Source organism: Nocardioides sp. GCM10023255, assembly GCF_042653125.1.
GTDB lineage: Bacteria > Actinomycetota > Actinomycetes > Propionibacteriales > Nocardioidaceae > Nocardioides.
Map to the genome: position 1 here is coordinate 483,933 of NZ_JBHSHU010000003.1, position 55,096 is coordinate 539,028.

53 protein-coding genes (2 of these 53 only partly in view) are annotated in these 55,096 nt (G+C 73.2%); 13 read left to right on the forward strand and 40 right to left on the reverse strand.

The features are described from left to right. Positions 1-433 carry the 3' portion of an NUDIX domain-containing protein gene (locus tag ACFO9I_RS06135; protein WP_379178841.1) on the forward strand. Its footprint begins 167 nt before the window's first position, so the window shows 433 of its 600 coding nt (coding positions 168-600); its start codon lies off the left edge, out of view; the stop codon is at positions 431-433. Here the strand turns inward: ACFO9I_RS06135 and ACFO9I_RS06140 are convergent. The 3 genes from ACFO9I_RS06140 to ACFO9I_RS06150 all read right to left on the reverse strand — a co-directional run bounded on the left by ACFO9I_RS06140 (position 370) and on the right by ACFO9I_RS06150 (position 3,088). Then, the gene (locus ACFO9I_RS06140) at positions 370-897 is read right to left on the reverse strand and encodes a M48 family metallopeptidase (RefSeq protein WP_379178843.1); all 528 of its coding nucleotides are present in this window, start codon (positions 895-897) and stop codon (positions 370-372) included. The two genes, ACFO9I_RS06135 and ACFO9I_RS06140, sit on opposite strands and share 64 nt — an antisense overlap. A 10-nt stretch (positions 898-907) precedes the next feature. Then, positions 908-1,954 carry a PHP domain-containing protein gene (locus tag ACFO9I_RS06145; RefSeq protein ID WP_379178845.1) on the reverse strand — a complete coding sequence of 349 codons (1,047 nt, stop codon included), beginning with the start codon at positions 1,952-1,954 and terminating at the stop codon, positions 908-910. A 339-nt stretch (positions 1,955-2,293) separates the two neighbouring features. After that, positions 2,294-3,088 carry an enoyl-CoA hydratase/isomerase family protein gene (locus ACFO9I_RS06150; RefSeq protein ID WP_379178847.1) on the reverse strand — a complete coding sequence of 265 codons (795 nt, stop codon included), beginning with the start codon at positions 3,086-3,088 and terminating at the stop codon, positions 2,294-2,296. Positions 3,089-3,280: 192 nt separating this feature from the next. Here ACFO9I_RS06150 and ACFO9I_RS06155 point away from each other — a divergent pair, with 192 nt between their 5' ends. Next, positions 3,281-3,439 carry a DUF5679 domain-containing protein gene (locus ACFO9I_RS06155; protein ID WP_011754982.1) on the forward strand — a complete coding sequence of 53 codons (159 nt, stop codon included), beginning with the start codon at positions 3,281-3,283 and terminating at the stop codon, positions 3,437-3,439. A gap of 143 nt (positions 3,440-3,582) precedes the next feature. Beyond that, on the forward strand, positions 3,583-4,506 hold the full coding sequence (locus ACFO9I_RS06160) for a hypothetical protein (protein WP_379178849.1): 924 nt from the start codon (positions 3,583-3,585) through the stop codon (positions 4,504-4,506). Between the two features lie 15 nt (positions 4,507-4,521). Here the strand turns inward: ACFO9I_RS06160 and ACFO9I_RS06165 are convergent, their stop codons facing one another. The 5 genes from ACFO9I_RS06165 to ACFO9I_RS06185 all read right to left on the reverse strand — a co-directional run bounded on the left by ACFO9I_RS06165 (position 4,522) and on the right by ACFO9I_RS06185 (position 8,078). Continuing rightward, positions 4,522-4,683: a hypothetical protein gene (locus tag ACFO9I_RS06165; protein WP_379178851.1), complete on the reverse strand. Its 162-nt coding sequence runs from the start codon at positions 4,681-4,683 to the stop codon at positions 4,522-4,524. Positions 4,684-4,802: 119 nt separating this feature from the next. Further along, the gene (locus tag ACFO9I_RS06170; protein WP_379178853.1) at positions 4,803-4,967 is read right to left on the reverse strand and encodes a hypothetical protein; all 165 of its coding nucleotides are present in this window, start codon (positions 4,965-4,967) and stop codon (positions 4,803-4,805) included. A gap of 81 nt (positions 4,968-5,048) precedes the next feature. Further along, a complete protein-coding gene (locus ACFO9I_RS06175) occupies positions 5,049-5,204 on the reverse strand; it encodes a hypothetical protein (protein WP_379178855.1) in 156 nt (51 codons plus the stop codon). Positions 5,205-5,272: 68 nt separating this feature from the next. Beyond that, positions 5,273-5,599, reverse strand: a complete 327-nt coding sequence (locus ACFO9I_RS06180; RefSeq protein WP_379178857.1) for a WhiB family transcriptional regulator — start codon at positions 5,597-5,599, stop codon at positions 5,273-5,275. A gap of 451 nt (positions 5,600-6,050) precedes the next feature. Beyond that, a complete protein-coding gene (locus ACFO9I_RS06185; RefSeq protein ID WP_379178859.1) occupies positions 6,051-8,078 on the reverse strand; it encodes an ATP-dependent DNA helicase UvrD2 in 2,028 nt (675 codons plus the stop codon). A 75-nt stretch (positions 8,079-8,153) separates the two neighbouring features. Here ACFO9I_RS06185 and ACFO9I_RS06190 point away from each other — a divergent pair, with 75 nt between their 5' ends. Next, on the forward strand, positions 8,154-8,405 hold the full coding sequence (locus tag ACFO9I_RS06190) for a mycoredoxin (protein ID WP_379178861.1): 252 nt from the start codon (positions 8,154-8,156) through the stop codon (positions 8,403-8,405). A 57-nt stretch (positions 8,406-8,462) separates the two neighbouring features. On the opposite strand, the gene nudC is transcribed toward ACFO9I_RS06190, so the two are convergent. Then, a complete protein-coding gene (gene nudC / locus ACFO9I_RS06195; protein ID WP_379178863.1) occupies positions 8,463-9,374 on the reverse strand; it encodes an NAD(+) diphosphatase in 912 nt (303 codons plus the stop codon). Between the two features lie 31 nt (positions 9,375-9,405). Between nudC and deoD the strand changes: the two genes are divergently transcribed. Then, positions 9,406-10,125, forward strand: coding sequence for a purine-nucleoside phosphorylase (deoD, locus tag ACFO9I_RS06200; RefSeq protein ID WP_379178865.1), 720 nt, complete (start codon positions 9,406-9,408; stop codon positions 10,123-10,125). Next, entirely contained in the window at positions 10,122-11,036 is a 915-nt protein-coding gene (locus ACFO9I_RS06205; protein WP_379178867.1) for a hypothetical protein, read from the forward strand. Before deoD ends, ACFO9I_RS06205 begins: the two co-directional genes overlap by 4 nt. 5 nt (positions 11,037-11,041) lie before the next feature. Here ACFO9I_RS06205 and ACFO9I_RS06210 read toward each other — a convergent pair whose 3' ends face one another. From ACFO9I_RS06210 to ACFO9I_RS06220, 3 genes are all read right to left on the reverse strand, one after another. Continuing rightward, positions 11,042-11,254 carry a hypothetical protein gene (locus tag ACFO9I_RS06210; RefSeq protein WP_379178869.1) on the reverse strand — a complete coding sequence of 71 codons (213 nt, stop codon included), beginning with the start codon at positions 11,252-11,254 and terminating at the stop codon, positions 11,042-11,044. Positions 11,255-11,352: 98 nt separating this feature from the next. Then, positions 11,353-14,589 (reverse strand): ATP-dependent helicase, encoded by a 3,237-nt coding sequence (locus tag ACFO9I_RS06215; RefSeq protein ID WP_379178871.1) that lies wholly within the window; start codon positions 14,587-14,589, stop codon positions 11,353-11,355. Further along, complete coding sequence (locus ACFO9I_RS06220; RefSeq protein WP_379178873.1) at positions 14,586-17,831, reverse strand: ATP-dependent helicase; 3,246 nt, start codon at positions 17,829-17,831, stop codon at positions 14,586-14,588. Before ACFO9I_RS06220 ends, ACFO9I_RS06215 begins: the two co-directional genes overlap by 4 nt. A gap of 104 nt (positions 17,832-17,935) precedes the next feature. Here ACFO9I_RS06220 and ACFO9I_RS06225 point away from each other — a divergent pair, with 104 nt between their 5' ends. Together ACFO9I_RS06225 and ACFO9I_RS06230 are read left to right on the forward strand one after the other, a co-directional pair. Then, positions 17,936-19,105 (forward strand): CaiB/BaiF CoA transferase family protein, encoded by a 1,170-nt coding sequence (locus tag ACFO9I_RS06225; protein WP_379178875.1) that lies wholly within the window; start codon positions 17,936-17,938, stop codon positions 19,103-19,105. Between the two features lie 81 nt (positions 19,106-19,186). Then, positions 19,187-19,747: a TIGR03086 family metal-binding protein gene (locus ACFO9I_RS06230; protein WP_379178877.1), complete on the forward strand. Its 561-nt coding sequence runs from the start codon at positions 19,187-19,189 to the stop codon at positions 19,745-19,747. Between the two features lie 52 nt (positions 19,748-19,799). On the opposite strand, the gene ACFO9I_RS06235 is transcribed toward ACFO9I_RS06230, so the two are convergent. The 5 genes from ACFO9I_RS06235 to ACFO9I_RS06255 form a co-directional block, all read right to left on the reverse strand. Beyond that, positions 19,800-21,275 carry an alkaline phosphatase PhoX gene (locus ACFO9I_RS06235; RefSeq protein WP_379178879.1) on the reverse strand — a complete coding sequence of 492 codons (1,476 nt, stop codon included), beginning with the start codon at positions 21,273-21,275 and terminating at the stop codon, positions 19,800-19,802. Positions 21,276-21,400: 125 nt separating this feature from the next. Beyond that, positions 21,401-22,495, reverse strand: a complete 1,095-nt coding sequence (locus ACFO9I_RS06240) for a ring-opening amidohydrolase (protein WP_379178881.1) — start codon at positions 22,493-22,495, stop codon at positions 21,401-21,403. 13 nt (positions 22,496-22,508) lie between these two features. Next, on the reverse strand, positions 22,509-23,444 hold the full coding sequence (locus tag ACFO9I_RS06245) for a carbamate kinase (protein WP_379178883.1): 936 nt from the start codon (positions 23,442-23,444) through the stop codon (positions 22,509-22,511). Between the two features lie 104 nt (positions 23,445-23,548). Then, positions 23,549-24,295, reverse strand: a complete 747-nt coding sequence (locus ACFO9I_RS06250; RefSeq protein WP_379178885.1) for an SDR family oxidoreductase — start codon at positions 24,293-24,295, stop codon at positions 23,549-23,551. 27 nt (positions 24,296-24,322) lie between these two features. Then, the gene (locus tag ACFO9I_RS06255) at positions 24,323-26,134 is read right to left on the reverse strand and encodes an amino acid permease (RefSeq protein WP_379178887.1); all 1,812 of its coding nucleotides are present in this window, start codon (positions 26,132-26,134) and stop codon (positions 24,323-24,325) included. A gap of 200 nt (positions 26,135-26,334) precedes the next feature. Here ACFO9I_RS06255 and ACFO9I_RS06260 point away from each other — a divergent pair, with 200 nt between their 5' ends. Then, on the forward strand, positions 26,335-27,453 hold the full coding sequence (locus ACFO9I_RS06260; RefSeq protein WP_379178889.1) for a 5-methyltetrahydropteroyltriglutamate--homocysteine S-methyltransferase: 1,119 nt from the start codon (positions 26,335-26,337) through the stop codon (positions 27,451-27,453). 36 nt (positions 27,454-27,489) lie between these two features. On the opposite strand, the gene ACFO9I_RS06265 is transcribed toward ACFO9I_RS06260, so the two are convergent. From ACFO9I_RS06265 to ACFO9I_RS06300, 8 genes are all read right to left on the reverse strand, one after another. Next, positions 27,490-28,185 (reverse strand): hypothetical protein, encoded by a 696-nt coding sequence (locus ACFO9I_RS06265; protein ID WP_379178890.1) that lies wholly within the window; start codon positions 28,183-28,185, stop codon positions 27,490-27,492. Positions 28,186-28,249: 64 nt separating this feature from the next. Then, a complete protein-coding gene (locus ACFO9I_RS06270; protein ID WP_379178892.1) occupies positions 28,250-28,984 on the reverse strand; it encodes an SDR family oxidoreductase in 735 nt (244 codons plus the stop codon). A gap of 64 nt (positions 28,985-29,048) precedes the next feature. Beyond that, the gene (locus tag ACFO9I_RS06275) at positions 29,049-29,573 is read right to left on the reverse strand and encodes a flavodoxin domain-containing protein (RefSeq protein ID WP_379178894.1); all 525 of its coding nucleotides are present in this window, start codon (positions 29,571-29,573) and stop codon (positions 29,049-29,051) included. A gap of 81 nt (positions 29,574-29,654) precedes the next feature. Then, entirely contained in the window at positions 29,655-31,637 is a 1,983-nt protein-coding gene (locus tag ACFO9I_RS06280) for a hydantoinase B/oxoprolinase family protein (RefSeq protein WP_379178896.1), read from the reverse strand. Beyond that, a complete protein-coding gene (locus ACFO9I_RS06285) occupies positions 31,637-33,745 on the reverse strand; it encodes a hydantoinase/oxoprolinase family protein (protein WP_379178898.1) in 2,109 nt (702 codons plus the stop codon). The genes ACFO9I_RS06280 and ACFO9I_RS06285 overlap by 1 nt, the downstream gene beginning before the upstream one ends. A gap of 125 nt (positions 33,746-33,870) precedes the next feature. Then, positions 33,871-34,458 (reverse strand): GNAT family N-acetyltransferase, encoded by a 588-nt coding sequence (locus tag ACFO9I_RS06290; RefSeq protein WP_379178900.1) that lies wholly within the window; start codon positions 34,456-34,458, stop codon positions 33,871-33,873. A gap of 65 nt (positions 34,459-34,523) precedes the next feature. Beyond that, the gene (locus tag ACFO9I_RS06295; protein WP_379178902.1) at positions 34,524-35,192 is read right to left on the reverse strand and encodes a lysophospholipid acyltransferase family protein; all 669 of its coding nucleotides are present in this window, start codon (positions 35,190-35,192) and stop codon (positions 34,524-34,526) included. A gap of 404 nt (positions 35,193-35,596) precedes the next feature. Then, on the reverse strand, positions 35,597-37,186 hold the full coding sequence (locus ACFO9I_RS06300; protein WP_379178903.1) for a SpoIIE family protein phosphatase: 1,590 nt from the start codon (positions 37,184-37,186) through the stop codon (positions 35,597-35,599). A 71-nt stretch (positions 37,187-37,257) separates the two neighbouring features. Here ACFO9I_RS06300 and ACFO9I_RS06305 point away from each other — a divergent pair, with 71 nt between their 5' ends. After that, entirely contained in the window at positions 37,258-37,506 is a 249-nt protein-coding gene (locus ACFO9I_RS06305) for a DUF2630 family protein (RefSeq protein ID WP_379178905.1), read from the forward strand. Positions 37,507-37,512: 6 nt separating this feature from the next. On the opposite strand, the gene ACFO9I_RS06310 is transcribed toward ACFO9I_RS06305, so the two are convergent. The 8 genes from ACFO9I_RS06310 to ACFO9I_RS06345 all read right to left on the reverse strand — a co-directional run bounded on the left by ACFO9I_RS06310 (position 37,513) and on the right by ACFO9I_RS06345 (position 46,738). After that, complete coding sequence (locus ACFO9I_RS06310) at positions 37,513-37,905, reverse strand: RidA family protein (RefSeq protein ID WP_379178907.1); 393 nt, start codon at positions 37,903-37,905, stop codon at positions 37,513-37,515. Positions 37,906-37,925: 20 nt separating this feature from the next. Further along, the gene (locus ACFO9I_RS06315) at positions 37,926-39,314 is read right to left on the reverse strand and encodes an amidase (protein ID WP_379178909.1); all 1,389 of its coding nucleotides are present in this window, start codon (positions 39,312-39,314) and stop codon (positions 37,926-37,928) included. A 100-nt stretch (positions 39,315-39,414) separates the two neighbouring features. Beyond that, a complete protein-coding gene (locus tag ACFO9I_RS06320) occupies positions 39,415-40,059 on the reverse strand; it encodes an SRPBCC family protein (RefSeq protein ID WP_379178911.1) in 645 nt (214 codons plus the stop codon). 46 nt (positions 40,060-40,105) lie between these two features. Further along, positions 40,106-42,484, reverse strand: coding sequence for an aerobic carbon-monoxide dehydrogenase large subunit (gene cutA / locus ACFO9I_RS06325; protein ID WP_379178913.1), 2,379 nt, complete (start codon positions 42,482-42,484; stop codon positions 40,106-40,108). Beyond that, positions 42,481-42,981, reverse strand: coding sequence for a (2Fe-2S)-binding protein (locus tag ACFO9I_RS06330; protein ID WP_379178915.1), 501 nt, complete (start codon positions 42,979-42,981; stop codon positions 42,481-42,483). Before ACFO9I_RS06330 ends, cutA begins: the two co-directional genes overlap by 4 nt. Then, the gene (locus tag ACFO9I_RS06335; protein ID WP_379178917.1) at positions 42,978-43,802 is read right to left on the reverse strand and encodes an FAD binding domain-containing protein; all 825 of its coding nucleotides are present in this window, start codon (positions 43,800-43,802) and stop codon (positions 42,978-42,980) included. The genes ACFO9I_RS06330 and ACFO9I_RS06335 overlap by 4 nt, the downstream gene beginning before the upstream one ends. Before the next feature lie 6 nt (positions 43,803-43,808). After that, positions 43,809-45,284 carry a uracil-xanthine permease family protein gene (locus ACFO9I_RS06340; protein WP_379178919.1) on the reverse strand — a complete coding sequence of 492 codons (1,476 nt, stop codon included), beginning with the start codon at positions 45,282-45,284 and terminating at the stop codon, positions 43,809-43,811. Between the two features lie 161 nt (positions 45,285-45,445). Further along, positions 45,446-46,738, reverse strand: a complete 1,293-nt coding sequence (locus ACFO9I_RS06345) for a PucR family transcriptional regulator (RefSeq protein WP_379178921.1) — start codon at positions 46,736-46,738, stop codon at positions 45,446-45,448. A 79-nt stretch (positions 46,739-46,817) separates the two neighbouring features. Between ACFO9I_RS06345 and ACFO9I_RS06350 the strand changes: the two genes are divergently transcribed. The 3 genes from ACFO9I_RS06350 to ACFO9I_RS06360 are packed head-to-tail and all read left to right on the forward strand — an operon-like array spanning position 46,818 to position 50,538. After that, on the forward strand, positions 46,818-47,618 hold the full coding sequence (locus ACFO9I_RS06350; RefSeq protein WP_379178922.1) for a DUF2877 domain-containing protein: 801 nt from the start codon (positions 46,818-46,820) through the stop codon (positions 47,616-47,618). Then, positions 47,615-49,099 carry an FdrA family protein gene (locus ACFO9I_RS06355; protein ID WP_379178924.1) on the forward strand — a complete coding sequence of 495 codons (1,485 nt, stop codon included), beginning with the start codon at positions 47,615-47,617 and terminating at the stop codon, positions 49,097-49,099. Before ACFO9I_RS06350 ends, ACFO9I_RS06355 begins: the two co-directional genes overlap by 4 nt. Before the next feature lie 8 nt (positions 49,100-49,107). Beyond that, positions 49,108-50,538, forward strand: coding sequence for a DUF1116 domain-containing protein (locus ACFO9I_RS06360; RefSeq protein ID WP_379178926.1), 1,431 nt, complete (start codon positions 49,108-49,110; stop codon positions 50,536-50,538). On the opposite strand, the gene ACFO9I_RS06365 is transcribed toward ACFO9I_RS06360, so the two are convergent. The 7 genes from ACFO9I_RS06365 to ACFO9I_RS06395 all read right to left on the reverse strand — a co-directional run. After that, positions 50,504-50,827, reverse strand: a complete 324-nt coding sequence (locus tag ACFO9I_RS06365) for an MGMT family protein (protein WP_379178928.1) — start codon at positions 50,825-50,827, stop codon at positions 50,504-50,506. The two genes, ACFO9I_RS06360 and ACFO9I_RS06365, sit on opposite strands and share 35 nt — an antisense overlap. Continuing rightward, positions 50,827-51,336, reverse strand: a complete 510-nt coding sequence (locus ACFO9I_RS06370) for a hypothetical protein (protein WP_379178930.1) — start codon at positions 51,334-51,336, stop codon at positions 50,827-50,829. The genes ACFO9I_RS06365 and ACFO9I_RS06370 overlap by 1 nt, the downstream gene beginning before the upstream one ends. After that, positions 51,333-52,628, reverse strand: coding sequence for a DUF58 domain-containing protein (locus ACFO9I_RS06375; RefSeq protein ID WP_379178932.1), 1,296 nt, complete (start codon positions 52,626-52,628; stop codon positions 51,333-51,335). Before ACFO9I_RS06375 ends, ACFO9I_RS06370 begins: the two co-directional genes overlap by 4 nt. After that, positions 52,625-53,602, reverse strand: a complete 978-nt coding sequence (locus ACFO9I_RS06380) for an AAA family ATPase (RefSeq protein ID WP_379178934.1) — start codon at positions 53,600-53,602, stop codon at positions 52,625-52,627. Before ACFO9I_RS06380 ends, ACFO9I_RS06375 begins: the two co-directional genes overlap by 4 nt. Beyond that, a complete protein-coding gene (locus ACFO9I_RS06385; protein WP_379178936.1) occupies positions 53,599-54,033 on the reverse strand; it encodes a hypothetical protein in 435 nt (144 codons plus the stop codon). The genes ACFO9I_RS06380 and ACFO9I_RS06385 overlap by 4 nt, the downstream gene beginning before the upstream one ends. Beyond that, positions 54,030-54,767 (reverse strand): DUF4129 domain-containing protein, encoded by a 738-nt coding sequence (locus ACFO9I_RS06390; protein ID WP_379178938.1) that lies wholly within the window; start codon positions 54,765-54,767, stop codon positions 54,030-54,032. Before ACFO9I_RS06390 ends, ACFO9I_RS06385 begins: the two co-directional genes overlap by 4 nt. A gap of 184 nt (positions 54,768-54,951) precedes the next feature. After that, positions 54,952-55,096, reverse strand: the 3' portion of a protein-coding gene (locus ACFO9I_RS06395) for a hypothetical protein (protein ID WP_379178940.1). It continues 749 nt past the right edge of the window; the window shows 145 of its 894 coding nt (coding positions 750-894); the start codon falls outside the window, past its right edge — the gene reads right to left on this strand; the stop codon is at positions 54,952-54,954.

Here is a 55,096-nt window from a genome sequence, read left to right on the forward strand (position 1 = left end):
CGAGGACGCCACCCACGCGCTGCTGACGCTGCACGCCAAGGCCCGGCGCTGGTTCCAGCTCGGCGGCCACTGCGAGCCCGGTGACCTGACGCTCGCCGGCGCCGCGGCCCGAGAGGCACGCGAGGAGTCCGGGCTCCATCAGCTGGCGGTGGACCCCGTCCCGGTCCAGCTCAGCGAGCACGAGGTGCCCTTCTGCGGCCCCACCGGCGGCGTGCACCACCTCGACGTACGCTTCCTGGCCGTCGTGCCTGCCGACGGCCGGCACGCGGTGAGCGAGGAGTCCCTCGACGTGCGCTGGTGGCCGGTCGACGCGCTGCCCGACCCGGAGCCGGAGCTGGTCGAGCTCGTCGGGCTGGCCCGCGCCCGGGCTCAGTCGGCGTCGCCGCTGGGCGGCGGGTCCAGCTTCGCCGCGGCCGACCAGCCGAGCAGGTAGCCCTTGGCCCGCTCGGCCTGCGGGTAGCGGTCCACCCACGACCAGAACCGGTCGTCGTGGCCGGACTCCAGCAGGTGGGCGAGCTCGTGCACGAGCACGTAGTCGATGACCCACGACGGCATCCCCCGCAGCCGCGCGGAGAGCCGGATCGTCCGGTCACCGGGGGTGCAGGAGCCCCACCGGGACTTCTGGTTCTCCACCCAGCGCACCGACTCCGGCGTCGCGAGCCCCCCGAGGTAGCGGTCGCTGAGCGCGAGCGCCCGGTGCATCAGGCCGTCGTCCGACGGCGAGCGGCGCTGCTCGGACCTCTCCAGCCGGGCCAGCATCGTCTGCACCCACTCCGCCTCCTCGGCGCGGCTGAGCGAGGCGGGGATCATCACGACGATGCGGTCCCCGTCGCGGTAGGCGGAGACGGTACGACGACGCCGCTTGCTGCGGCGCACCTCCACCTCCGGCTGTCCCATGGTGCGAAACCTAGCCGTTCGCCCAGGCCAGCAGGCGCTCCTGCGGCCAGGTGTTGACGATGCGATCCGGGTCGATCCCGGCCTGCTCGGCGCGCTCGCACCCGTAGCCGAGGAAGTCGAGCTGCCCGGGGGCGTGGGCGTCGCTGTCGATCGAGAACAGGCAGCCGGTGTCCCGGGCCAGCTCGAGCAGCTTCGTGGGCGGGTCGCGCCGCTCGGGCCGGGAGTTGATCTCGACCGCCACGTCGTGCTCGACGCAGGCCTCGAACACCGCCCGCGCGTCGAACTGCGACCCCGGGCGGGTGCCCCGGTTGCCGGTGACCAGGCGGCCGGTGCAGTGGCCGAGCACGTTCATCCGCGGGTTGCGGATCGCCCCCATCATCCGGCGCGTCATCGCCTCGGGGTCCATCTTCAGCTTGGAGTGCACGCTGGCGACCCGCACGTCGAGACGGCCGAGCATCTCGTCGGTCTGGTCGAGGCCGCCGTCGTCGAGGATGTCGACCTCGATGCCCTTGAGCAGGGTGAAACCGGAGCCGGCGAGGTGCTCGTTCACGGCGTCGACGACCGCCAACTGCCGGGTCAGCCGCTCGGCGCTCAGGCCGTGCGCGACGGTGAGCCGCGGCGAGTGGTCGGTCAGCACGAGGTAGTCGTGGCCCAGCTCGATCGCGGTGAACGCCATCTCCTCGATCGGGGAGCCGCCGTCGGACCAGTCCGAGTGCGAGTGCAGGTCACCGCGCAGCGCCGCCCGCAGCTCCTGCCCGCCTACGGCGACCGGGCCGGCGTGCTCCTCCTCGAGGCGGGCCAGCCGCTCCGGCAGCACCCCGTGGACCGCGTCTGCGATCACCTTCGCCGAGCTGGCGCCGACACCCGGCAGGTCGGTGAGCGTCCCCGCGGCCACGGCCGCGCGGACCTCGGCGTCGGACATCGGCAGGATCGCCGCCGCCGCGCCGCGGAACGCCTTGACCTTGTAGGTGTCCTCGCGGCCCCGCTCGAGCAGGAACGCGATCCGACGCAGCGCAGCCACCGGCCCCGCGTCGTACGACCCCCGTCGCTGCGACACGCCGTGCACCTCCGAACTTTCTTCTCTCCACAGCCGGTGGACGGACATCACCGCTGGTCAGCGCAGCGTACGACGTCCGCCCGGGCGTGTCCTCCACAGGCCGTTCCCAGGACGAAAGTCCCGTTCTCCACCGGTCGCCCCGCGTGTCCCACAGGGTTGTCCACACGTTGTCCACAGGCTGTGGTCACCGGGCGTTGACCCGGGCCCGCCCCGCCTCCTAGCGTTGCCCGCAGATGAGGCCCCCGGCCCGTCGACCGACACTCGCAAGGGGAAGGCAAGTGTCGCGAGGCGGGCAGGGGGCCCTTCTGCTTGTCGGGAGCGGGGCGGTGGTGCCGCGGCTCAGACCCCCCGGAACACCGGGGCCCGGCGCTCGCGGGCGGCGCGGATCCCCTCCTGCAGGTCCTCGGTGGCGAGGGTGACCGGCTGCGCCATCGCCTCCCACTGCAGGCAGCTCTCGATGTCGGCGTGGCCCCCGTCGGCCAGCGCGAGCTTGGTCAGCCGGCTCGCGATCGGAGCCGTCGCCGCGATGCCTTCGGCGACCCCGAGCACCTCCTCGTGGAACGTCGCCGGGTCCAGCACCCGGGAGACCAGGCCGAGCCGCAGCGCCTCCTCGGCGTCGACCACCCGGCCGGTCAGCAGCAGGTCCTTGGCGTGCGCCTCCCCCACGACGTGGGGCAGCAGCCAGGTCCCGGCCATGCCCGGGTGCATCCCGAGCTTCACGAACGGCGCACCGAGCTTGGCCCCGGCGGCGGCGTACCGCAGGTCGCAGGCCAGCGCCATGCACAGCCCGGCGCCGATGGCCGGTCCGTTGACCGCGGCGATCGTCGGCACCTCCAGCCTCCGGATGGAGAGCCATGCGCGGTAGAACGCGAGCATCCGGGTGCGCAGGTGGTCCACCGTGGCGTCGGGCTCGCCGGCGATCCACGAGGTGTCCCCGCCGGAGCAGAACGCCGACCCCTCGCCGGTCACGACCACCACCCGCACCGAGGCGTCCGCGGCGAGCTCGTCGACGGCCGCGACCCAGGAGGAGGTCATCTCCTCCGACATCGCGTTGCGCTGGTCGGGGTTGTCCAGGGTGAGCACGGCGACGCCGTCGCGGGGGCGGTCGAGACGCAGGTGGCTGAGTTCAGGCATGGGCACAAGGTAGTGAGCGTGGACCACGGGTGCCGTGACCCGGTTCACGCCCAACGGTGCGCCTGCTACGCCTGAGCGCAGGCGTGTCGTAGGGTCGAGGCGGTTCGACGGCACCCGCCGTCGGGCTCCGACGGGCTTCCCTCGTGTTACCCCGTCGCGACGACCGAAGAATACAAAGGCAAGGAGGCCGTCATGGCGGAGACCTGGAGCGGCGAGTTCTACTGCGTGAAGTGCAAGGAGAAGCGCGAGGCCGAGGGCGAGGTCAAGGTCAACGACAAGGGCACCCGCATGGCCAAGGCCGTGTGCCCCGTCTGCGGTACCAACCTCAACCGCATCCTCGGCAAGGCCTGATCCTCACCGATCAGCCCCCAGAGCTCGTACGGCGGCGTCGCCCGGTCGATGGACCGGGTCGGCGCCGCCGTCGTGTTGCGCCCTGCGGAACCCTGTGGACGAGCTGCTCGGGCCCCGACCGGCGTCGTGCCACCCTGCCGGGCATGCCCGGTGACCACCTCCACGACCCACGCACGCCGGGGCCGGCCTCGGCGCCACCCCTCCCCCGACGACCCGCGCTACGGCCCGGGCTGCACGTCGTACGCCGCGACGACCGGCACCTGCAGGTCGGGATCGACCCGCCGCACGTCCTGGTGCTGCCCGACGAGCCGCTCACCCGGCGGCTCCTCGAGGAGCTGCGCGCCGGCGTGACCCCGGACCTGGCCGCCCCCGCGGCCCGGCGCCTGGTGGCCGACCTGGCCGCGCGCGGCCTGGTGGTGGACGGTGCGGTCCGCGACGCCACCCTGGGCGCGGCCGAGGACCGGGGCGCCGCGGCGGCCGCCTTCGCGCAGTTCGGGGACGACGCCGCGCGACGCCTCGCCGACCGCGACCGGGCCCGGGTCCGGGTCGAGGCGGCGCCGGACACCGAGCAGGCGGCCACCCGGCTCCTGCGTGCCTCGGGTGTCGGCCTCGCCGCAGTCACCGACGAACCGACCGCGGTGCTGGTGGTCTGCGACGAGGCCCTGCCGCGGGCCCGGGTCGACCCGCTCGTGCGCGCCGGGCTCCCCCACCTCGTGGTCGCCCCGGCCTCCGGCGGCGTCGTGGTGGGCCCGTTCGTCGTCCCGGGCCTGACCGCCTGCCTGCGCTGCGTGGACGCGGCCCGGGCGGAGCGCGATCCCCGCCGGCCGGTGCTGCTCGAGCAGTGCCACCGCGGCACCGCCGTCGCGGGCCCGACGCCGCGCGACCCGTCGCTGCACGCAGTCGCGGTGGGCCTGGCCGTCCGCGACCTCGTCTCCTTCGTCGACGGGGACCGACCCGCGACCTGGTCGGCGACCGTGACGGTCGGCCCCGACCTCGCCCTGGCGCGCCAGGCCTGGCGTCGGCACGTGCACTGCGGGTGCGCGTGGGACGAGCTGCTGGCCGTCTAGGTCAGGCGCTCGCCCTCACCAGAACTCGCTGTCGAGCTTGCCCTCCATGGCGCGCAGGTTCGCCCGGGAACAGGTGTCGCAGAAGACCCGCTTGCGACCGTTCTCGACCGCGGTCGTCCACGTCAGCGTCTTCGCCTCGTCGGTCTCCTGGCGTCCGCAGAAGTCACAGGTGGTCACGCTCGACAGGCTACGCCCGCACCCGGCCCCGGACGCGGCAGGAGCCGGTACGACGGGCGTCGTACCGGCTCCTGCTCATCACCCGCGATCAGGTGTTCCCGGCGGAGGTGCCGGGGGTGTCACAGTGCGCGTGCGAGGGCGAGACGTGCCTGCTGCGCGGCCTGCTCGGCCTTGCGGCTCAAGCGTCGGGCACGGGCCACGTTGTGACCCAGTCGCTGCTGCTGCGCCTCTCCCAGGCGCGCGGACATTTGCGCGCGGGCCAGGTTCTCGTGCATGAGATTCATGGTCTTGCTCCGCTTCCGGTAGGTCTTCATGGTGGTGTCGGTTGGCCTTCTAGGTCAGGGCGGCCGGTCGGCCGCGTTTGCTCAGAGCGTGCCGGTGATGGCGATGCGTGCCTGCTGCGCGGCCCTCTCGGCCGTGCGGGTCAGGCGGTGGGCACGGGCCAGCCGGTGGCCGTGCCGCAGGTTCTGCGCCTCTCCCAGGCGCGCGGCCATCTGTGCTCGAGCCAGGTCTTCGTGCATGAGATTCATGGTGGTGCTCCGGTTCGGGTTCGTGTTCATGGATGTGTCGGCTTTCGTGCGGGAGGCGCCTAGGCGGCAACCTCGTTCTTGCGGGGTCGGCCGCGCGGACGCTTGCGCGGGATCACCACTCCCTGGAGGAAGAGCTCGCCGCCCCAGACTCCCCAGGGCTCACGGCGCTCGAGGGCGCCGTCGAGGCAGAGTGCCTGGACCGGACAGCCCTGGCACAACGCCTTGGCGTGCTCCACGTCGGCGGGCGACTCGGCGAACCACAGCTCCGGGTTGTTGGCCCGGCACGGCAGCAGCTCGTCGTCCACCTGCCCGGCCTGGTCGTGCAGCAGCCCCAGGCTGGGCGCCTCGGCAGTCCCATCGGTGCGGTCGAGAACGCTGATGGTCATGTTTCACCTCCTTCTTCTGACCTGATCGCTTTGGTGTTGCTGGAAACAGGTGGGCCCGAGAAACAGAAAGGCCGCGGATCCCGGTGAGGGTTCCGCGGCCTGGAGGCTGCCGATGCTGTTGGTTCTCAACAGTTCGGTGGTCTCCAGGCAGAGGTCCCCGGGAAGTAGCCCTGGACGAGGCCCGTACCGATGCCCACGACGGCCTTGCGGTCACGCACGGCAGCAGTGGCAGAGGCGGCCAGGGCGCACGAAGGCATGACGAAGGTCGACGGGATCTGAGCCGTCGTGTGGGTCATGGTGCTGATCATCTGGGCCACCTCCTTCGGTGAGTCGGGCGCCGACCTTGTCAGGGCCGTGGTGCGCCGGATTTGCGTAGTCGGAAAACTATCGCGTGACCCATGTAATGGGCAAACGATTTTGTGGGTATTTCTCGAAAAAGTTCCGGATCTGCTCAGCGGAGCAGCGTGAGCACGTCCTCGCCGTACCTCTCGAGCTTGGACCGGCCTATACCACTGATGCGCAGCAGCCCCTCCGGAGTCGTCGGCCGGTGCTCCGCTATCAGCTGCAGCGTCGCATCGGTGAAGACCACGAACGCGGGCACGCTCTCCGTACCGGCCCGCTCCTTGCGCCACTCGCGCAACCTCTCGAACAGCTCCTCGTCGTAGGAGGCGGGGCAGTCCTCGCACCTGCCCCGCTTCTTCTCGGCCCCGGTCGAGAGCGGTCGACCGCACTCCCGGCAGCCGGCCACCTTGCGGTTGCGGGCGGGCGAGCGCTCGGCGGGCGTCTCCTCGGGCAGCAGCGGGGTCAGGAAGCGCGAGGGCTTGCGGGAGGCCCGGCCGCCGGGGTTGCGCGCCTGCGCCCAGGACAGGGCCAGGTCGATCCGCGCGCGGGTCATGCCGACGTAGAGCAGCCGGCGCTCCTCCTCGACCGCGGCCGGGGTGTCGGCGTAGGTGATCGGCAGGGTGCCGTCCTGGAGGCCGACGAGGAACACCGAGTCCCACTCCAGGCCCTTGGCGGCGTGGAACGTCGCGAGGGTGACCCCGTCGGCCACCGGCGCGTGCTGCTCGGAGGCGCGGCGGTCGAGGTCGTCGACGAAGTCGCCGAGCGTCGCGCCGGGGGTCTGCGCGAACTCCGTCGCCTGGTCGACCAGCGCCTGCCAGGACTCCCAGCGGTCACGCGTCTGGCCGCGCGTCGTCGGGGCCTGGTTGGTCCAGCCCATGCCGGCGAGCGTGCCGTGCACGGTCTCGAGGAACTCGTCGCCCTCGCCGGAGCGGGCGGCACCACGCAGCCGGGTGACGGCCTCGCGCACCTCGGGCCGGTCGAAGAAGCGGGCGGCGCCGCGGACGACGTAGGGGATGCCGCGGCTCGAGAGCGCCTCCTCGTAGGCCTCCGACTGGGCGTTGATGCGGAAGAGCACCGCGACCTCGCCGAGGCTGCGGCCCTGGTCGCGCAGCCGGGCGATGGAGGTGGCCACGGCGTCGGCCTCGGCCACCTCGTCGGGCTGGGCGGTGTAGGTCACGGCCGGGCCGGCGGGCCGCTGCGCGCGCAGCTCGACGCCACGGCTGGAGGATCCCGCCAAGAGGGTGTTGGCGGCACCCACGACCTCGGGCGTCGAGCGGTAGTTGCGGACCAGCTCGATCGAGGTGGTGCCGGGGAACTTCGCGGGGAAGTCGCGCAGGTAGGAGGCGTTGGCGCCCGCGAAGGAGTAGATCGTCTGGGCGGGGTCGCCGACCACGCAGAGCTCGTCGCGGCCGCCGAGCCACAGCTCGAGCAGCGCCGACTGCAGGGGCGAGACGTCCTGGAACTCGTCGACGACGAACCACTTGTACTGCCGGCGCACCTGCGCGGCCACCCGCTCGTCCTCGGCCAGCATCCCGGCGGTGAGGAGCAGCACGTCCTCCATGTCCATCCGCCCCTGGCCGCGCTTGACGTCCTCGTAGGCGCCGAAGACGCGGCCCACCGTGTCGGCGTCGTGGCCGGTGACCGAGCGTCCCCGCGCCGTGGCGACCTTGGCGTAGTCGTCGGGGTGGACGTTGCTGACCTTGGCCCACTCGATCTCGGAGGCGAGGTCGCGCAGCAGCGCCTGGTCGGCCGCGAGCCGCTGGCGCCGGGCCGCGGTGGCGAGCAGGCCGATCTTGGACTCGATCAGCGTCGGGAGCTCGGTGCCGTGCACGTGCGGCCAGAAGTAGCGCAGCTGGCGCAGCGCCGCGGAGTGGAAGGTCCGGGCCTGCACCCCGCCGGCGCCGAGCACCCGGAGGCGCTGGCGCATCTCACCGGCGGCACGGGTCGTGAAGGTCACGGCGAGGACCTCGGTGGGCGCGTAGACGCCCGTGGCGACACCGTGCGCGATCCGGTGGGTGATCGCTCGGGTCTTGCCCGTCCCGGCACCGGCCAGGACCCGCACCGGTCCGCGCAGGGCCTCGGCCACCCGGCGCTGCTCGGGGTCGAGCGCCTCGAGCAGGTTTTCGGGGGTGGGCATGGGGAACAACTCCTCCTGCGCTGTGGTTGACCTTGCGTACCCCGAAACCCTAGACGCCGGAGGCGACACTTCCCGATGAGCGGTTCCTTCACGATGTACACGACGCCCTGGTGCGGCTACTGCCACCGCCTGAAGAGCCAGCTCGACCGTGAGGGCATCACCTACGACGTGGTCGACATCGAGCAGCAGCCCGAGGCTGCGGCGATCGTCGAGGCCGCCAACAACGGCAACCAGACCGTGCCGACGCTGGTGTTCGCCGACGGCTCGGCCGTGACGAACCCGTCGCTGGCCCAGGTCAAGGAGAAGCTGAGCGCGCTCGCCGTCTGAGCCCGACCCTGCCGACCCGTCCGAGCACGACTCGGGCGGGTCGTCGCACGTCCGGGCCTACCAGTGGCCGGCGAGGGGGCCGCCGTACCAGTGCTCGACCAACGAGCGTGAGATCGAGACCCCGCCGGGCAGCACCAGCTCGCCGGACTCGGCGCCGGCCTTCATCTCGGCGCGGGTGAACCACCGCGCGTCCTCGATCTCGTGGTCGTCGACCTCGATCTCGGTGGTCTCGGCGCGCGCCACGAAGCCGAGCATCAGGCTCGCCGGCAGCGGCCACGGCTGGTTGCCGAAGTAGGTCACTTCGCCGACCCGGACACCGACCTCCTCGGCCACCTCGCGGCGTACGGCGTCCTCGAGGGTCTCGCCCGGCTCGCAGAAGCCCGCCAGCGTCGAGTAGCGCCCTGCCGGCCAGACCGACTGGCGACCCAGCAGGCACCGCTCGTGCTCCGAGCCGGGCTCTCCGGAGGTGACGACCATGATCACCGCCGGGTCGGTGCGCGGGAACTGGGTCTTTCCGCAGGAGGTGCAGACCAGCTCGTGGCCCGCGGCGCGCGGCTCGAGCGAGCCGCCGCACCGGGGGCAGAAGCGGGTCGCGTACAACCACTCCGCCAGCCCGATCGCGTGGAAGACCAGCGGCGCCTCGTCCACACCCTCGGTGGCCAGGTGCGGCAGCACCTCGCGCAGGCCGAGCCACTCGGCCTTCTCCCCCGGCGCCCCTGCGGGGTCCACGACCACCGCGAAGTACGTCGTGCCGTCCTGCTCCCCCAGCAGCACCCGCAGCCCGGCCGGCGCCTCGTGCGTCGGCAGCCACTCCAGGGCGCCGCCGACGGGACGGACGCGCGTGCCCGCGACGACGAGGACCCGGCTGCGCGGGTCGGACCAGCGCTCGTCGAGCCAGGCGTCGTCGGACCGGTGGACGCCGGTGCGGTCGTGGGGGTTCGCGGCCAGCTGAAGGTGCGGGAAGCTCACGACTGCGAGGCTAGTCCTACTCTTCGGTGCCATGAGCACCCACATCGGCGCCCGACCGGGAGAGATCGCACCCGTCGTCCTGATGCCCGGGGATCCGCTCCGGGCCCGGTGGATCGCGCAGACCTTCCTCGAGGACGCCTCGTGCTACTCGGAGGTGCGCGGGATGTACGGCTACACCGGCACCTGGCGCGGGCACCGGGTCTCCGTCCAGGGGTCGGGGATGGGCCAGCCCTCGCTGGCGATCTACGTCAACGAGCTGCTGCGCGAGTACGACGTCACGACGCTCGTGCGGGTCGGCTCCTGCGGCGCGCTGAGCGAGAAGCTCGCCGTGCGCGACGTCGTGCTGGCCTCGGGCGCCTGCACGGACTCGTCGATGAACCGGATCCGCTTCGAGGGCCTGGACTACGCCCCGGTCGCCGACTTCGGCCTGCTGCGCGCGGCGTACGACGCCGCCGTCGCCCTGCCGGCCGGCGAGCGGCCGGGCGTGCACGTCGGGCTGGTCTTCGCGGGCGACTCGTTCTACAGCCCGCGCCCGGACCTGACCGCGCGGATGGTCGAGTACGGCGTCCTCGCGATCGACATGGAGGCGAGTGCGCTCTACACGCTGGCGGCGCAGCACGATGCCCGGGCCCTGGTCGTCAACACCGTGTCGGACCACATCGTCACCGGCGAGGAGACGAGCGCCGGGGAACGGGAGCGGAGCTTCGGCGCCATGGTGGAGATCGCCCTCACCGCCGCCTTCGCGGCATGAGCCGCGCGGCCGCGCCCGGGTCGGTCACGCTGCGCACCAGCCCCCTGTGGCTGCTGCTGCCGCTCGCCGCGTGCGGCTTCATCGAGGCGGGCCTGGTCGTGGCGCTGCTCGGCGCCCTCGCCGAGGGCAGCTTCAGCGTCGACGGCGCGGCCACCTCACCGGCGGTCACGGCGGTGCTCTTCCTGGTGCTCAGCGTGCTCGCCCTGCTGCTGGGCGTCGCGCTGGTCGCCCTGGTGAGGTCCCTGTTCTCACCGCCGTCGGCCACGGTCCTGACGGCCGACGAGTGCCGGCAGGAGAGCGGCGGCGAGGTCCGCTCCCGGGTCACGCTCGCGGACGCGACCGCGCTGGTCCACCGGCCCGCGCTCAACACCACCTGGAAGCCGTCCGGACCCGGCGACCCGACCGTGCGCGGCGTCAGCACCCGCCGGCTGCACGCACGCCTCGAGCTGCGGGGCCCCGCAGGCTGGATCGAGCTGACCGACTCCCGCTCCTGGGTCCAGGTGGTCGACGTCCTGCGTGGGTGGGCGCGCGCCCGGCCCGAGCTGGTCTCCGACCCCGACACCGCCGCCCTGCTCCTGCCCCGCGAGCCGGTCGCGGCCGCCGGCCCCGGGACCGGGACCTGGTCCCGGCGCGCTGAGCACGAGCGCCGCACCTGGCCCAGGACACCGTTCGGCCTGGTCTGGCTGGCGGTCCGCACCCGCGACCCGTGGGCGCCGTTCCTGCCCGACGTGTACGGGCTGTACAGCCCGCAGTTCGGCGGGAGGATGTCGTCCGCGCGGGCCGCACGACCCGGGAAGCCGGTCTGGCTGCTCCCCCGCTGGTGGCTCCTGCTGTCCTTCTGCTTCGTGTGGGCGATGCCGCTCTACTTCGTGTGGCTCATCGTCACCGCGGTCATCAGTGCGCGAGGCTGAGCAGCTCAGGGGCCACCGCCCCCACCGCCGTCGCCACCGCCGATGCCCAGGCCGCCACCGGAGTCGTACCGGTTGAAGGACTTCGACTCGGGGGTGTCCCGGTGGTGGCGGGTGGGATCGGAGAAGGTGCCCTTGCGCTGGCGGTCGAGCCACCAGGCGGTGCCGAGCAGGGCGACCAGGACGACGAGAGCGACGATCCACCACATGACTGCCTCCATGCCGGGCACGGACGAGCGGCGCGGACGTCCGTGTCTCCGTCCACGGTCCACCCGGAGGGGCTCCGGGTCAATCCTCAGCTCGAGCCGCAGCGTCGTCGTCAGCCCAGGCTGAGCAGCCGCTCCAGCCCGTCGCGGCCCGGCAGCCCGGTGGGCTCGACGACCTCACCGCTGCGGACGTAGTAGAACGCGGCCCGCACGCGCTCGAGGGGCACGTCGTGGAGCTCTGCCCACGCGAGCCGGTAGAGGGCGAGCTGGAGCGGGTCGGCGGTGGCGGTGCGGTTGGTCTTCCAGTCGACCACGAGGTAGTCGGTCTCGCCGTCGGGCGCGCGGTCGGCGTAGACCGCGTCGATCCGGCCGCGCACCACCTGGCCGGCGAGCACGAGCGCGAACGGCGCCTCCACCCGGTGGGGCGTGCGGGTGGCGAACGGACCGGCCTCGAAGGTCGAGATCAGCTCCTTGAGGTCGGTGTCGTCGTCGATCCCGGCGTCGGCCCGACCCGGCAGGTCGTCGTAGTCGAAGAGGTCCTGCTGGCCGAACCGCGCCTCCACCCAGGCGTGGAAGCGGGTGCCGAAGCGGGCCGCGGAGGACGGGGGCCTGGGCATCGGCCGGGCCAGCTCGCGGGCGAAGGTGTCGGGGTCGTCGCGCAGCCGGGCGACGGCGGTGGCCGAGAGGCTGCTCGGCAGGGTGACCGCGATCTCGGAGCTGCGGTCGCGGCGGGCCTCGGCGAGCAGCCGGTCGATCTCGAGGTCCCAGTCGGCGACCCGGGCGGCCTCGATCATGTCGAGCTCGGGGTCCGGCCCGGCCGGGTCGGCCGCCCGCACGCGTCGGGCCGCCTCGAGGCGCAGCGCCGCCTCGACGCCCGTCCCCGTGGCCGGCCACGGCTTCGAGGGGTCGACCGCGGCGTAGGGATTGGGGTCGCCCTTCTGTGGCCGGTCCAGCCAGTCGGTGACCGGCTCGCCCCACTCCTCCAGCTGCTCGCGGACCACCCGCTGGTAGTCGGAGGGCCCGAACGGCGTCGCCCGCGGGCTCCACAGGTAGGACGTGACCGAGAGCCGGTGCGCGGCGCGCGTGAAGGCGACGTAGCCGAGCCGCAGCTCCTCCTCGGCGTCGTGGGCGCGGGTGGCAGATCGGTAGGCGTCCAGCGCCGCCTTGTCCCAGCCGGACAGCTGCGGCAGGTCGTGGGCGTCGCCACGCAGCGGCGCCGGCAGGATCGAGGGCGCGGACGTCCACAGGGTGCGGGAACGGTTCGAGGGGAACCGCGTCTCGCAGACCCCCACGAGGAACACCGAGTCCCACTCCAGCCCCTTGGACCGGTGCACGGTCAGCAGCTTGACCGAGTCGGCCTCGGTCGGGGTGGCGACGTCGAGGCCGTTGCCCTGGTCGTCCTCGGCGGTGAGGTAGGCCAGCAGCGCCGGCAGCGTGACGTCGCCGTCGACCGCCTGGAAGTCCGCCACCGCCTTGACGAACAGGTCGAGGTTGTCGCGCCGGGCGGCGGCCGCGGGGCTGACCGCGGAGGCGAGCTCGACGTCGGTGCCGGTGGTGTCGATGATCCGGCGGACGATGTCGAGCAGCGGCTCGCCGACGTAGCCGCGCAGCGTGCGCAGCTCGGCCGCGAGCAGCGCGAAGCGCTCCAGCGCCTCGGGAGAGTACGGCGCGTCGCCCGGGTCGGCCAGTGCGTCGTCGAGGGACGGGATCTCGGCGGGGTCGATCCCGTCCGCGATCTCGAGCAGGTGGTCGGTGACCGAGGCGTGCTGCGTCCCGCGGCCCTGCCGGCCGGCGATCTCGAGGGCCCGGCGGCTGAGCAGACGCAGGTCGCGGGGGCCGATCGCCCACCGCGGGCCGGTCAGCAGCGTGAGCAGCGCGGCGTTGGCCGTCACGTCGTGGAGCAGGTGCAGGACCGCGACGATCTCGGCCACCTCGGGCAGTCGCAGGAGCCCGGACAGGCCGACGATCTCGACGGGGATGCCGGCGCCGGTGAGCGCGTCGAAGACGTCCTCGGCGTGCGCGTTGTCGCGGGTGAGGACGCCGATCTTCGACCAGTCGCCGTCGTGCGCCTCCCGGACCGCCTCCGCGAGCCAGGCCAGCTCGTCGGCGTGGGTCTCGAACACCCGGGTCGTGACGGTGCCCTGGTCGGCGTCCGGCTTGGGGACCAGGGGCTCGACCTGGGCGTAGCGCTCCAGCAGCGGGGTGGCCAACCGGTTGGCGACATCGAGGATGCGCGCGTCCGAGCGGCGGTTGACGGTGAGCGGGTGGACGGGAACGGTGCCCGAGGCGGCCGGGAAGGTGTCGGGGAAGTTGAGGATGTTGGACACCGAGGCGCCGCGCCAGCCGTAGATCGCCTGGTTGGGGTCACCCACCGCCGTGACGGCGTGGCCGCGGCCCCCGGCGACGTCGGGCCCGGAGAAGAGCCGCGACAGCATGACCGCCTGCGCGACCGAGGTGTCCTGGTACTCGTCGAGCAGCACGACCTTGAACCTCGACCGCTCGAGCGCCCCGACCTCGGGCTGCTCGCTGGCCAGCCGGGCGCCCAGCTCGATCTGGTCGGAGAAGTCCATCAGCCCGAGGTCGCCCTTGAGCCGGCGGTAGGCCTCGACGAGTCCCAGCAGCTCGGCCCGCCGGTCGACGGCCGAGACGGCCTTCTCGCAGGGCTCGCGGTAGGTGGTGCGGTTCTTGCCCGCGACCTCCTCCTCGAGGGCGCGCTGGAACTGCGCGCGCGCCTCCGCGTCGACGGCACGCACCCGGTCGGGGTGCACGAGGTGCTCGCTCATCGCGCTGTCGAGGGCGAGGAGGTTCTGGATCGCGGTCTCCGGGTGGTCGGTCAGGTGCCGGACCTCGCCGGTGTAGCGGTCGACCACCCGCGCGCCGAGCTGGTAGCGGGCGGCATCGGTGATGACGCGGGTGTCGGGCTCGTGGCCGATCCGCAGTCCGTGGTCGGTGAGCAGCCCGGCGGCGTACGCGTTGTAGGTCGCGACCGTCGGCTCGAGGACGTCCTCCTCGCCGTCCTCCCCCGCGACCGGCTCGAGGGCACCGGCGGTGCGCAGCGCGGCGCGGATCCGCTGGCGCAGCTCGCTGGCCGCCTTGGTCGTGAAGGTCAGGCCCAGCACCTCGTCGGGACGGACCTGCCCAGTCACCACGAGGTAGACCACCCGGGCCGCCATCAGCGTCGTCTTGCCCGAGCCCGCCCCGGCGATCACCACCGCCGGTGAGAGCGGCGCGGAGATCGCCGCCCACTGCTGGTCGCTGGGGGCGTACGGCGTCTTCATGACCCGGGCGAGGTCCTCGGGGCCGGCGATCACCAGGGGTGTCAGCGGTCCGGGGGTGGGGCTGGAGGTCATTGGGCGGTCACCGCTCCGGCGCTCTTGATCGGGCAGATGGGGACGAACGAGCAGTCGCGGCAGTGCTGGCCGGCCACCGCGGGGAACGTCTCGGCGCGCAGCAGGCCGGCCGTGTGCGCGAGCTGGCCGCGCAGCGCCTCGCGCTGCGGCCCCGCCTCCTCCTGGACGGGCTGGCGCTGCACCACGGCGTCGGGGCCGCCGTCGATGATGCCGAGCTGGACCAGCTCGGCCCCGCCCGCCTGCGCGGGCCCGTCGGTGAGCCGGTCGACGGCGCCGTGGTCGACGGCGAACTGGTAGAGGCCGAGCTGCACGTGGCCCTCGACCGACTTCCCGCTCGGCGCGCGCCGCCCGGTCTTCAGGTCGACCACCACGACCCTGCCGTCGGCGTCGACCTCGAGCCGGTCGGCGTAGCCGGTGACCTTCACCTGCTCGCCGTCGGGCAGCTCGACGACGGTCTCGAACGGCGTCTCGGTGCCGATCAGGGTGCGCCGGTTCGCGTGGTGCCACTGCAGGAAGCGGGCGAGCGCGGCCCGGACCCGCTCGTGCTCACGGGCCTTCGACCACGGCGTGCGGAAGTCGAGCCGGTCCCAGACCTCGTCGACGTGGGACATCAGCAGGTCGACGTCGTCGGGCCCGGCCGTCAGGTCGCCCGTCGCGACCCGTTGGGCGAGCGCGTGCACCATCTCGCCGAGGTTGGCCGACTGGTGGGCCCGCGAGACTCCCCCGGCCTCGCGCTCGAGGAACCACTGGGTTGGACAGACCATCAGCGACTCCAGCACGCTGGCGGAGACGGGCACCGGTTGGTCGGGGTCGCGCACCGGCTGCACCGACCTGCTCGCCGCACGGGTGCCCCACCAGGTGGACGGGTCGGCGCTCGGGACCAGGGCGCGGTGGCCCACGGACTCGGCGGCGAGCCGGGCCAAGCGGCGCGCGGCGGCCTCCCGCAGCGCCTCGCCGGACTCCGGGTCGGCGACGGTGCGTCGCAGCTCGGCGACGATGCCGGCCATCGACAGCGGCCGGGTCGGGCGTCCGACCACCCGCTCCACGTGGACCCCCAGCTCCTCGAGGAACCGGGACGGCTGCTCGCCCTCGTCGTCGGCCGAGGCCACCGCCGTGACGACAAGCCGCTGACGGGCGCGCGTGCAGGCGACGTAGAACAGCCGGCGCTCCTCCATGAGCAGGGCCCGGCTCGAGACCGGCGGCACGATCCCGGTCTCGCCGATCCGGTCGGCCTGCAGCAGCGTCGAGCGCCGCCGCAGGTCGGGCCAGCCGTCCTGCTGGACGTGGGCAACGACGACCAGGCGCCACTCCAGGCCCTTGGCGCGGTGGGCGGTCAGCAGCCGCACCGCCGCACCGCGGGCACCCTGCTCGGCGAGCGTGTCGGCCGGGATCTGCTGGGCCACCAGCGTGGCGAGGAAGGCGCGGACACCGACGTGGTCGCGGCGCTCCTCGGCGCGGGCGGCGAGGTCGAACAGCGCGCAGACGGAGTCGAGGTCGCGGTGCGCCCGCCGCGCAGCGGCGCCCCCCAGGTCGACCGAGCGGCGCAACCGCTGGGGCCAGCCGGTGCGCGACCACAGCGTCCAGAGGAGCTCCTCCGCCGACGCGCCGCCGGCGAGCTCCTCCCGGGCGTCGAGCAGCAGCTGGACCAGGGCCCGGGCCCGCACGACCTCCGGACCCTCGAGCCCGTCGTGGCTGAGCCCGTCGAGGAAGCCCGCCTCGACCACGGCCCGGCGCACCAGCTCGCGCGACGGGCGCGGCGGGCGGCCCTCGTCGCGGCTGACGGCCTTCTCCCGGGTGCGCAGCCGGCGGGCCAGCCGGCGCAGGTCGCCCGCGTCGAGGCCGCCGAGCGGGCTGAGCAGGAGGGCCTCGGCCCGGCTCGGGTCGATGTGGTCGACGTGGTCGACCTCGTCGTTGTCGAGGTTGACGACCGCCCGCAGCGCGTCGAGCACCGGCAGCACCGCCGGGTCGCGGACCAGGGGGACCTCGTCGCTGGCGACCTCGACCGGCACACCGGCGGCGCCGAGGGCGCGTCGCAGGGGCGGGATCGACGCGCGGCCGGAGCGGACCAGCACCGCCATGTCGTCCCAGCGGATGCCGTCCTCGAGGTGGGCACGGCGCAGCAGGTCGGCGAGGTGCTCGGCCTCGGCGCGCTCGGTGTCGAAGGTGCGGACGTGGACCCTGCCCTCGCCGAGCGGGCCGGCTGCGGCCTCGGGCTGCAGGAACGCGGCCCGGGCCTCGGCGGGGATGCTGCCCGGCAGGGCGAGCCGGTGGGCGACCCGCTGCGAGGCCAGCAGGATGTGGGAGCCGAACCGGCGGGTGGTGCGCAGCGCCACCACGTCGGCAGGGGTGCCGTCGGCCTGGGGGAAGTCGGTCGGGAAGTCGAGGATGCCGCGGACCTCGGCGCCGCGGAACCCGTAGATCGACTGGTGCGGGTCGCCCACCACGGTCAGGTCCCGGCCGTCGCCGGCCAGCGCGCGCAGCAGGGCCACCTGGCCGGGGTCGGTGTCCTGGTACTCGTCGACGAAGACGTGGCGCAGGCCGGCCCGGATCTCGTCGCGGTGCGCCTCGGCCTCGATCGTGGCCCGGCGGATCAGGTCGGCGTAGTCGATCGCGCCCTGGCTGTCGAGGTTCGTGAGGTACTGGTCGAGGAACAGCCCGGCGGCCACGAGCTCGGGCAGCCCCTCTGCCTCGCCGAGCGCGCGCAGCGCCGGGCCGTCGAGCCCCTTCTCCCGGGCCCGGGAGAGCACCGCGTGCACTTCCTTGGCGAAGCCGCGCGTGCCTAGGGCGCCCCCGAGCTGGTCCGGCCAGGTGACCGACTCCGGGTGGTCGGAGAGCAGCTCGCGGAGCACGACGTCCTGCTCCGGAGCGCTCAGCAGCCGCAGCGGCGCCTCGTAGAGCTCCGCGGGGGCGTAGCGCCGGATCAGGGCGTAGGCGAAGGAGTGGAAGGTGGAGCTGAGGTTGGTGCCCATCGTGCGGCCCAGCCGCGCGGTCACCCGGTCGCGCAGCTGCTCGGCCGCCTTGCGCGAGAAGGTCAGCGCCAGCACCTGGTCGGGGCGTGCGCCGTCGTCCACACGCCGGACGATCGCCTCGACGAGGGTGGTGGTCTTGCCGGTGCCGGGGCCGGCCAGCACGAGCAGCGGCCCCCCGGGGTGGTCGACGACCTGCTGCTGGTGCTCGTCGAGCGACGGGACGACGGCCGCGACGTGCGGTCGCACGAGGTGGTACGTCGTCGGCGAGCTCATGTGGGCAACTCAACCATCCGGCACCGACACTCGCCGTCAGGCCGGGCCCGAGGCTGTCGAGACCTGCCATTCCCGCCCACCCGGACGGATGGTTGAGTTTCCGCATGACCGACGGACCGCTCTCCGACCTGCTCGTCCTCGACCTGACCCGCGCGCTGGCCGGGCCGCACGCCGCGATGATGCTCGGCGACATGGGCGCCCGCGTGATCAAGGTCGAGTCGCCCGCCGGCGACGACACCCGCGGCTGGGGGCCGCCGTTCATCGGGTCGGAGGAGGAGCGGGAGTCGACGTACTTCCTCTCGGCCAACCGCAACAAGGAGTCGCTGGTCCTCGACCTGAAGTCCGAGGCCGACCGCGACGTCCTCGCCCGGCTGGTGGAGCGCGCCGACGTGCTGATGGAGAACTTCCGGGTGGGTGTCCTGGACCGGCTCGGCTTCCCGGTCTCGCGGCTGCACGAGCTCAACCCGGGCCTGGTCGTCCTGTCCATCACCGGCTTCGGCCACGACGGCCCGGAGGCCACGCGCGCCGGCTACGACCAGATCGCGCAGGGCGAGGGTGGCCTGATGTCGCTCACCGGCACCGAGAAACCGACCAAGGTGGGCGTGCCGATCGCGGACCTGCTGGCTGGGATGAACGGCGCGTTCGGGGTGCTCGCCGCCCTGCACGAGCGGGCGACTACCGGGCGGGGCCGGGTCGTCCGCACCTCGCTGCTGGCCGGCATGGTCGGCGTGCACGCCTTCCAGGGCACGCGGTGGACCGTGGCCGGCGAGGTGCCCGGGCTGGCGGGCGACCACCACCCGGCGATCGCGCCGTACGGCCTCTTCGAGACCGGCACCGCACCGATCCAGATCGCCTGCGGCTCCGAGAACCTGTGGCGTGCGCTGTGCACCGCCCTCGAGCTCGACGCGACCGACCCGCGCTTCGCGACCAACCCGCTGCGCGTGCAGCACCGCGACGAGCTCGTGGCGCTGCTCGAGGCGCACTTCGCCACCGACCCGGCCGAGCACTGGCTCGGGCTGCTGGCCGGGGCGGGCGTCCCCTCGGGCAAGGTGCGCACCCTCGACGACGTCTACGCCTGGGAGCAGACGCGCTCGCAGGGGCTGCTGCTCGAGGTCGAGCACGCCACCCAGGGCAGGCTTGACCTGCCCGGCTCGCCGATCCGCTTCGACGACAACCCCTTCTCCGGCGGCCGCTCCACCCACGCGGCTCCCCCGACGCTGGGCCAGCACGACGCGTCGATCCGGGAGTGGCTCGACCGGCCCGCCCAGGACTGAGAAGGACACCGGCACGAGGGACTTTGGGCCCCGGCTCGCCCGCGCACCCGCGGTTTATCGTCGAGGCGAGGAGGAACCACCATGACCAGTCCCAACGACGCCGTCGTCGTGCTCTCCCGGGCCCTCGACCAGGCGGGCGACGTGCTCGCCGCGGTCCATCCCGACCAGCTCACGCGCCCCACACCCTGCAACGACTGGGACGTCGCGCGCCTGATCGCCCACCTGGTGGCCGCCCCGACGAAGTTCCTCGCCGCCATGCGCGGTGAGGAACCGGACTGGGCGACCGAGCCACCCGAGATCGGCCACGAGTGGGCCCCGGTGTTCCGGGTGGGCGCCGACGACCTCATCCACGCCTGGCACCAGCAGGGCGACGAGGCCGACGCCCGCACCGTCGACTGGCAGACCTCCGAGATCGCCGTGCACACCTGGGACCTGGCCCGCGCCACCGGACAGTCGGCCCAGCTCGAGCCCAGCGTGGCCGAGCGGGCGCTGGCGTTCATGTCCGCCGGGCTGACCCCCGAGAACCGCGGCAACGCGTTCGGGGCCGAGGTCGACGTGGCCGACGACGCACCGGTCTACCACCGGCTCGCGGCGTTCGCCGGGCGACAGCTCGACGAGGCCTGGGTCGACGGCAAGGCCTGACGTCGTACGTCCCGGCCGCCGGGACGGCCAGGACGTACGACGTCGGCAGGGGTCAGCCGAGGTACTTCTTCCAGGGGCCCGTGATCGCGAACACGTGGCCCGGCTCCTGCACGTTGACGAACAGGATCCTGCCGTCGGGGCTGAAGCACGGCCCGGTCATCTCGCTGTAGACGTTCTTGCCGTTCTCGTTCTGCTCCGCGACGACCAGGTTCCGGGCGATCGCCTGCGCGCCGTGCTTCCTGCTCCAGCTCAGCACGTGGTTGGCGGTGTCGCCGTCCTCGGTGAGCACCAGCGAGCCGTACGGCGAGACGTGGCAGCCGTCCGGCCCGTCGAACGCCAGGTCGAGGCTGGGCCCGAGGTCGGTCAGCGGCTCGACCGTCTTGCTGTGCAGCAGCGCGTTGTAGGGGAAGTAAGCCATCAGCGTCAGCGTCTGGTCGGCGTAGTCGTAGAACCAGAGCTGGCCGTCGTGCGGCGTCGCGTCGCTCGGGATGTCCGCGGCGAAGGCGAAGCTGGCCACGAAGTACATGCCCTTGTCGTTGCCCCAGGCGCCCTCGAGCTTCTTCGAGTGCGTGACCTGCCCGGCCTCGAACTGCTTGCGCAGCGAGGTCGTGCTGGCGTGGCGGTCGGGGACGGTCACCCAGCTGGTCCGGAACGGGCGGCCGATCTGGGCGGCCGTGACGTAGGCCAGGTCGGGCAGCACGCTGCCGTCGGGCGCGAGCAGGGCCAGGGCCTGCAGCTTGCCGGCGTCCTTGTCCAGCGCCTCGGCGATGTAGGGACGCAGCTTGTAGCCGGACGGTGCGGTCCACCGGTACAGCAGGCCGGTGGGTCCGCTGGCGTCCTCGGTCAGGTAGACACGGCGCCGACCGGGCTCGACCACGACGGCCTCGTGGGGCGCGCGGCCCCACGCCTCGATGGGCTTCGGGGACTGCTTCCTCGGGCCGCCCGCGAAGACCTCGAAGACGTAGCCGTGGTCCTTCTCCAGGGTGCCGGTGCCTGCCTTGGACTCGCTCTCCTCGCAGGTCAGCCACGAGCCCCAGGGCGTGGGACCACCGGCACAGTTGCTGATCGTGCCGGAGAGGCCGACCCACTCCTGGATGCGCTTGCCCTTGCGGTCCACGTCGATGACCGTGCAGCCACCGCCGAGAGCACCCGGGTCGTAGACCGTGCCCTCGACCAGCGGCACCGGCTGGGCGCTGCCGGGGCTGCCCTCGTGGTTCTGCACGAGGCGGTAGCCGCGGTCGGTCGCCACGACCAGGGTGCCGTCGGGACGCTCCGGGGTCTTGCCGGCACCGTCGGCGAGCTCGGTCTCGCCCGAGACGGCGACGACCTCGTAGGAGAAGCCGGGCGGCAACGCGAGCAGGTCGCCCTCCGAGGACTGCAACGGCGGGAAGAGGGGGTGGTCCTTCGAGGAGCCGCCGGGCCGGTCACCGGCAGCGGTGGCCGGCGCCTGCAGGAGAGCAGCACCGGCGAGCAGGCCCGCTCCGGAGGCCGCGCCGGTGTTGATCAGCTGTCGTCTGTTCATGGTCATGGCAGCAACCTCGTGCAGCCACGTGAACACCTGCCGAACACCGCGGAAAGACAACCGGGACGTCATGCGAATCGAGCCCCGTAGGCCACGATCCGCATGACGTCCCGGAGGACGAGCGGGGAGGGTCAGCCGAGGTCGACGATCGCGGCCACCGGGCCGCCGCCGTCGGGACCCTGGTGCGCCGCGGACACCGACACGAACACCGCCGGGTCGCCGGTGACGGCCGCGGTGACGCCACCGACGCAGGCCTTGATCTGGCGGTGCCAGTGCACGTCGGAGTCGTCGAGCATCGCGTTGCGGCGGCCGCGGACCTGGCCGTCCTGCGACGCCTCGCACTTGAGGAACACGTTCACCAGCTTGCCGTCGAGGTCGGCGGTGCGGGGACGCTCGGGCAGCTCGAGCCCGGCGTCCTTGATCGCCTCCCAGATGCCGTCCTGGTCCAGGGCGTCCTTCATCACCGAGTGGCCGATGCGGTAGCGGCCGCCGACCCCGGTCGCGTTGCCGACCACGACGACCTGCGCCTGGTCGAGCTCGACGCCCGAGGAGCAGGAGGCGACGCTGGAGTAGAGGTCGCGGTTGTGCATGACGTCCTCGTCGGAGGGCATCTCGATCTCGCCGAGCGCGACCGCGATGCCGAGCGCCGTGCAGCCGTTGGAGAGGTCCATCGACTCGTGGGTGTGCTCGGTCCACACGGTCTTGCCGCGGCTCTTGGCGTCGCGGATGGTGTGGATCGTCAGCAGCGGCGTCTTGGTCTGCACGTAGTGCACGTCGGCCGGGTCGGTGATGCCGGCCCGCTCCATCGCGACCTTCACCGCGTCGGCGACCTTGGAGACCATGGTGGTGCGGCCGATGTCCTCGGGCAGCAGCTGCTCGCTCATCGCGAAGCCCACCGTCAGCCGGGGCTCGTCGGTCGGCTCGGCGTCGGTGGTGGCGAAGATCGTGGCGTGGGGGCTGATCACGCCGTCGGTGCCGCCGGACCACACGATCGGGACCTGCTTGACCTGGTCGGCCGGGGCACCCTTCTCGACCAGGACCTCGCGGAACGCACGGTCGGCGATGATGCGGGTGTAGTCGTTCACCCCGCCGTTGCCCTCGGTCTTGCCGATGATGGCGATGACGCGGCTGGCGTCCATCACGCCGTCGTCGATGAGCTTCGCGAGCTCCGAGGCGTCGGCGACCGAGTGGATCGGGACCTTGCGTACTTCGATGGCGTCGGGCATGTGGTGTCTCTCCTCAGTTGGGTACGACGACGGTCCCGCCGTCGCCGGTGATCGCATCGACGATGTGGTCGAGCCTGGTGATGACGGCGCGCGTCCCGCCGTCCTCCACGAACCGGCAGGCCGCGTCGACCTTGGGGCCCATGGAGCCGCTGGCGAAGTGGCCTTCGCGGGCGTACCCGCGCATCTCCCCCACGGTGACCCGGCCGAGGGGCCGGGCCTGCGGGGTGCCGTAGTGCAGCACGGCGTTCGGGACGTCGGTGGCGATGACGAGGACGTCGGCATCGACGGTGCGCGCCAGCAGCGCCGCCCCGAGGTCCTTGTCGATCACGGCCTCGACGCCACGCAGCGTCCCGTCGGCGTCGCGCACGACGGGGATGCCGCCGCCGCCGTTGGCGACGACGACGAAGCCGGCGTCGACCAGCGCCCGCACGGCCGGGGCGTCGAGGATCTCGGTGGGCTCCGGCGAGGCGACGACCCGGCGCCAGCCCTTCTCGCCCCGGTCCTCCCAGGTCTCGCCGTGCTCGACGAGCAGCTTGGCCTCCTCGGCCGGCAGGTAGCGGCCGATCGGCTTGGTCGGGTGGGTGAAGTGGGGGTCGTCGGCCGCGACGAGCGCCCGGGTGACCAGGGCCGCCGTACGCCGGTCCACGCCGCGCTCGGCGAGCGCCGCGTCGAGGGCGTTCATCAGGACGAAGCCGAGCGTGGCCTGGGTCTGCGCGCCGCACCAGTCCAGCGGGACCGGCGGGACGACCGCCGCGGCGATCTCGTTCTTGACCAGGAGGTTGCCCACCTGGGGACCGTTGCCGTGGGTGACGACGACGTCGACGTCGTGCTGGAGCAGGTCGGCGACCGCCCCCATGGCGACGCGCGCGGCCTCGATCTGGTCCTCGGGACGGGCGCGGCCGTCGGTGTTGGTCATGGCGTTTCCGCCGAGCGCGAGCAGCACCTTCATGCATCGAACCTAGTGACGCGCGCCGCACCGCGGCACGGTGCCGGATGACCAACTCCGGCGGGTCCTGCTGGCAGATCTTGCCAAGGCCGGCGGCGTCGGTGCGGTCAGCGGCCGCCGGCCACCCGCAACGTCGTCCCGGTGACGTACGACGCCTGCGCGCTCATCAGCCACCCGATCGCGTCGGCGATCTCCGCCGGCTCCCCCGGCCGTCCGAGCGGGATCCTCGCGGCGCCACGCTCGAGCCGCCCGGCGTCGCCGGCGTCCTCGTGGATGCGGGTGCGCACCAGGCCGGGGGCCACGCCGACCACGCGGATGCCCTCGTCGGCGACCTCCTGGGCCAGCCCGACCGTGAGCGCGTCGACACCGGCCTTCGCGGCGGCGTACTGGACGTACTCCCCCGGCGAGCCCAGGGTCGCGGCGCCGGAGCTGACGTTGACGATCACCCCGCCGCGGCCGCCGTACGACCTGCCGAGCGCCCGGACCGCGGCCCGGGCCACCAGCAGCGCCCCGGTGAGGTTGAGGTCGACGGTCCGCCGGATGACGTCGACCGGGGTCTCGGCGAGACGCCCGAGGTGCAGGGTCGCGCCGGCGTTGTTGACGACCCCGGTGAGCCGGCCGTGACCGGCGGCCGTGGCGAAGAGGTGGTGGACCCCGTCCTGGTGCGAGACGTCGGCGCGCACGACCAGGCAGCGGGCGCCGGCGTCCTCGACCGCGAGCCGGCACTCCTCGGCAGCCGCGTCGTCACGGGCGTGGCCGAGCACGAGGTCGTGCCCGTCCGCCGCGAGGCGCAGCGCGGTCGCCGCGCCGATGCCGCGGGTGCCGCCGGTCACCAGGGTCAGGGGGCGTTCCATGCGGGCCAGTCAAGCAGCCCTGCGCGGTCAGGCGCGCGCATCCACCTCGCTCGGGATGACGTGCCGCACCGGCACCGACAGCTCCGACCGCGCGGCGCTCACCAGGTCCTTGCGCAGCCAGGTGGACTCCCCGCGCGCGTGCGTGGCGATGATGACCAGGTCGGGACGGAAGTCGGCCACGGCCTCGCGCAGCGCCACCAGCGGGCGGTGGTCGCCCAGCGCCCCGGTCACCTCGACGCCGTGGGAGCGCAGCGCCTCGATCATCTGGTCGAGCCGCTCCCGGGCCGCCTTGCGGGTGGCCTCCCACAGGAAGACCGCGCCCTCCACCTCGGCCTGCCCGGTGTCGACGGGGTTGGCCGGCACCGTGATGTGGATGTGCGCCCCGGTCTCGGCGTGCACGTCGCGCAGCTCCCGCTCCAGCGCGTCCTCGCTCATCGTCTCGTTGGCCAGCAGCAGCACCCGGTCCACCGACTCCGGGGCCGGGCGGTCGGGCGCCTCCTCCCCGCGGCGCAACCGGTTCAGCCCGAACGCCACGAGGATGACGCCGAACGCCAGCAGGCTGAGCAGCAGCTGCGACCGGGTCTCACCGTCGACGCCCATCTGCACCAGGATCGCCAGGATGCCCGCGATGGTGAGCAGCGTCAGCACCGGGAACGCCCACATCCGCACAGTCAGCTGGTCGTCGGGCGTACGCCGGCGAAGCACGAACTGCGAGACGCAGATCAGCAGGTAGACGAACAGGATGATCGCGCCGGAGGAGTTGAGCAGGAACGCGAAGACCGTGTCGGGCGAGACGTAGGCGGCGATCACGCACAGGAAGCCGATGACCGAGGAGAACAGGATCGCCCGCACCGGGACGCCCTTGGCGTTGACCGTGAGCAGCGAGACCGGAGCCTCCTCACGCGCGGCCAGCACGAAGAGCATCCGGCTGGCGGTGTAGAGCCCCGAGTTGAGGCAGGACAGCACGGCGGTCAGCACGACGGCGTTCATCACGTGCTCGGCGCCCGGGATGCCGATGATGTCGAACGCGGTGACGTACGGCGAGGCCGCGAGCTCGTCGCTGTTCCACGGGATCATGCAGGCGAGCAGGAACACCGATCCGACGTAGAACGTGCCGACGCGCAGCACGACCGAGTTGGTCGCCCGGGCGATGGCCTTCTCGGGGTCGTGCGACTCGGCCGCTGCGACCGTGGCGATCTCCGCGCCCACCATCGAGAAGACGACCACCACGACCGAGGAGAAGATCGCGCCCACGCCGTTGGGCAGGAACCCGCCGTGCGCGGTCAGGTTGGAGAAGTGCGGCCCGTCGCCGCTGATGACGCCGAGCACGTAGAGGCCACCGAGCACCAGGAAGACCAGGATGGCCGCGACCTTGATGCCGGCGAACCAGTACTCGAACTCGCCGTACGACCCCACCGAGAAGAGGTTGGTGCCGGTCATCAGCAGCATCAGGGCCAGGGCCACCGTCCACAGCGGGACGTCGGGCAGCCAGAACTGCACGACCTTCGCGCCGGCCACGGCCTCGAAGCCGACCACGACCACCCAGAAGTACCAGTAGAGCCAGGCCACCGAGAAGCCCGCCCAGTGGCCGAGCGCGTTGCGCGAGTAGTCGGAGAACGAGCCCGTGCTCGGGTTGGCGGTCGCCATCTCGCCGAGCATCCGCATCACCATCACGATGAGCACGCCGGTGACCGCGTAGGTCAGGAAGGCGCCGGGGCCGGCGGTCTGCATGACCACGCCCGAGCCGACGAACAGCCCGGCTCCGATCACTCCGCCGATCGCGATCATCGTGAGGTGGCGCTGCTTGAGCCCCTTGTGCAGCTCGGGAGCTGTGGACATCCGAGATCTCCTGTCCGACCGGTCGACCGCGGCGGGGGTGCACGGCCGTTCCCCGGCAGCATCCTCTCGCCGGCACGTCTCGGCAAGCACTCCTCCCCCACGTGGGACGTCCGCCGGCGGCAGGCCCGGACCGCAGGGTGGCTCTGGGGCGGCGTGCCATGGTGGACGTGACCACGCCGTTCCGCTCGAGGAGGAAGCCCGTGCTCCGTGACACCCCGCCGTTCCGCGCCGACCACGTCGGCAGCCTGCTGCGCCCCCCGACGCTGCTGCAGGCCCGCGAGGACCACGCCGCCGGCCGGCTCGACGACGCCGGGCTGAGGGAGGCCGAGGACCGGGCGGTCACCGAGGCCGTGGCCCTGCAGCGCGAGGCCGGCCTGCGCTCGGCCACCGACGGTGAGCTCCGCCGGGGGTCCTGGCACATGGACTTCATCTACCGCCTCGACGGCATCAGCAAGGCCCACGACAACCTGGCGGTGCACTTCAAGAACGCCTCGGGCGAGATCGACTTCACCCCGGCGGCGCTGCGGGTCGACGGGAAGATCGGTCTGTCGGAGACGATCTTCGGCGACGACTTCGCGTTCCTCCGCGACCGGGTGGGCGAGGGGGTCACGCCGAAGCTGACCATCCCCTCGCCGAGCATGGTCCACTACCGCGGCGGCGCCGCGTCGATCGACCCGGACGTGTACGCCGACGTCGAGGACTTCTGGGCCGACCTGACCGCGGCGTACCGCGAGCAGGTGCGCCGCGTGCACGAGCTCGGCTGCACCTACCTGCAGCTCGACGACACCTCCCTGGCCTACCTCAACGACCCCGAGCAGCGGCGGGCGATGGCCGACCGCGGCGAGGACTCCGAGCACCTGCACGAGGCCTACATCCGTCACCTCAACGAGGCGCTGGCCGGTCGCCCGGAGGGGCTGCGGGTGACCACCCACATGTGCCGGGGCAACTTCCGGGACTCGTGGGTGGCCGAGGGCGGCTACGACTTCGTGGCCGAGGCGCTGTTCAACGAGCTGGAGGTGGACGGCTTCTTCCTGGAGTACGACGACGAGCGCTCGGGCGGCTTCGAGCCGCTGCGGCACGTCCCGGCCGACAAGGTCGTGGTGCTCGGCCTGGTGACCACCAAGCACGGGGAGCTGGAGTCGAAGGACACCCTCCGCGCGCGCCTCGACGAGGCCTCGAGGTTCATCGACCTCGACCAGGTCTGCATCTCGCCCCAGTGCGGGTTCTCCTCGACGGTCGAGGGCAACTCGCTCAGCGTCGACCAGGAGAAGGCGAAGCTGGCGCTGCTCGTGGAGCTCGCGGACGAGGTCTGGGGCTGAGCGCCGGGTCAGGTCGCGGGGGTCAGGTCGCGGGCGTCACAACCCCTGCGGGCGCCGCGTGCCGGGCGGTGGGTCGTCCTCGTCGAAGCGCGGGTCGGCGAGGAAGTACTGCGTGACCTTGCCCGGCGCCTTGTGGGGCGGCCGCACCGGCTCCGGCACCATCCGGCCCTCCGCGGCGTCCCAGAAGGAGTCGACCGCGTGCATGATCCGGCGCGCCACCGCACCGGGCACGCCGGTGTGCGGGGCGTAGGGGTGCGGTCGGCTCGGCGACCTGGTCTCCGCCCGGTGCAGCCGGTCGGCGAGCGTCTCGAGGGTGACCGGCTGCACGTGGACGGCCAGCAGCTCACCGAGCGCGAACTCGTGGCGCCGGTGCTCCGCGAGCGCCGCCCCGACGTCCGACCAGACCGCGTTCCACGGCCGGGCGGCGTCGAAGACCGAGCCGTACTCCCGGGCCTTGACGTGGGCCAGCGCCAGCTCGAGGGCCTTCACGCTGTGCAGGTAGTCGTGCACCACGTGCGCACCGTCGGGGACCTGCCGGCGGACGGTCGGCAGCAGCACGGCGTCGACCGCGTTGAGGTGCTTGCTCGCCACGGCCAGGAACGTGTCGATGTGCTCGTAGCCCTTGCGCGGCTGGCCGGGGGTGTAGAGCATCGCGCTCGCCCGGTCGAACCGGGCCGCGAGGTTCTCGTGGGTGAACAGGATGGAGCTGCGCAGGACGTCGAGCGTGTCCATGGATCTCACCTCGATCGGCCCACCGCGCACGTGGGCGGGCCCTTCCTCCATTGAACGCCGCTGGTCAGGCCCCCACAAGGACGCGAGGCGCCCGGTCGAGCAGGAAGCGCATGGGCCGGGTGCCGACCGGCAGGCCGTACCGGTCGTAGTAGGCGAACATCTGCTGCAGCCAGTCCCTGACCCGCGGCTCGAGCGCCCGGCCCTCGGTCGCCGCCCAGACCTCGGGCGAGACCTGCTCGACGGTCGAGCCGAGCGAGGTGACCAGCTCGCCGGCGGTCGCGGCGAACGACGCCAGCTCGTAGGTCGCCCCGTCGTGACCGTCCTCCACCAGCACCCGGGCCGCCACGTCCGCCACGTCGTCGAGGTCGGCGAACCCGAACGGCGCCGACGCCCGGTAGGCGAGCCGCACGGTCGCGTCGGCCGGGAAGTTCTGCACGTAGGCGCCGGGCTGCAGGATCGTCCAGCCCAGTCCGGAGCGGCGCACGACGTCCTCGGCGGCGGCCTTGCCGACGTGGTGCGGCATCGCCGGCACGTAGGGCGAGGCCACCGAGTGCAGGACGACCCGGGAGACCCCGGACCGGCGCGCGGCGTCCACCACGCGCTCGACGTACGCCGCCTCGTCGTGGTGCATGTTGGGCGCGATGACGTACGCCGCCGCGCAGCCGTCGAGGGCGCCGGCGAGGTCGATCCACGCGGCCCGACCGAGCGGGACCGCCTCGGCCGCGCGGGCGGTCAGCGCGGTGACCACGGCTCGACCTGTCTTGCCGGTCCCACCCACCACTGCGACACGCTCGCTCATCGCGTCCAACACTCCCAGACCTCCGCTCCTCCGGCCACGCCGGTCCGGTCCGGGGAGCAGTGGCTCAGGCCTGCTGCAGCTCCCGACCGATGTCCTGCGCCCAGCCGTCGATGTCCGCCCAGTCGCGGAAGTCCCCGGTGGGCAGCAGCTTCTTGCCCGCCGGCAGCTTGGTCATCAGCCCCTCCGGGCCGGTGAGCGCCTCGGGGTCGAGCGCGCCGAAGAACACCCGGTGCCCGCGGGCGTGCAGGCTCTCCACCAGGCCGGCGACGTCCTTCGGGGTCGCGGCCTCACGCAGGTCGTGCCCCTGCCCGTCCTCGGTCTCGGTGCCCAGCGGTCCGCTGCTGAACAGCCAGACCGGGTGCGTGTCGAGCTCGTCGTGGTGGCTCTTGACGAACTTCCTCGCCTCCTTGCGCCAGTGGCCGGCGTACGCCGCGCTGCCGACGACGTACGCGTCGTACCCCGCCGGTTCGGCCTCCCGGACCTCCCGGACGTCGACGTCGAGCCCGGACCGGCCGAGGCTCTCCCCGATCCGCTCGGCGATCCCCTCCGTGGCGCCGTGCTTGGTGGCGTAGGCGACCAGTACTCGCATGTCACTACCTCCTGACGCCAGCGTGGGACGGCAGGAGGTCCCGGCTCCAGAGGCGCAGGTCCTCCGGAGCCGGGACGGCGCTCAGAGCCAGTCGACGTCCGCGGCGGCGGCGCCGGCCGCGAGGTGGGCGTAGCCCGGGCCGCGGTCGAAGAAGGCCTCGGTCGGCTCGGGCCGCGAGGCACGCTCGGCCTGCGTGGCCGCGGCGTCGTGGCCGAGCGAGTCGTCCTCGAGCGAGCCGGTGAGCACCACGCCGTAGTCGGCGAGCGCGGCCTCCGGGGAGACCTTGCGCCAGAGCACGTCGCGGACCACGAGCTCGGGGTCGCGCTCGAGCGGGTTGCCCCAGCCGCCGCCGCCGGTGGTGCGGATCCGCACCACCTCGCCGGCCTTGATCGGCTCGGCGTCGGCGAGGGCGTCGACCTCGCGCTCGTCGGGGCCGCCCGGGTCGATCGTGACCTGGAACGGCTTGCCGGCCAGGCCGCCCTTGACGCCCCAGCAGGCCAGGATCGACCGGTCGGCGATCGACATGAAGTGGGCGTCCTTGAGCATCCGGATGTGCTTCTCGTAGCCCAGGCCGCCGCGGAACTGGCCGGCCCCGCCGGAGTCCACCGCCAGCGACAGCGACTCGACCCGGAACGGGAAGCGCGCCTCGGTGAACTCCGTGGGGAGGTTCCGCGAGTCGGGGACGACGTGGATGGTGTCCTCGCCGTCGGCGTAGTAGCGGCCGCCCGAGCCGCCACCCAGCACCTCGCGCATCAGGTAGGGACGCCCCTCGAGGTCCTCGCCGTACACGCCGGTGTAGCGGATCGTCTCCTGGTCGGCGGGCATCCGTCCGTCGACGGCCTTCGCGACGACGCCCGCGAGGACGCCGAGCAGGCGCAGGATCACGAACGTGCGGGCGTTGGTCGGCGCCGGGAAGACCGGCGTGAGCAGCGTGCCCGGCGGCGGGAACCGCATCTCGATCAGCGGCACGATCCCCTCGTTGACGTCGAGCTCGGCCATCCGCTCGGGGGTGTCGGCGAGGTTGCGCAGGATCGGCGCGAGCCACTTCTTGAGGAACACGCCGTCGCTGTAGTCGCCGCAGTGGTTGATCGGCCCCTTGGCCTGCGGCGAGGTCCCGCCGAAGTCGAGGATCAGCCGCTCACCCTCGGGGTCGTCGGCGGCAGTGCGGGTCAGCGTGATCCGCTGCGTGTGCAGCATCGGCTCGTCGACGCCGTCGTGCTCGGCGTAGTCCTCCCACACCCACTCCCCGACCGGGATCTTGGAGAGGATCTCGCGACGGTACGTCGTGGTGGTGCGCTCGATGATCGCGTCGAAGCAGGACTCGACGGTCTCGATGCCGTAGCGGTCGAAGAGCTCGCCGAGCCGGCGGGCTCCCATCAGGCACGCCGAGCACTCGGCGTCGAGGTCGGCGGCCAGCGACTCCGGCATCCGGGAGTTGCGGGTCATGATCGACAGCGCGGCCCGGTTGGGGACGCCGGCGTCCCACAGCCGGATCGGGGGGACCATCAGGCCCTCCTCGAAGACGCTGGTCGCGTTGGAGGGCATCGAGCCCGGGACCGCGCCGCCGATGTCGTCGTGGTGCCCGAAGGCCTGGACGAACGCCACGACACGTCGCTCACCCTCGGGGCCGGCGAAGACCGGCACCGTGACGCACAGGTCGGGCAGGTGCCCGATGCCGCCCTCGGACTGGTAGACGTCGTTGTGGAAGAAGACGTCCCCCTCCCGCATCTCCTCGATCGGGAAGTCGCGGGCGACCGGGTGCACCAGGGCGCTGTAGGAGCGGCCGGTGAGCTTGCGCAGCAGCCGGTCGTGGATGCCGGCCCGGAAGTCGTGGGCGTCGCGGATCATCGGGCTGCGGCTGGTGCGGCCGATGGCGGTCTCGACCTCCATCTCGACGCTGGCCAGGGAGCCCTGGACGATCTCGACCAGCACCGGATCGGCGCTCGCGCCGGCGTCGGCGGTCAGGTGGCCGAAGGGGAACTGCGTGGGCGCGCGCCGGCTGGCGGTGTCCGCCTCCGTGGCGGAGGGGGGCGTGACGACGACGCCCGTGGAGCTGGTGCACATCAGATGCTCTCCTCGGCGGTGCGGGTGACGATGATGTTGAGGAACTCGTCGATGCGGGCGGTGAAGCCCGGGTGCAGCGGCACCGTCGACCCGAACTCCTCGATGATGGCCGGGCCGTCGACGACCGTGCCCGGAGCGAGGTCGGCACGCCAGAGCACGGGCGTGTCGACGTACCCCTCGGCGGCGTCGAAGCAGACCTCGCGGCGGCCCTTCTCGGCCGGCGCGGTGCCGTCGCCCAGCGGGACGCGCTGGATCTCCGGACGCTGGATCGGGCCGATGCCCGAGACCCGCAGGTTGACCCACTCGACCTGCTGGGCGGGGTCGCCCGCGAAGTCGTAGCCGTAGAGCGCGGTGTGCTCGGCGTGGAAGCGTCGCGCGACCTCGTCGAGCGCCGCCTGGTCGACCGGCCCGTCCGGGACGGCCACGCGCACCTCGAAGGCCTGCCCGAAGTAGCGCAGGTCGGCGGTGCGGATGAAGGAGTGCTGCTCCTCGGGGAACCCCTCCTTGGTCAGCGCCTCGGCGGCCTGCGCGGTCAGCGCGTCGAGGACCCCGCCGACCGTGGCCGGGTCGAGGGCGTCGGCCAGCGAGACGTGGGTCTGCACGTAGTCGTTCTTGACGTCGACGGTGAGCAGGCCGAAGGCGGAGACGTTGCCCGGGTTCGGCGGCACCAGCACGGTGGGCAGCCCGAGCACGTCCACGAGCCGGCACAGCAGCAGCGAGCCGGAGCCACCGAAGGTGGTCAGCGCGAAGTCGCGCACGTCGAGACCGCGCTTGACCGTCACCTGGCGCAGCGCGTTGGCCTGGTTCCAGGCGGAGATCTCGAGGATGCCGGTGGCGCAGGCCTCGGGGGTCAGCCCGAGCTTCGAGGCGAGCTGCTCGATGCCGTCGCGGGCCGCCTGCACGTCGAGCGGGATCTCGCCGCCGAGCAGGTGCGGAGGGATGCGGCCGAGGAAGACGTGGGCGTCGGTGATGGTGACCTCGGTGCCGCCCTTGCCGTAGCAGAGCGGGCCGGGGTCGGCGCCGGCCGACTGCGGGCCGACCTTGAGGGTGCCCTCGGGCGAGAGCCAGGCGATCGAACCGCCCCCGGCACCGACGGTCACGACGTCGATCATCGGGATCTTGGACGGGAACGCCCCGACCGAGCCCTCGGTGGTCAGCGTCGGGTCGCCGTCGATGACGACCGAGACGTCGGTGGACGTGCCACCGCCGTCGCTGGTCAGCACCTTGTCGTAGCCCGCGACCTTGGCGATCAGCGCGGCGCCCAGGGCACCGGCGGCGGGGCCGGAGAGGACGGTGGTGATCGGCTGGTGCACGACCTCGTCGGCGGAGAGGACGCCGCCGTTGGACTTCATGACGTAGAAGGGCACCTTCCGCTCGCCGGCGTAGTCGGCGAGGCGGGCCTTGATGTTGTTGACGTACGCCGAGAGCCGCGGCTTCACGGCGGCGTCGACCAGCGTGGTCATCGCCCGCTCGTACTCGCGGTACTCGCGCAGCACCTCGCTGGAGAGCGAGACGACGGCGTCGGGGTGCTCCTCGGCGAGCACGGCGCGCATCCGCTCCTCGTGCTCGGGGTTGGCGTAGGCGTGCAGGAAGCAGACGCCGAGGGTGTTGATGCCCTGGTCGCGGAACCAGCGGGCCACCGCCCGGGCGCCCTCCTCGTCGAAGGGGCGGACCTCCGCGCCGGTGAAGTCGAGCCGGCCGCCCACGCCCTTGACGAGGTGGCGGGGCACGATCCGCTCGGGCTTCACCCAGAAGTAGGAGTTGCCGTAGCCGTCGGGCACCGACTGGCGGGCGATCTCGAGCATCGCCTCGTAGCCCTCGGTGGTCACGAAGCCGAGCCGGTCGACCTTGCCCTCGAGCAGCTGGTTGGTGGCGACCGTGGTGCCGTGGCTGACGGCGCTGATCGCGTCACCGTGGCCGGTCGGCAGCCCCATCAGGCCGAGCACCTTGTCGATGCCGGCCATGAAGCCGTCGGCGGGGTTGCTCGGGGTGGAGGGGGTCTTGGTCGTGACGAGCTCGCCGGAGTCCTCGTCGAAGGCGACCACGTCGGTGAACGTGCCGCCGGTGTCGATGCCGATCCGGATCCGTCGCGGGGTGGGAGGTGCCATGGCTCGATTCAATCGCTCCCACGGTCTTACGGACCACGGCAGAATCTGCCGACGGAACGCCCATCCGACGGCAATCTCTGCCATCGTCCTCGCACGCGGTCGAGGCGACGCGACGGAGCGGTGGCTCAGCGGGTCTGGTGCGGCACGGGCGAGGGCTGCCACTCCCGCCGGACCAGCCCGAAGACCCACGAGTCCGAGACCTCGCCGTCCACGACGCAGTCCTCCCGCAACGTCCCCTCACGCACGAACCCGAGCTTCTCCAGCACGCGGGCGGAGGCGACGTTCCGCGTGTCGGTCTCGGCCTGGACGCGGTTGAGGTCCAGCGTGTCGAACGCCCACCCCAGCAGGACGCGCGCAGCCTCCGTCGCGTAGCCGTGGCCCCACGCCGCATCGCCGTAGCAGTAGCCCAGCGACGCGCTGCGGTGGACCGGGTTCCACCCGGTCAGGCTGCACCAGCCGATGAACGCGCCGTCGGAGACGCGATCCACGGCCAGCCGCGCCCCCACGCCCTCGTCCGCCATCTGCCGGCACGCCGCGACGAACCGCTGCGCGCGGGCGCGCTCGCTCCACGGCGGCGAGTCCCAGTAGCGCAGCACGTGGGCGCTGCTGTGCAGGGCGAAGAGGTCGTCCGCGTCGGTGTCGTCGAAGGGACGCAGGCGGAGCCGAGTGGTGTGCAGCGTGGGAGTGGACAGGCTCGGGGAGGGCAACGACATGCGCGCCATGCTCCCCGCGCGGCCCGCGCCCGATCAACAGATATCCGGCACCGCCCCGACACGGATCAGGTGTCGGCGGGTCGCTCGTTGTAGATGCCGGCCTCTTCCTGGCCGGACAGCTTCTGGATGGCGGTCATGATCTCGTCGGTGACCTCGCGGCGGGCACGGCCGAGCGGCACGCCGTCGTACCTGCCGACGACGTCGATCGGCTCCCCGAACTGCACGGTGATCGGGACGACCCTCGGCCTGTTGGAGCCGACCGGCTGGAGCCTCTCGGTGCCGGTCAGCCCGACGGGTACGACGGGGACGCCGGCGGTGAGCGCGAGGTGCGCGACACCGGTGCGACCGCGGTAGAGCCGGCCGTCGCGGGAGCGGGTGCCCTCGGGGTAGATGCCGAACGCCTCTCCCCTGCCCAGCACCTCCAGGGCCGTGTCGAGGCTGGCGATGGCGGCCTTGCTGTCGTCCCGGTCGACCGGCAGCATGCCGAGCCCCTCGAACCACAGCCGCGAGAGCGTGCCCTTGACCCCGCGGCCTGTGAAGTAGTCGGACTTGGCCAGGAAGACCACCTTGCGCGGTACCACGCAGGGGATCACGACCGAGTCGGCGAAGCTGAGGTGGTTGCTCGCCAGGATCACCCCGCCGGTCGGCGGCACGTTCTCCAGCCCGATGACGGTCGGTCGCCAGACCGCCCTCGCCACCGGCGGGACCACCCGGTGCAGCACGCCGTAGATCATGCGGCCATTCTCGCCCACCCAGCGGTGCACGCCGTACGACGTCCACCTCCTGCGGCGCGTCGGCACCCCGGACGCCCGCACCCGGGCAGTGCGAGGGGCCCTTGAGAGTATGAGTCGCAAGGGCCCCTCTGGTGACCGGTCAGGTGACGCTCCCGGTCGGTGGTTCTTCGGCTGCGGCTCCGCTGATCCCGTCACCCGATCCTCGCGACGTCTCACCCGTCGAGTGAGCCCTCGCCTCCCGAACCATCGCGCTCTCCCGAAGGAAGTGGCGCACCTCCATGGTGTGCCGCCGCCCCCGACGGCTGACAGGGACCAACGTCCCGGCGCGGGTCGCCGACCGACCCGGGGCACCCCCCTCGATCAGGGGATGGCCGGCGAGGAGCCCGTGCCGGGAGGGCGCCGGATCAGCCCGAGGCGCGCATGACGAGCAGGGCGACGTCGTCCTCGGAGCGGCCCGAGAGCTGGCCGAGCAGCCGGTCGCACAGCTCGTCGGCGGTCAGCCCGTGCTGTCCCTCGACCGCGCTCACCAGCCACGCCAGGCCGGCGTCGATGGCGGCGCCGCGGCGCTCGACGAGGCCGTCGGTGTAGATCACCAGGCTCGATCCCGGCTCGAGGTCCAGGGTGTGGTCGGTCCGCGCGGCGTCGACGTTGAGCCCGAGCAGCAGGTCCGGGTCGGTCTCGAGGAGGCGCGCGGTCCCGTCGGCGGACAGCAGCACCGGCGGCGGGTGCCCGGCGTTGCTCCAGCGCAGCGAGAGCCGGCTCCCGCCGGGGCCGCCGCCGGGTTCGAGCTGGGCGAGGACCGCGGTGGCGACCACGTTGACGTCGAGCCCGTGCATCGCGTGGTCGAGCCCCGAGAGGACCGAGGCCGGCGACTCGGGGCGCGAGTAGGCGACGCCGCGGACCAGGTTGCGGATCTGCCCCATGGAGGCCGCCGCGTGCTCGTCGTGCCCGGCCACGTCGCCGACCACGAGCGCGAGCCTGCCGTCGGGCAGCCGGAACGCGTCGTACCAGTCCCCGCCCACCTGGGCGACCTCCGCGGCGGGCTGGTACCGCACCGCCAGGTCGAGCCCGCCGATGCTGGCGGGGCGGGCGAGCAGGCTGCGCTGCAGCGCCTCGGACCAGGTGCGCTCGGCCTCCCGGATCAGGACCCGCTCCAGGGCCTGGGTGAGCGCTGCGGCCACCAGGCGCAGGAAGTCGAGGTAGTCGCCGTCGCGCGGCAGCCGGGGGCTGAGCTGCACGACCAGGAGTGCGTCGAGCCCGGAGTCCTCGTCGGCGAGCGGCAGCCAGGCCACGAGGCCGTCGTCGGTCGACTCGAGGGAGAGGTCGCCCTCGAGCGGCGCGACCGGCTCGTCGGGCAGCCCGGCGCCCCTGTCCGGATCCGGCACGCCGGCCACCCGGACGTCCACCGCCGACCAGTCCGCGACGTTCTGCCGGAGCACCGACAGCGCCCGACCGGGCACGTCCTCGACCCGCTCCACCGAGGCGAGCTCGTCGCCGAGCCGGGTCAGGAGCTGCAGCCGGCGACCGATCACCATCTGCGCCGTCGTCTCGGTCGCGATGTCGATGATGCCCTCGACCGTGCCGTCCTCCCCCGTCACCGGGGAGTAGGAGTAGGTGAAGTAGCAGTCCTCGAGGTAGCCGTTGCGGCTCAGCGGCAGGTAGGTGTTCTCGTGCCAGGTGGCACCGCCGCCGTCGCGCACCCCCTGCATGAGCGGACCGATCACGTCCCACGCCTCGGGGAAGATCTCCTGCGCGGGGCGGCCGAGCGCTGCCGGGTGCTTGTCCGCGATCATCTCGACGTAGGCCTCGTTGTAGACGAGGACGAACTCCGGGCCCCAGAGCAGGGTGACCGGGAACCGGGTGTTCAGCGCGACGTCGACGGAGTTGCGCAGGGCCGGGCTCCAGTCCTCGACCGGACCCAGGGACGTGGCGGCCCAGTCGACGTTCGCGTAGGCGTCGCGCAGGGTTCCTGCGTCGTCGAAGGGGCCGGGCACCGCCGCAGCATTCCACGTCCCCGGTCGCTTCGTGGCTTCCTGGGCAAACCGTGCGGTGCGACACTCGGACCATGGCCGAGGACGACGTCATCCTGCACCGCATCCACGCACTGATCGACGAGGAGCACCGGTTGCGTCAGTCGCTGGCCGACGGCGACATCACGCCGACCGAGGAGCACGCGCGGCTCAAGCGGCTCGAGGTCGAGCTGGACCAGTGCTGGGACCTGCTCCGGCAGCGCCGAGCCCGGCGGGAGTACGGCCGCAACCCCGACGGCGCCGAGGTGCGCCCCGAGGGGACCGTCGAGGGCTACCTCGAGTGAGGCGGGTCAGCTGACCGCGACCGCCTCCACCTCGACCAGCTGGTCCTCGTAGCCCAGCAGCGGGACGGCCAGCAGGGTGCTCGGCGCCGCGTGGTCGCCGAACGCCGCCCGGACGACCTCCCACACGGCGACCAGGTCCTCGCGCCGGGTGGTGGCGACGTAGACCGTGGACTTGGCCACGTCCTCGAGACGAGCGTCGGCAGCCGCGAGGGCGGTGGTCAGGTTGTCCATCACCCGTCGCGCCTGGCCGACGTAGTCCCCCACCGGCCCGATCCGCCCCTCGTCGTCCAGCGGGCAGGCCCCGGCGGTGAAGACCAGGGCACCGCCGGAGACGCGCGCGGCGTAGGCGTACGGCGCGCGGTCGGACAGGGCAGGGGTGCGAACGAGCTCGAGGGTCATGCTCCGACCGTAGACCGGTCTCAGGCGACCGCGGCCTCGAACGCCGCCGCCACCTCCAGCAGCCGCCACTCGGCGCCGTGGGGAGCCACGACCTGGATGCCGACCGGCAGCCCGTCGCGGGTGCGGCCCGCGGGCACGGAGATCGCCGGGCACCCGGTGACGGTGATGAAGTACGCCGAGCGCATCCAGTCCAGGTAGGTCTCCATCGGCCGGCCGTTGACGGCCGAGGGGAACTCCTGGTCGGCCGGGAACGGCGGGACCTGCGAGACCGGCAGCACCAGCACGTCGTACGACGCGAAGAACTCGCGCATCGTCTCCGACAGGGTGGTGCGCTGGGCGTAGGCGCGGGCCACGTCGGCCCCCGTCAGCGACTCCCCGGCCCGGATGTTGTCGGCCAATGACTGCTTGAACGCCTCCGGGTGGTCGGCCAGCATCCGGCCGAACTTCGCCTGGAAGTGCCAGGCGCGCAGCGTGCGGAACGTGTCGTCGGCGAGGGACAGGTCGGGGTGGGCGTCGGCCACGGAGGCACCGGCGCCGGCGAAGACCGAGGCCGAGCCGGAGACGACCCCTGCCACCTCCTCGTCGACCTCGAAGGCACCACCGAGGTCGACCGACAGGGCCACGCGCAGCCCCGAGAGCGATCCCGGTCCGAGCCCGGCGAACATCGAGCCCGGGTCACCCAGCGCCTGCGGCACCCGCGGGTCCGGACCGGCCATCACCGAGAGCAGCAGCGCCAGGTCCCCCACGTTCCTCGCCATCGGGCCGCCCACCGACGTGGTCTCCCACTGGTTCCAGCTCGGCCACTCCGGGACGCGGCCCAGGGACGGACGCAGCCCCACCACGCCGCAGAACGAGGCCGGGTTGCGCAGCGAGCCGCCCATGTCCGAGCCGTCGGCCAGCGGCACCATGCCGGCCGCCAGCGCACACGCCGCTCCCCCGCTCGACCCGCCCGCGGACCGGGACGGGTCGACCGGGTTCAGCGTGGTGCCGAAGACGGTGTTGAAGGTGTGCGAGCCCGCGGCGAACTCGGGCACGTTGGTCTTGCCGATCGTCACCACGCCGGCCCGGCGGACCCGCTCGACGATCAGCTCGTCGGTCTCCGGCACGTGGTCGGCGTACAGCGGTGAGCCGTAGGTCGTGCGCCAGCCCGCCACCGCGTGGGTGTCCTTGAACGCGAACGGCAGTCCGTGCAGCGGACCGGTCGCGGCGCCGGAGGCCAGCGTCTCGTCGGCCGCGGCGGCACCCTCCCGCGCCCGCCCCTCGTCGAGGGACACGATCGCGTTCAGCTCCGGGTTGCGCTCGGCGATGCGCTCGAGGTGGAGGTCGAGGAGCTCGCGCGCCGAGATCGCGCCGGAGCGTACGGCGGCCGCCTGCTCGCGCGCCGTGGACTCGACGGTCAGGTCGCCCATGGGCCCGACTTCTCAGCCAGTTCCTGATGTTCCGGGGTGTTGCAACGGCTGAGAACGTCAGGAATCACCGGTCCACCGGTGATTCCTGCAGCCACCCCCCTCACCGCCGCCGCCCGAAGATCCCGCCGACCACGACGCCGGCGAGAACGAGGCCGGCGCCGACCAGGATGCCCTTGAGGAAGTCGTCCTGGCCGCCGAGGGCGCTCGGCTTCGGGGGCGCCACGAAGACTCCCGGCTGGGCCTCGACCGGGGCGCCGACCGCGGCGGCCGCCTCGGCGACGCCGACGGGCGCAGGAGCCGGGGCGGCACCGGAGAGCACGGCGTCGACGTTGCCGAAGAACTCCCCGGCCATCCGGCGCGAGACGCTGGTCAACATCCGCTGGCCGACCCCGCCGACCATGCCGCCGACGACCGCGTCGGCGTCGTAGGTGATGGTGGTGGTGCCGTCCCCGCCGTCCTTGAAGCCGACGTTGACGTCGGCGCCGATGGTGCCCGGCGCGCCCGCGCCCTGGAGCTTCATCACCAGCGACGAGTGCGGCTCGAGGTCGGACAGCTCGCAGGAGCCGGCGTAGGTGCCCTTGATCGCCGCGACCCCGGCGGTCACGGTCATCGCGTAGGCGTTCTCGCCGGTCGCCTCGAGGCGCTCGCAGCCGGGGATGGTGCGCACCAGCACCGACGGGTCGAGCAGCGCCGCCCAGACCTGGTCGACAGGGGCGTTGAGGGTGGCGTCTCCGGTGAACTTCATGGGGTCTCCTGCACTGTCCGGGTCGACGAGGTCGACCCGCGGGGGGTCAGCGGTGGGTCTGGCGGAGCTCGAAGAGCTCGGACGGCGAGATGGGCATGGCGGTGATCGGGAAGCCCTCGGCGTCCTCGATCGCGGCGGCGAGGACGGCCGAGGTGGGGATGACCCCGGCCTCGCCCGCGCCCTTGATGCCGAGCGGGTTGAGGGGGGACGGCGTCTCGAGGTGGTCGATCTCGATCGAGTCGGGCACCTCGGTGACGTAGGGCATCAGGAAGTCCATGAACGAGGCGTTGAGCAGCTGTCCGGACTCGTCGTAGGCCATCCGCTCGTAGAGCGCGCCGCCGATGCCCTGCGCGACGCCGCCGTGGATCTGGCCCTCGACGATCATCGGGTTGATCAGGTGGCCGCAGTCGTGCACGACGGCGTACTTGAGGATCCGGATCTCGGCGGTCAGCGGGTCGGTCTCGACGATCGCGGCGTGCATGCCGGAGGCGAACGTCGCGCGCTCGGGCGAGTAGAAGTCCTTGCCCTCCAGCCCGGGCTCCTCGTCCTCGGCGACCGGCGGCTTGCCGGGGTCGCCGACCGAGAACTGGGTGGCGGCCTTCGACGCCTCGTCGAACGCGTAGCGCAGCGGGTTCGACAGCACCGACACGGTGCCGAGGTCGATCGCGGTGCCGGGCGAGCCCTTGACCGAGACCACCCCGTCGACGATCTGCAGGTCGGACTCGTCGGCCTCGAGGGCGTCGGCGGCGATCTTGAGGACCTTCTCCTTGGCCCGCTTGGCCGCGAGGTGGATCGCCGAGCCGCTCATCACCGCGGCGCGGGAGGCGAAGGTGCCGACGGCGTACGGCATCCGCCGGGTGTCGCCGGTGACCACCTCGACGTCCTCGAACCTGACCCCGAGCTCGTCGGCGACGAGCTGGGCGAAGACCGTCGCGTGCCCCTGGCCCTGGGTGGTCAGGCCGGTCGCGACCTTGACCTTGCCGGAGGTCTCGATGTGGACGTGGGCGCCTTCGTAGGGGCCGACGCCGGTGCCCTCGACGTAGCAGGCCAGCCCGATGCCGACCTTGCGGCCGGTCGCGGCCATCGACTTCTGGAACGTCGGGAAGTCGTCCCACCCGATCAGCTCCTTGAGCTTCTCCAGCGACGCCGGGTAGTCGCCGGAGTCGTACTCCAGCTCGCGGCCGTCCTGGAACACCAGCCCCTGGTCGTAGGGGAACTCGTCGGGCTGGATGAAGTTCGCGGCGCGCACCTCGGTGCGGTCCTTGCCGAGGTACGCAGCGATCGCGTCCATGGTCCGCTCCATGACGTAGCAGCCCTGCGGTCGCCCGGCGCCGCGGTAGGGCGTGACCATCACGGTGTTGGTGTAGAGCGACTCGAAGACGACCCGGTAGCTCTGCGGCTTGTAGGGGCCGAGCAGCTGGGTCGAGGTGATGATCGGGACGATCAGGCCGTAGGGCGAGTACGCGCCGTGGTCGTGCCAGAACTCGACGTCCAGCCCGAGCAGGCGGCCCTCGTCGTCGAACCCGACCGAGACGTGGTGGACCTGGCCGCGCTCGTGCGCGGAGGAGATGAAGTGCTCCCGACGGTCCTCGGTGAACTTCACCGTCCGCCCCAGGGCGCGGGCCGCCATCGGCACCAGCAGCTCCTCGGGCCACGGGTGGTTGATCTTCACCCCGAAGCCACCGCCCACGTCGGGGGTGATCACGTCGACCTGGCCCAGGTCGAGCTCGAGCTTGACCGCCACCGCGGCGCGCACACCGGTCGAGGTCTGGGTGGACGTCCACACCTGCATCCGGTTGATGTCGGCGTCCCAGCGCGCGACGGTGCCGCGGCCCTCCATCGGCATGCAGGCGCTGCGCTCGATGGTGAGGTCGAGCTCGAGGCGGTGCGGGGCCTTCGCGATCGCGGCCGGCGCGTCGCCGACGTTCTGCTCGAGGCGGGCGCCGACGTTGCCGGGCACGTCCTCGTGCACCAGGTGCGTGGCCGCGCGGGCCTTGTCGATGCCGACGACGGCGGGCAGGAACTCGTAGGAGACCTTGATCCGCGACACCGCGTCCTCGGCGACGTAACGGTCGTCGGCGACCACGAAGGCGATGGCCTCGCCGACGTAGTTCACCTCGTCCTTCGCCAGCGCGTACTGCGTGCGGCCGTGGGTGAGCGCCGGGTGCGGGATCAGCAGCGGCAGCGGCTCGGCCATCGGGCCGGTGAGGTCGTCGTAGGTCCAGACCGCGTGCACGCCGTCGAGGTCGAGGACCTCGTCGACGTCGATGTCGGTGATCCGGGCGTGTGCGTGCGGGCTGCGCAGCACGGCGGCGTGCAGGGTGTCCGGGGAGACGGCCACGTCGTCGACGTACCGGCCCAGGCCGCGCAGGAACCGCTGGTCCTCGACCCGCTGGACGGGCGTGCCCATCAGCTTCGTGGTCATGCGGGCTCCCCCGGGGTGGACGCGGTCAGCTCGGCGGCGCGCTCGACCGCCTTGACGATGTTCTGGTAGCCGGTGCAGCGGCACAGGTTGCCGGCGATCATGTCGCGGCACTGCTCGCGCGTGGGCGTGGGATTCTCCTTCAGCCCGGCGGTGATGGTCGTCAGGAAGCCGGGCGTGCAGAAGCCGCACTGCAGGCCGTGGCACTCGGCGAACGCCTGCTGGACCGGCCCGAGCGAGCCGTCCTCCTCGGTGAGCCCCTCCACGGTGGTGATCTCGGCGTCCACGGCGGAGACGGCGAACATCAGGCAGGAGCGCATCGGCCGACCGTCGACGAGGACCGTGCAGGCCCCGCAGACGCCGTGCTCGCAGCCGACGTGGGTGCCGGTCAGGCCGAGGTCGTGGCGCAGCGCGTCGGAGAGCAGCCGCCGGGCCGGCACCTCCACGTCGTGGGCCACCCCGTTCACGGTCAGGCGGACGTCGTGCAACTGTTCGGTCATCGGCGTTCCTTCGCGTCGTCGTGGGCCGCGCGGACGACCCGTTCGGTCAGCACGCGGACCAGCTGGGCGCGGTACGCCGCGGTCGCGTGGATGTCGTCGGCGGGCTCGAGGTGCGCCAGCGCGGCCTCGGCCACCTGGTCGAGCGGCACGCCGCTGAGGTCCACCACGGTGGGGACGTCGGCGACGGACACGAAGCCGCAGCGCACCGAGTCGCCGTCGACGAGGGCGGCCACACCGGCGAGGGCGTAGTCGCCGTGCCGGCGGGCGATCTCCTCGAAGGCGACGCCGGCGCCGGCCGGCGGCGCCGGGAAGAAGGCGGACACCGCGATCTCGTCGTGGTGCAGGGCCGACTCGAGCGGTCCGAGATAGAGGTCCGTGGCCGCGATGGTGCGGCGGCCGGCGGTCGACTCGACGTCGACCGAGCCGCCGAGCAGGCTCAGGACCACCGGCATCTCGGCCGCGGCGTCGGCGTGCACGATCGAGCCGACCGTGGTCCCGCGGTTGCGGATGGTCGCGTGGGCGACGTGCTCGAGCGCCATCGCCAGCAGCGGCTGGACCCGGCGGGCCTCGACGGAGGCCAGCACGTCGGCGTGCCGGGCGAGGGCGCCCACGTGCACGCCCTCGTCCGACACCCGGACGTCGGCCAGGCCCGGGAGCCCGTTGATGTCGACGAGCAGCGACGGAGCCGCCAGCCGCATCGACAGCAACGGGACCAGGCTCTGGCCTCCGGCCAGCACCTTGGCGTTCGGTTCGCCGGCCAGCGTCTGCAGCGCCTCGGCGAGCGTCTGCGGTCGGCGGTAGTCGAACGGTGCTGGCTTCACTGCTTCTCAGTCCTTGAGCTCGTGGTGCGGGTGGTGGTGGGGCGCGGCGTGGTCCTCGGCGTGGGCGCCCTTCATGCCCACGGCCAGCATGGTGCCGTCGAGGTCCTTGGGGGCGACGACCCGGGCGAGGTGGTAGCCGAGCACGACCACGAGGGTGCCGAGGGCGATGCCGCTGAGCACGAAGTTGTCGCTGAACTTCAGCTCGGCGTTGCCGATGGCCAGGATGATGCCCGCCGCCAGCGGGACCAGGTTGACCGGCTTGGAGAAGTCGACGCCGTTCTCCTTCCAGATCTTCGCACCGAGCAGGCCGATCATGCCGTAGAGCACGAGCGTGATGCCCCCGAGCACGGCCGGGGGCGTCTGGTTGACGATCGCGCCGAACTTCGGCACCAGGCCGAGCAGCACCGCGACGATCGCGGCCACGAAGTACGCCGCGGTCGAGTAGACCCGGGTCGCGGCCATGACGCCGATGTTCTCGGCGTACGTCGTGGTGGGCGAGCCACCGACCGAGGAGGCGATCATCGTGCCGACGCCGTCGGCGGCGACCGCGCGGCCCATGTACGGGTCGAGGTCGGTCTTGGTCATCTCGGCGACGGCCTTGACGTGGCCGACGTTCTCGGCGACCAGCGCGATGACCGCCGGCAGGACCAGCAGGGTGAAGGTGATCGAGAAGCTCGGCAGGTGCCAGCCGACCTCGGCCAGGTTGCCGGCCTGCGTCTGGTTGCCGACGAGACCGTCGACGGTGTGCGTGGGGAAGCCGAACCAGTCGGCGTCCTTGACCGCGGTCCAGTCCACGCGCCAGTGCGGGCCGGGGTCGGCGCTGGCGGGCGTCGGCAGCGAGGTCTTGCCGAAGATCTGGTCGAACAGCCACGACACGATGTAGCCGAAGATCAGGCCCAGGAAGATCGCGATCCGGCCCAGGAAGCCCTTGAAGCCGACCGCCATCAGGATGACCGCGGTCATGGTGATCATCGCGACCCACGGGTCGGCGGGCATGTAGGTCTGGGTCGCCACCGGCGCCAGGTTGAATCCGATCAGCATGACCACCGCGCCGGTGACGACCGGCGGCAGCACCGCGTTGACGACGTTCGAGCCGAAGACGTGGATCACGACGCCGATCAGGGCCAGCACCAGGCCGGCCACCAGGATCGCGCCCGTCACGTCGACCGGGCCACCGGGGCCGCCGTCACCGTTGTAGGTGTAGATCGCGGTGGCACCACCCACGAACGACGCGGAGGTACCGAGGTAGCTGGGCACCTTGCCGCCGACGATCAGCAGGAAGCAGATCGTCGCGACACCGCTCATCATGATCGCCAGGTTGGCGTTGAGACCCATCACGATGGGGAACACGAACGTCGCACCGAACATCGCGACGACGTGCTGGGCCCCCAGGCCCACCGTCTTGCCCCAACTGAGGCGTTGGTTCGGCGCTACGGCCTCACCTGGTCCGGGATTGACTACATCCCACTTGAACATCGACATCTGGCAAGGCCCTTTCGCTGGTGTGACCGGCCCCGAGTAACCACAAACTAGTGATCTCCATGACACACCTACGACGGCGACAAATGCCGAAGGAACACCGATCCGGCTGGCACCTGTTGTGGGCGCGCCGGGCTCTCCGCGCTCCGGTCACACGCCCGTGATCACCCCGTGATCTCCAGGACCCGCAGGGCCACGGCGACGTCGAGCCGCAGGTGCGGGTCGGTGGACAGCGGGCCCAGCAGCCGCTCGAGCTTCGAGACCCGGTAGCGCATCGTGTTGTAGTGGAAGAACTGCAGGCGGGCCGCCTCGGCCACGTTGAAGTTGGTGTCCAGCAGCACCTGCAGCGTCTCCCTCAGGTCCGCGGCCTCGGTCGTCGCCTCGGACAGCGGACCGAGCACGTCGCGGACGAACGAGCGCAGCTCGGCGGTGTCGGGCACCAGCGCGATCAGCCGGTGCAGGCCGAGCTGGTCGAAGAACGTCGTCGACCCGCCCCCGGAGACCCTCCGGCCGACCTCGACGGCCCGGCGGGCCTGGGCGTAGGCCTCGGGCAGCTCGTCGAGGGTGTGCGCCACCCGGCTGACCCCCACCGAGAACGGCCGGCGGCCGCCGCCCTTGTCCCCGGAGACCGCGGTGACCGCGCGGCGTACGACGCCGTGGCCGGCCACCGGCTCGACGTCGCCCTCCGCGAGCGGGAGCAGCGTGACCACCTCCGAGGAGAAGTCCACGCTCGGGATCCCCGGGTCGATGGTCCGGCTGACCTGGCGCCAGGCCGCCGAGAAGCGCTCCTGCCACTGGCGCCGCTGCTCGCGCGACGGCGGCGGCTCCTCGGGTGCGACCGGGTCGATCTCGGCGGCCACCACGACCACCGGGCGGCGCAGGTCCCAGCCGAAGGTGTCGGCGTGCTCGGCGACGGCCTCGGTGTCGGAGGTGCGCCGGAGCAGCAGGTCGCGCAGGAAGTCGCCCTGGTACTTGTTCTCGACGGCGGTGACCGCCTCCTCGCGGGTGATCAGCAGCGCCGCCACCGCCGCGGCCCGCTCGAGCGCGTGCACGTCGTCGGAGGAGATCTTTCCCTCGGTGCGCAGGCAGACCAGGCGGGCGAGGTCGACGCCGCCCGCCGCCACCCGCAGGCCCCGGACCTCGCCCTCGCCGACCGGCGCCGTCTCACCGATCCGCTCGATCCGGACCCGGCCGGTGGGGTCGAGCAGGCCGTGCCGCTGCAGGGCCTCCCGGTCCGCGGGCTCGAGCGCCGCGGACCGCTCGCGACCGTCGCTGGAGCTGAACAGCACGCCCACGCCGAGGACCCGGGCGACCTCGGCCGCGATCCCGTCGAGGTTGCCGCCCTCCAGCACGATCTGGGTCAACCCCGTGTGCAGCGCGTCCACCCGCGCCAGGGCCGCCGCCGCGCGGTCCCGCCCCGACCCGATCCCCCCTGACTGCTCACCGGTGGTTATCAACGTTTGCACTCCCCTTGCCGGATCGTTGGCACAACCTCACATCGGCAAACGGTAACCGCGACGACTAGCGTCGTTCGACGTGACCTCAGGCTCCGTCGCGGCCAGCGCCCCACCCCGTGTGCTGGAGCGGCTGCGCCAGGCGCCGGACGGTCCGCGCGCCGTGCTCCACCGGGGGCGGCACGCGGTCTACCTCGACCTCGACGGCTGGTGTCTGGGGGTCGTCGGGAGCGCCGCCACCCAGGTCCCGTGCGCGCTGCGGCTGGGGACCGAGGACCTCGCCGCGCTCGAGGGCAGCTCGGCGCACGTCGAGGGCGGGGTCCTCCACCTCGACGCCACGCCGGTGACCGTGGGTCGGGTCGTGGGCACGCAGGTGCCCCGCTTCGAGCCCGCGGACGTCCAGCGGCGCTCGGCCGGGAACGGCGAGGCGACCTCGACCACCGCTCCTGCGGCACCGCCGGCCGCGGTGCTCGAGTTCGTCGAGTCGGTCGGTCTGGTGCGCAGCCCGGCCCGGGCCCTCGACCCCGCCGACGTCGCCCGGCTCGTGGGCCGCGGCGACGGGCTGACCCCGCTCGGTGACGACGTGCTGTGCGGCTGGCTGGCCCTGCACCGCGCCGCCGGACGCGCCACCCTCGTCGTGGACGCCGCCGTCCGCTCGCTGCTCCCTCGCACCACGCTGCTGTCCGCGACGCTGCTCGACTGCGCGCTGCACGGCGAGGTGCTCCCCGAGTTCGCGGCGTACGTCGCCGCCCTCGGCACCCCCGACGTTGCCCACCGGGCCGCGGCCCTCGCCGCGGTCGGGCACACCTCCGGCGCCGGACTCCTGTACGGCGCCCTCCTGGCCCTGGCCGAGCTCCACCACACGAACGGAGTCGCTGCATGACCGACCTGACCCACGTCGAGCTGCGAGCCGGCGCCTACGCCGACTCGGTGACGCTGCTGCAGGTGAGCCGCACCGTGCAGGGCGTCGACGGCGTCGCCGCCGCCCAGGTGGCGATGGCCACCCCGCTCAACGTCGACGTCCTCACCCAGATGGGCTTCGAGGTGCCCGCCGGCGCCGGGCCCAACGACATGGTCGTGGCGCTCCGCCTCGACGACCCGGAGGCCCTCGAGCGGGCGCTCGCCGGGGTCGACCTCGCCCTGCGCGAGGCCAGCCGCCGCGACAGCGGACCCAGCGAGGTGGCCCCGCCCCGCACGACGGCGGCCGCGCTGACCCGCTCCCCCGACGCGGTGACGCTGGTGTCCGTGCCGGGTGCCAACGCGTTCGTCGAGGCGATGGACGCGCTCGACGCGGACCGCGACGTGATGATCTTCAGCGACAACGTGCCGCTGGACCAGGAGCTCGCGCTCAAGCGCACCGCCACCGAGCGCGGCCTGCTCGTGATGGGTCCCGACTGCGGCACGGCCGTGGTCGGAGGCCTGGGCCTGGGCTTCGCCAACACCGTGGCGCCCGGACCGGTCGGCATCGTCGCCGCGTCCGGCACCGGCTGCCAGCAGCTGCTCGCGCTGCTCGACCACGCGGGCGTCGGGGTCACCTCCGCGCTCGGCGTCGGCGGCCGCGACCTGTCCGCCGACGTGCGGGGCCTCTCGACCCGGGAGGCGATGCGCCGGCTCGACGCCGACCCGGCCGTCGAGCTCGTCGTGGTGGTGTCCAAGCCCCCGGCCGAGGATGTCGCCCTCGAGGTCCGCCAGTACGCCGACACCCTGGGCACGCCCGTGGAGCTCGCGCTCCTCGGCGCCGGGCAGCCCGACATCACCGCGGCCGCCGAGCAGGTGCTGCGGCGGCTGGGCCACGACGTACCGTCCTGGCCGGTGCACGGACGGGCGGCCCCCGCCACGAGCGGCACCGCCCTGGCGGGCCTGTTCGTGGGCGGCACGCTCTGCGACGAGGCCATGCTGATCGCCGCCGGCGACCTCGGCCCGGTGCACAGCAACATCCCGCTCTCCCCCGACCTCGCGCTCGGCCCCGACCTGGTCGCCCCTGCCGACGGCGCGGGCCACACCATGGTCGACTTCGGCGACGACGCCCTCACCGCCGGGCGCGCGCACCCGATGATCGACCCGACGCTGCGCCTGGACCACCTCGCCCGCGTCGCCGCCGACGAGCGCACCGCCGTGGTCCTCATGGACGTCGTGCTGGGCCACGGCTCCGAGCCCGACCCCGCCGCCCTGCTGGCCCCGGCGATCGCCGCGGTGGCCCAGCCGGTGGTCGTCGCGGTGGTCGGCACCGGCGCCGACCCCCAGGGCCTCGACCGCCAGGTCCGCGCGCTCGTGGACGCGGGCGCCGAGGTCCACCTGTCCAACGCCGCCGCCACCCGGCGCGCGATCGAGCTCCTCCCCCAGACCGGAAAGGGCCAGCGATGACCTCAGCGATGACCACCCCCACCCACGTGGTGTCCGCCGGGGCGGACCTGTTCGCCGACGCCGTGGCCGCCCAGGCGGTCGACGTCAGCCGGGTCGACTGGCGCCCGCCGATGCCGGGCACCGACGGCGACCTGGCCACCGTCGCGGCCGACCCGCTGCGCCGCGACGCCAACCGGCGTGCGCTCGCCAGGATGCTCGGCGTGACCGCCCACCTGGTCGACGTCGCCCCCGCGTCCGAGCTGCTCGGCCTCGAGCCCGGGCAGTTCCTGCACGCCGGTCCCCCGATCACCTGGGACCGTGCCTCCGGCCCGCTGCGTGGCGCCCTGATGGGCGGCGCCGCGCTCGAGGGGCTGGTCGAGGACCCCGAGGACGCGGTCGCGCTGTTCGAGAAGGGCGGCAACGTGTCGCTCGAGCCCTGCCACCACCGCAGCTCGGTGGGGCCGATGGCGGGCGTGGTGACGCCGAGCATGTGGATGTTCGTGCTCGAGGACCTCGAGACCGGCGCGCGCACCCACTGCTCGCTCAACGAGGGGCTCGGCAAGGTGCTCCGGTACGGCGCCTACGGCCCCGACGTGCTCACCCGGCTGCGCTGGATGCGCGACGTGCTCGGACCCCTGCTGCAGCAGTCGGTCCGCACCACCGTCGCGGGGGCCGGGCCGGTCGACGTGACCGGCATCCTCACCCAGATGCTGCAGATGGGCGACGAGGCCCACAACCGCAACCGGGCCGGCACCCTGATGCTGCTGCGCGACCTGGCCCCGGCGATGGTCGGGAGCGCCGCGGAGGCCGGCTTCGCGCAGGCCGACGTGGCCGAGGTGCTGCGCTTCATCGGCGGCAACGACCACTTCTTCCTCAACCTCGCCATGCCGGCCTGCAAGCTCGCGCTCGACGCCGCCCGCGGCACCGAGGGCTCCACCATGGTGGTGGCCATGGCGCGCAACGGCACCGACTTCGGCATCCAGGTCGCCGGCACCGGCGACGAGTGGTTCACCGGGCCGGCCCAGCTCGCCGACGGGCTCTTCCTCGGCGACTACGGACCGGACGACGCCAACCCCGACATCGGCGACTCGGCGATCACCGAGACCGCCGGCATCGGTGGGTTCGCGATGGCGACCGCGCCGGCGATCGTCCGGCTGGTCGGTGGCTCGGTGCCCGACGCACTGGCCACCACCCGCCGGATGCACGAGATCACGCTGGGTGAGAACCCCCGCTGGTCGGTGCCCGTGCTCGAGTTCCAGGGCGTCCCGAGCGGCATCGACGTCACCCGCGTCTGCCGCACGGGCATCCTGCCGCAGATCAACACCGGCATGGCCGGCCGGCAGGCCGGCGTGGGCCAGGTCGGCGCCGGGCTGGTCACGCCGCCCGCCGAGATCTTCCCGAAGGCGCTGGCGAGGCTGGCCGAGCTCAGCCGAGGGCGGGCCGCCAGAACGCCTGCCTGATGTCGACGTTGCCGGTCGGGCGCAGCGGCGTGCCCTCCTCGAGGTAGCGCTGCCGCGCCTCCCCCTGGTGGCTGGGTGGCAGGGAGCCGTCGGCCCTGACCACCCGCCACCACGGGACCGGTCCGCCGTGGGTCGCCATGACCGAGCCGACCTGGCGCGGGCCGCCCCCGCCCAGCAGCTCGCCGACCACCTCGGCGACGGCGCCGTACGTCGTCACCCGGCCGCGCGGCACCTGCTCGACGCAGGACAGCACCAGCTCGGCGTACTCCTCGGGGTCGATGCGGGCCATCAGCCGGCGTCCCTGGTCACGGCGAGCGTGGCGACCACGCCGACGGCCAGCGCCACGGCCATCCCGACCACCCACACGACCGGTGTCCCGGGTCGCTGGCCCACGCCGACCGTCAGGACCAGCGCCAGCGGCGCAAGGAGGAAGGCGGCCGCCGCCCGGCGGAGCCAGAGGCGCGCCGTCGCGGGGTCGACGGCCATCGTCTCGGGGCCGTAGGAGGCGAGCAGCGCCGCGACGTGGGACGCCAGCAGCGCCGCCGCCGCCACCAGTGCCCACCCGGGCACGCCGTCGTGGAGGGCCACCCCCCACCAGATCACCACCGCGCCGAGCGCACCGGTCCCGAAGGGCGACTCGGGCGACCGGGCGTGCGCGACGGACAGCCCCGCGACCAGCACCACGAGCCAGGCGTACGGCGGCGCCCCGGCCGGTGCGGTCGCGAGCAGTGCCACCAGCGGGCCGGTCGCGACGACCGCCCGCAGCAGCCACTGGCTCCGGGGCCAGGCGCGGATCATCGGGCGCGCACCTGGGGCAGCTGGGCCCGGCGGGCCAGCCGGTGCAGCACCGCGTCGAGGGTGCCCGGACCGCGCCAGGCGACCACCGGGCAGCCGAGCGAGGCGAGCTGGTCGAGCACCTCCCGCCGCTCGACCAGGCGCATCCGCCAGGCCAGCTCGGCCACCTGCGGATCGGTGCCCTCGACGACGGACAGCGTGACCCGGTCCGGGAGCGGGTCCACGACCAGGACCGGCAGGCCCCGCTTCACCAGCGTCGCCGCGAGGGTCCCCATCGCCTCGGCGAGCATCGGGGACAGCACGATCACCTCGGTCCCGGCGGTCACCCCCAGCTGGATCGGCTCGCCGCGCAGCCCGCGAGGGGCCCCCACCCTGAGGCCGGCCAGCCGGCCGAGGATCCGTCGCAGGTGGCGCGCGCCGGCGCCGTAGCGCACCGTCTCGCCACCACTGCCCACCACCCGCAGCGCGACGCGGTCGCCGCGGCGGACATGGTGCTCCGCGAGCGCCGCGGCGGCGCGCACCGTCACGTCCAGGCTGCTGGCCGCGCCCCCGACGCCGCCCGAGACACCGTGGTCGGCGAACGCGTCGACCACCAGGAGCACGGCGGTGTCCTCCTCACCCCGGGTGCTGACCACGTGCAGCGCGTCGGTCCGCAGGGAGACCCGCCAGTTGATGCGGCGCAGCCGGTCCCCCGCGTGGAAGGGCCGGATCGCGGCGAACTCCGACCCCTCGCCGGGGCGCCGCGAGCGGTGCGCACCCACCAGGCCCAGGGGTTGCGGCGCCTCGGCCCGGGAGTCGAACACCGCCCGCACGGGCAGCACCTGCAGGGGCGGCACGCCCACGTCGACCGGACCCCACCGGTAGCCGCACCAGGGGCTGGTGAGCGCGGCGTTCTCCTCCCCCAGGTCGCGGCGTCCCCAGCGACGGGGGCTGACCTCCAGCACCGGCAGCTCGCCGTCCGCTCCCACCAGCCGGCCCACGGCCCCGGAGCCGGGGTGCAGCGCGAGGTACGGGCCGGGTGCGGCGAACCGGGTCACCTGCTCGACCCCGGCCAGGTCGTCGACGAGCAGCCGTGAGCGGGTGCCCTGCCCCTCGTGCAGCACGGTGTGGTCCATCGCCCCCCGGATCCCCGGGCTCGAGGTCGGCCGGTGCAGCACCCCCAGGGCGGCCAGGAGCAGGAAGGGCGCCGTCAGCACCATGATCGTGGGCTCACCGAAGAGCACCGCCGTGGCCAGTCCGACCGCCCCCAGCGCCACCGCCCGGGTCAGCGCGGGGGTGATCCGCCAGGCGGTCATCCTCGTGCGGCGTGCTCGAGGGTCGAGGGCGTCGGCACGCTGCGCAGCACCTCGTCGACGACCGAGCGTCCGTTGACGTCGGTCATCCACAGCTCGGGACGCACGGTGATCCGGTGCGCCAGCACCGCACGGGCCACCACCTTGACGTCCTCGGGGATCACGTAGTCACGGCCCCGCAGCACCGCGAAGGCGCGCGCGGTGAGCACCAGGGCCAGCGACCCGCGCGGCGAGGACCCCGTCAGCACGTCGGCGTGCACCCGGGTGGCGGCCGCCAGGGCGACGCAGTAGCGGCCGACGCTCTCGTCGACCTGCACCGTCTCGGTGGCGGCCTGGATCTCGAGGAGGCCGGCGGCGTCGGTGACCCGGTCGAGCACGACCTCCTCGCGCTGGCGCTCGAGGCGGCGCGCGAGCACGTCGTACTCCTCGCCCGAGGACGGGTAGCCGAAGCTCACCCGCAGCAGGAACCGGTCGAGCTGGGCCTCGGGCAGCGGGTAGGTGCCTTCGTACTCGATGGGGTTGGCGGTGGCCAGCACGCAGAACGGCTCCGGCAGCGGGAACGTCTCGCCCTCGACCGTGACCTGGTGCTCCTGCATCGCCTCGAGCAGCGCCGACTGGGTCTTGGGCGGAGTGCGGTTGATCTCGTCGGCGAGCAGCAGCCCGGTGAAGATCGGACCCCGCCGGAACTCGAACTCTCCGCGACGCTGGTCGTAGAGGAAGGACCCGGTCAGGTCCGCCGGCAGCAGGTCCGGGGTGAACTGCGCGCGCCGGAAGTCCAGGCCGAGCGCCTGGGCGAAGGACCGGGCCGCGAGGGTCTTCCCGAGCCCCGGGAAGTCCTCGAGGAGCACGTGCCCCTTGGCCAGGATCGCGGCCAGCACCAGGGTCAGCGCGTCCCTCTTGCCGACCACGGCCCGCTCGACCTCGTCCAGCACGCGACCGGCCAGCTGGGACGCCTCGGCCACCCTCTCGTTCCTCACCGCTCCTCGATCCTCCTCAGGTAGTCGTCGATCTGCGCCTTGCCCAGGCGTCGGGGCGGTCCCTCGAGCTCGTCGGCCAGCTCGCCGTCCGAGAGGTCCACCAGCCGGTCGCGCAGCACCCCGCTGGGCGTCGGCGCGGTGAGGTGGTCCTCCACCATCCGGACGTAACCGGCCAGCCGGGCGTCGGACCCGGTCGGCAGCACGGAGTGGGACGGCTGGGCGCTCCAGGTCGCCGGCCCGGTGACGGCCAGGCTGTCGCGGGCGAGCCCGGCGGCCGCGACGCCGACGCCCACGAGCAGCGCCAGGCGCAGCGGGTCGGGCGCGTAGTCGACCACGGTGAGCGTGACCTCGAGGACGGCGTACAACGCGAGCGCGCCCAGCGCCCGCCACCACCAGCGGACGTGGCCCGCCGCGTGCCCGGCCTCGCTCACGGTCCCGCCCCCGACCGGGCCGGCAGCCGGGCGTGGATGGCGTCGAGGGCGGCGAGGGCCGCGGCCCTCGTCTCCTCCCCCATCGGGTGGTCGGAGAAGCGGGCCTCGCGGTAGAGACCGCCGAGGCGCGCGACGTCGGCGGAGCCGGCGTCGACCATGTCGAGGACCCGCAGCGTGAACTCGGCCGAGGTCTCCCACTCCGACCGCACCACACCCGCCGCGGCTGCCTGCTGCTCGAAGCGGTGCCAGCACGCCACGATGGCGTTGCGGGGCGTCCCGTCGAGCAGGGCCGCCCGCTGGTCCTCCGCGTCGCGGGTGATCGCCTCGGCCAGCCGGCTCGGCGTCTCGATCACGTCGAACTCCACCTCGGGCAGGGGCGGCGGCCGGCGACGCAGCTCGCCCACCCGCTCCCCCAGGCCTCGCGCCAGCTGGACCAGGCCGGCCAGCACGAGCAGCGCGACCGCAGCCTCGAAGACCGCCACCAGGGCCCGGAGCAGGGTCGGGTCACCACCGCGGGGGGCGTCGGCATCCCCGGGGCTGGGGCTGGCCGTGCTCGAGCTCGAGTCGGTGTCGGACGGCCGGGTCGGGAGCGGGACGCTGTGCACGGTCGGCCCGTCGCCCTCGAGCACGCCGCTCGGGCCGACGGACGACGCCCAGGTCACCAGCACCGTCACCAGCAGCACGCAGCCGATGACCGTCGCCACGGCCACCGTCGACGCGCGCCAGGCCCCCATGGGCCGAACCTATCGGGGCGTCGGCCCGAGTGCGATCACGACAAGGTCACGGCGACGGACGACTGCCCCGCCCGCAGGTGCGGACGGGGCAGTCGTTCGTGGCCGTGCTGCCACGGCCCACTGTCTGAGGCTCACCCGAGAGGGGCCTCGGACGCTCCCTCGCTGGTCGAGGTCGAGGTCGCCGTCAGAGGACGGGCGAGAACGGCTCGGTGCCGTTGACCAGCTGCAGGCCCGAGATGCCGGAGTGCTGCTGCGCGAAGGCGAGCTCCTTGGCCAGGTCACCGATGTTGTTCGACGCCGGCAGCGGCGCCAGGCCGAGCGTGGAGAGC

Excerpts from the sequence above, each read along its gene's own strand:
- ACFO9I_RS06140 (WP_379178843.1), bottom strand. The coding sequence starts at position 897 with ATGGGACAGCCGGAGGTGGAGGTGCGCCGCAGCAAGCGGCGTCGTCGT.
- ACFO9I_RS06150 (WP_379178847.1), bottom strand. The coding sequence starts at position 3,088 with ATGCCTGAACTCAGCCACCTGCGTCTCGACCGCCCCCGCGACGGCGTC.
- ACFO9I_RS06155 (WP_011754982.1), top strand. The coding sequence starts at position 3,281 with ATGGCGGAGACCTGGAGCGGCGAGTTCTACTGCGTGAAGTGCAAGGAG.
- ACFO9I_RS06160 (WP_379178849.1), top strand. The coding sequence starts at position 3,583 with ATGCCCGGTGACCACCTCCACGACCCACGCACGCCGGGGCCGGCCTCG.
- ACFO9I_RS06170 (WP_379178853.1), bottom strand. The coding sequence starts at position 4,967 with ATGAATCTCATGCACGAGAACCTGGCCCGCGCGCAAATGTCCGCGCGC.
- ACFO9I_RS06175 (WP_379178855.1), bottom strand. The coding sequence starts at position 5,204 with ATGCACGAAGACCTGGCTCGAGCACAGATGGCCGCGCGCCTGGGAGAG.
- ACFO9I_RS06180 (WP_379178857.1), bottom strand. The coding sequence starts at position 5,599 with ATGACCATCAGCGTTCTCGACCGCACCGATGGGACTGCCGAGGCGCCC.
- ACFO9I_RS06185 (WP_379178859.1), bottom strand. The coding sequence starts at position 8,078 with ATGCCCACCCCCGAAAACCTGCTCGAGGCGCTCGACCCCGAGCAGCGC.
- ACFO9I_RS06190 (WP_379178861.1), top strand. The coding sequence starts at position 8,154 with ATGAGCGGTTCCTTCACGATGTACACGACGCCCTGGTGCGGCTACTGC.
- deoD (WP_379178865.1), top strand. The coding sequence starts at position 9,406 with ATGAGCACCCACATCGGCGCCCGACCGGGAGAGATCGCACCCGTCGTC.
- ACFO9I_RS06205 (WP_379178867.1), top strand. The coding sequence starts at position 10,122 with ATGAGCCGCGCGGCCGCGCCCGGGTCGGTCACGCTGCGCACCAGCCCC.
- ACFO9I_RS06210 (WP_379178869.1), bottom strand. The coding sequence starts at position 11,254 with ATGGAGGCAGTCATGTGGTGGATCGTCGCTCTCGTCGTCCTGGTCGCC.
- ACFO9I_RS06215 (WP_379178871.1), bottom strand. The coding sequence starts at position 14,589 with ATGACCTCCAGCCCCACCCCCGGACCGCTGACACCCCTGGTGATCGCC.
- ACFO9I_RS06220 (WP_379178873.1), bottom strand. The coding sequence starts at position 17,831 with ATGAGCTCGCCGACGACGTACCACCTCGTGCGACCGCACGTCGCGGCC.
- ACFO9I_RS06225 (WP_379178875.1), top strand. The coding sequence starts at position 17,936 with ATGACCGACGGACCGCTCTCCGACCTGCTCGTCCTCGACCTGACCCGC.
- ACFO9I_RS06230 (WP_379178877.1), top strand. The coding sequence starts at position 19,187 with ATGACCAGTCCCAACGACGCCGTCGTCGTGCTCTCCCGGGCCCTCGAC.
- ACFO9I_RS06235 (WP_379178879.1), bottom strand. The coding sequence starts at position 21,275 with ATGACCATGAACAGACGACAGCTGATCAACACCGGCGCGGCCTCCGGA.
- ACFO9I_RS06240 (WP_379178881.1), bottom strand. The coding sequence starts at position 22,495 with ATGCCCGACGCCATCGAAGTACGCAAGGTCCCGATCCACTCGGTCGCC.
- ACFO9I_RS06245 (WP_379178883.1), bottom strand. The coding sequence starts at position 23,444 with ATGAAGGTGCTGCTCGCGCTCGGCGGAAACGCCATGACCAACACCGAC.
- ACFO9I_RS06250 (WP_379178885.1), bottom strand. The coding sequence starts at position 24,295 with ATGGAACGCCCCCTGACCCTGGTGACCGGCGGCACCCGCGGCATCGGC.
- ACFO9I_RS06255 (WP_379178887.1), bottom strand. The coding sequence starts at position 26,134 with ATGTCCACAGCTCCCGAGCTGCACAAGGGGCTCAAGCAGCGCCACCTC.
- ACFO9I_RS06265 (WP_379178890.1), bottom strand. The coding sequence starts at position 28,185 with ATGGACACGCTCGACGTCCTGCGCAGCTCCATCCTGTTCACCCACGAG.
- ACFO9I_RS06270 (WP_379178892.1), bottom strand. The coding sequence starts at position 28,984 with ATGAGCGAGCGTGTCGCAGTGGTGGGTGGGACCGGCAAGACAGGTCGA.
- ACFO9I_RS06275 (WP_379178894.1), bottom strand. The coding sequence starts at position 29,573 with ATGCGAGTACTGGTCGCCTACGCCACCAAGCACGGCGCCACGGAGGGG.
- ACFO9I_RS06280 (WP_379178896.1), bottom strand. The coding sequence starts at position 31,637 with ATGTGCACCAGCTCCACGGGCGTCGTCGTCACGCCCCCCTCCGCCACG.
- ACFO9I_RS06285 (WP_379178898.1), bottom strand. The coding sequence starts at position 33,745 with ATGGCACCTCCCACCCCGCGACGGATCCGGATCGGCATCGACACCGGC.
- ACFO9I_RS06290 (WP_379178900.1), bottom strand. The coding sequence starts at position 34,458 with ATGTCGTTGCCCTCCCCGAGCCTGTCCACTCCCACGCTGCACACCACT.
- ACFO9I_RS06295 (WP_379178902.1), bottom strand. The coding sequence starts at position 35,192 with ATGATCTACGGCGTGCTGCACCGGGTGGTCCCGCCGGTGGCGAGGGCG.
- ACFO9I_RS06305 (WP_379178905.1), top strand. The coding sequence starts at position 37,258 with ATGGCCGAGGACGACGTCATCCTGCACCGCATCCACGCACTGATCGAC.
- ACFO9I_RS06310 (WP_379178907.1), bottom strand. The coding sequence starts at position 37,905 with ATGACCCTCGAGCTCGTTCGCACCCCTGCCCTGTCCGACCGCGCGCCG.
- ACFO9I_RS06315 (WP_379178909.1), bottom strand. The coding sequence starts at position 39,314 with ATGGGCGACCTGACCGTCGAGTCCACGGCGCGCGAGCAGGCGGCCGCC.
- ACFO9I_RS06320 (WP_379178911.1), bottom strand. The coding sequence starts at position 40,059 with ATGAAGTTCACCGGAGACGCCACCCTCAACGCCCCTGTCGACCAGGTC.
- cutA (WP_379178913.1), bottom strand. The coding sequence starts at position 42,484 with ATGACCACGAAGCTGATGGGCACGCCCGTCCAGCGGGTCGAGGACCAG.
- ACFO9I_RS06330 (WP_379178915.1), bottom strand. The coding sequence starts at position 42,981 with ATGACCGAACAGTTGCACGACGTCCGCCTGACCGTGAACGGGGTGGCC.
- ACFO9I_RS06340 (WP_379178919.1), bottom strand. The coding sequence starts at position 45,284 with ATGTCGATGTTCAAGTGGGATGTAGTCAATCCCGGACCAGGTGAGGCC.
- ACFO9I_RS06355 (WP_379178924.1), top strand. The coding sequence starts at position 47,615 with ATGACCGACCTGACCCACGTCGAGCTGCGAGCCGGCGCCTACGCCGAC.
- ACFO9I_RS06360 (WP_379178926.1), top strand. The coding sequence starts at position 49,108 with ATGACCACCCCCACCCACGTGGTGTCCGCCGGGGCGGACCTGTTCGCC.
- ACFO9I_RS06365 (WP_379178928.1), bottom strand. The coding sequence starts at position 50,827 with ATGGCCCGCATCGACCCCGAGGAGTACGCCGAGCTGGTGCTGTCCTGC.
- ACFO9I_RS06370 (WP_379178930.1), bottom strand. The coding sequence starts at position 51,336 with ATGATCCGCGCCTGGCCCCGGAGCCAGTGGCTGCTGCGGGCGGTCGTC.
- ACFO9I_RS06375 (WP_379178932.1), bottom strand. The coding sequence starts at position 52,628 with ATGACCGCCTGGCGGATCACCCCCGCGCTGACCCGGGCGGTGGCGCTG.
- ACFO9I_RS06390 (WP_379178938.1), bottom strand. The coding sequence starts at position 54,767 with ATGGGGGCCTGGCGCGCGTCGACGGTGGCCGTGGCGACGGTCATCGGC.